The 57,671-nt window shown below is 49.2% G+C and carries 49 protein-coding genes, 2 pseudogenes and 1 riboswitch (2 of these 52 cut by a window edge); of the genes and pseudogenes, 39 read left to right on the top strand and 12 right to left on the bottom strand.

What is annotated here, in order from left to right; translation table 11 throughout:
- The 3 genes from istA (NSQ24_RS23005) to NSQ24_RS22995 all read left to right on the top strand — a co-directional run.
- Positions 1-1,222 carry the 3' portion of an IS21 family transposase gene (istA, locus tag NSQ24_RS23005; RefSeq protein WP_339166683.1) on the top strand. It extends 287 nt beyond the left edge of the window, so 1,222 of the gene's 1,509 nt are visible here — the last part of the coding sequence; its start codon lies beyond the left edge, outside the window; it ends in the stop codon at positions 1,220-1,222.
- Complete coding sequence (istB, locus tag NSQ24_RS23000) at positions 1,219-1,962, top strand: IS21-like element helper ATPase IstB (RefSeq protein WP_025846873.1); 744 nt, start codon at positions 1,219-1,221, stop codon at positions 1,960-1,962. Before istA (NSQ24_RS23005) ends, istB (NSQ24_RS23000) begins: the two co-directional genes overlap by 4 nt.
- Positions 1,963-2,091: 129 nt before the next feature.
- Positions 2,092-2,259, top strand: coding sequence for a recombinase family protein (locus NSQ24_RS22995; RefSeq protein WP_339166681.1), 168 nt, complete (start codon positions 2,092-2,094; stop codon positions 2,257-2,259).
- Here NSQ24_RS22995 and istB (NSQ24_RS22990) read toward each other — a convergent pair.
- Together istB (NSQ24_RS22990) and istA (NSQ24_RS22985) are read right to left on the bottom strand one after the other, a co-directional pair.
- Complete coding sequence (gene istB / locus NSQ24_RS22990; protein ID WP_024982952.1) at positions 2,251-3,054, bottom strand: IS21-like element helper ATPase IstB; 804 nt, start codon at positions 3,052-3,054, stop codon at positions 2,251-2,253. The two genes, NSQ24_RS22995 and istB (NSQ24_RS22990), sit on opposite strands and share 9 nt — an antisense overlap.
- Complete coding sequence (gene istA / locus NSQ24_RS22985; protein WP_024982953.1) at positions 3,051-4,274, bottom strand: IS21 family transposase; 1,224 nt, start codon at positions 4,272-4,274, stop codon at positions 3,051-3,053. Before istA (NSQ24_RS22985) ends, istB (NSQ24_RS22990) begins: the two co-directional genes overlap by 4 nt.
- Before the next feature lie 124 nt (positions 4,275-4,398).
- Here istA (NSQ24_RS22985) and NSQ24_RS22980 point away from each other — a divergent pair.
- The 6 genes and pseudogenes from NSQ24_RS22980 to NSQ24_RS22955 all read left to right on the top strand — a co-directional run.
- Positions 4,399-4,686: pseudogene (locus NSQ24_RS22980) on the top strand (recombinase family protein); the annotation flags it as partial.
- Between the two features lie 69 nt (positions 4,687-4,755).
- The gene (locus NSQ24_RS22975) at positions 4,756-5,085 is read left to right on the top strand and encodes a recombinase family protein (RefSeq protein ID WP_339168079.1); all 330 of its coding nucleotides are present in this window, start codon (positions 4,756-4,758) and stop codon (positions 5,083-5,085) included.
- Positions 5,086-5,174: 89 nt separating this feature from the next.
- Entirely contained in the window at positions 5,175-6,785 is a 1,611-nt protein-coding gene (locus NSQ24_RS22970) for a recombinase family protein (protein WP_339166679.1), read from the top strand.
- Between the two features lie 232 nt (positions 6,786-7,017).
- A complete protein-coding gene (locus tag NSQ24_RS22965) occupies positions 7,018-8,496 on the top strand; it encodes an Eco57I restriction-modification methylase domain-containing protein (protein WP_339166677.1) in 1,479 nt (492 codons plus the stop codon).
- The gene (locus tag NSQ24_RS22960) at positions 8,493-9,440 is read left to right on the top strand and encodes a BsuBI/PstI family type II restriction endonuclease (RefSeq protein WP_339166675.1); all 948 of its coding nucleotides are present in this window, start codon (positions 8,493-8,495) and stop codon (positions 9,438-9,440) included. The genes NSQ24_RS22965 and NSQ24_RS22960 overlap by 4 nt, the downstream gene beginning before the upstream one ends.
- Before the next feature lie 110 nt (positions 9,441-9,550).
- Complete coding sequence (locus tag NSQ24_RS22955) at positions 9,551-10,999, top strand: hypothetical protein (protein ID WP_339166673.1); 1,449 nt, start codon at positions 9,551-9,553, stop codon at positions 10,997-10,999.
- Between the two features lie 194 nt (positions 11,000-11,193).
- Here the strand turns inward: NSQ24_RS22955 and NSQ24_RS22950 are convergent, their stop codons facing one another.
- Positions 11,194-12,657, bottom strand: coding sequence for an IS1182 family transposase (locus tag NSQ24_RS22950; RefSeq protein ID WP_172920214.1), 1,464 nt, complete (start codon positions 12,655-12,657; stop codon positions 11,194-11,196).
- Positions 12,658-13,528: 871 nt separating this feature from the next.
- Between NSQ24_RS22950 and NSQ24_RS22945 the strand changes: the two genes are divergently transcribed.
- Entirely contained in the window at positions 13,529-14,113 is a 585-nt protein-coding gene (locus NSQ24_RS22945; protein ID WP_172920115.1) for a Fic family protein, read from the top strand.
- A 223-nt stretch (positions 14,114-14,336) separates the two neighbouring features.
- Positions 14,337-14,877: pseudogene (locus NSQ24_RS22940) on the top strand (zinc-binding dehydrogenase); the annotation flags it as partial.
- Positions 14,878-15,162: 285 nt separating this feature from the next.
- Here NSQ24_RS22940 and NSQ24_RS22935 read toward each other — a convergent pair.
- Positions 15,163-16,494 (bottom strand): HAMP domain-containing sensor histidine kinase, encoded by a 1,332-nt coding sequence (locus tag NSQ24_RS22935; protein WP_339166671.1) that lies wholly within the window; start codon positions 16,492-16,494, stop codon positions 15,163-15,165.
- The gene (locus NSQ24_RS22930) at positions 16,484-17,182 is read right to left on the bottom strand and encodes a response regulator transcription factor (protein WP_327970324.1); all 699 of its coding nucleotides are present in this window, start codon (positions 17,180-17,182) and stop codon (positions 16,484-16,486) included. Before NSQ24_RS22930 ends, NSQ24_RS22935 begins: the two co-directional genes overlap by 11 nt.
- A gap of 142 nt (positions 17,183-17,324) precedes the next feature.
- Between NSQ24_RS22930 and NSQ24_RS22925 the strand changes: the two genes are divergently transcribed.
- The 8 genes from NSQ24_RS22925 to NSQ24_RS22890 all read left to right on the top strand — a co-directional run bounded on the left by NSQ24_RS22925 (position 17,325) and on the right by NSQ24_RS22890 (position 26,437).
- On the top strand, positions 17,325-17,861 hold the full coding sequence (locus NSQ24_RS22925; protein ID WP_024984206.1) for a hypothetical protein: 537 nt from the start codon (positions 17,325-17,327) through the stop codon (positions 17,859-17,861).
- 30 nt (positions 17,862-17,891) lie between these two features.
- Complete coding sequence (locus NSQ24_RS22920; RefSeq protein ID WP_339166670.1) at positions 17,892-20,015, top strand: multicopper oxidase family protein; 2,124 nt, start codon at positions 17,892-17,894, stop codon at positions 20,013-20,015.
- A 426-nt stretch (positions 20,016-20,441) separates the two neighbouring features.
- A riboswitch (SAM riboswitch) is annotated at positions 20,442-20,546 on the top strand.
- 116 nt (positions 20,547-20,662) lie between these two features.
- Positions 20,663-21,595 (top strand): ABC transporter permease, encoded by a 933-nt coding sequence (locus NSQ24_RS22915; RefSeq protein ID WP_122957850.1) that lies wholly within the window; start codon positions 20,663-20,665, stop codon positions 21,593-21,595.
- 4 nt (positions 21,596-21,599) lie between these two features.
- Positions 21,600-22,547, top strand: coding sequence for an ABC transporter permease (locus NSQ24_RS22910; protein WP_122957849.1), 948 nt, complete (start codon positions 21,600-21,602; stop codon positions 22,545-22,547).
- 13 nt (positions 22,548-22,560) lie between these two features.
- Complete coding sequence (locus NSQ24_RS22905) at positions 22,561-23,583, top strand: ABC transporter ATP-binding protein (protein WP_122957848.1); 1,023 nt, start codon at positions 22,561-22,563, stop codon at positions 23,581-23,583.
- Complete coding sequence (locus NSQ24_RS22900; protein WP_024984618.1) at positions 23,576-24,532, top strand: ABC transporter ATP-binding protein; 957 nt, start codon at positions 23,576-23,578, stop codon at positions 24,530-24,532. The genes NSQ24_RS22905 and NSQ24_RS22900 overlap by 8 nt, the downstream gene beginning before the upstream one ends.
- A 28-nt stretch (positions 24,533-24,560) precedes the next feature.
- Positions 24,561-26,192 (top strand): peptide ABC transporter substrate-binding protein, encoded by a 1,632-nt coding sequence (locus tag NSQ24_RS22895; RefSeq protein ID WP_024984619.1) that lies wholly within the window; start codon positions 24,561-24,563, stop codon positions 26,190-26,192.
- An 80-nt stretch (positions 26,193-26,272) separates the two neighbouring features.
- A complete protein-coding gene (locus NSQ24_RS22890) occupies positions 26,273-26,437 on the top strand; it encodes a hypothetical protein (RefSeq protein WP_155808004.1) in 165 nt (54 codons plus the stop codon).
- Positions 26,438-26,574: 137 nt separating this feature from the next.
- Here the strand turns inward: NSQ24_RS22890 and NSQ24_RS22885 are convergent, their stop codons facing one another.
- Positions 26,575-26,997, bottom strand: a complete 423-nt coding sequence (locus NSQ24_RS22885) for an SRPBCC domain-containing protein (protein WP_227277875.1) — start codon at positions 26,995-26,997, stop codon at positions 26,575-26,577.
- Entirely contained in the window at positions 26,994-27,320 is a 327-nt protein-coding gene (locus NSQ24_RS22880; protein ID WP_003390152.1) for a metalloregulator ArsR/SmtB family transcription factor, read from the bottom strand. Before NSQ24_RS22880 ends, NSQ24_RS22885 begins: the two co-directional genes overlap by 4 nt.
- A gap of 494 nt (positions 27,321-27,814) precedes the next feature.
- Between NSQ24_RS22880 and NSQ24_RS22875 the strand changes: the two genes are divergently transcribed.
- Complete coding sequence (locus NSQ24_RS22875; protein WP_003390150.1) at positions 27,815-28,234, top strand: VOC family protein; 420 nt, start codon at positions 27,815-27,817, stop codon at positions 28,232-28,234.
- A gap of 99 nt (positions 28,235-28,333) precedes the next feature.
- Here the strand turns inward: NSQ24_RS22875 and NSQ24_RS22870 are convergent, their stop codons facing one another.
- Positions 28,334-29,611: an erythromycin esterase family protein gene (locus NSQ24_RS22870; protein ID WP_327955493.1), complete on the bottom strand. Its 1,278-nt coding sequence runs from the start codon at positions 29,609-29,611 to the stop codon at positions 28,334-28,336.
- A 404-nt stretch (positions 29,612-30,015) separates the two neighbouring features.
- Here NSQ24_RS22870 and NSQ24_RS22865 point away from each other — a divergent pair, with 404 nt between their 5' ends.
- From NSQ24_RS22865 to NSQ24_RS22815, 11 genes are all read left to right on the top strand, one after another.
- Positions 30,016-31,071 (top strand): hypothetical protein, encoded by a 1,056-nt coding sequence (locus NSQ24_RS22865; protein ID WP_339166663.1) that lies wholly within the window; start codon positions 30,016-30,018, stop codon positions 31,069-31,071.
- 87 nt (positions 31,072-31,158) lie between these two features.
- Positions 31,159-31,566 carry an ankyrin repeat domain-containing protein gene (locus NSQ24_RS22860; protein ID WP_024984623.1) on the top strand — a complete coding sequence of 136 codons (408 nt, stop codon included), beginning with the start codon at positions 31,159-31,161 and terminating at the stop codon, positions 31,564-31,566.
- Positions 31,567-31,716: 150 nt separating this feature from the next.
- The gene (locus tag NSQ24_RS22855) at positions 31,717-32,400 is read left to right on the top strand and encodes an SOS response-associated peptidase (RefSeq protein ID WP_243014880.1); all 684 of its coding nucleotides are present in this window, start codon (positions 31,717-31,719) and stop codon (positions 32,398-32,400) included.
- A gap of 424 nt (positions 32,401-32,824) precedes the next feature.
- Positions 32,825-33,106, top strand: coding sequence for a sulfite exporter TauE/SafE family protein (locus NSQ24_RS22850; RefSeq protein WP_081607803.1), 282 nt, complete (start codon positions 32,825-32,827; stop codon positions 33,104-33,106).
- A 27-nt stretch (positions 33,107-33,133) separates the two neighbouring features.
- Positions 33,134-34,330: an FAD/NAD(P)-binding oxidoreductase gene (locus NSQ24_RS22845; RefSeq protein WP_122957861.1), complete on the top strand. Its 1,197-nt coding sequence runs from the start codon at positions 33,134-33,136 to the stop codon at positions 34,328-34,330.
- Between the two features lie 88 nt (positions 34,331-34,418).
- Positions 34,419-35,852, top strand: coding sequence for an MBL fold metallo-hydrolase (locus NSQ24_RS22840; protein WP_339166660.1), 1,434 nt, complete (start codon positions 34,419-34,421; stop codon positions 35,850-35,852).
- Between the two features lie 199 nt (positions 35,853-36,051).
- A complete protein-coding gene (locus tag NSQ24_RS22835) occupies positions 36,052-36,933 on the top strand; it encodes a PatB family C-S lyase (RefSeq protein WP_339166658.1) in 882 nt (293 codons plus the stop codon).
- On the top strand, positions 36,834-37,223 hold the full coding sequence (locus NSQ24_RS22830) for an aminotransferase class I/II-fold pyridoxal phosphate-dependent enzyme (RefSeq protein WP_339168075.1): 390 nt from the start codon (positions 36,834-36,836) through the stop codon (positions 37,221-37,223). The genes NSQ24_RS22835 and NSQ24_RS22830 overlap by 100 nt, the downstream gene beginning before the upstream one ends.
- A gap of 22 nt (positions 37,224-37,245) precedes the next feature.
- The gene (locus NSQ24_RS22825) at positions 37,246-38,649 is read left to right on the top strand and encodes an L-cystine transporter (RefSeq protein WP_031933185.1); all 1,404 of its coding nucleotides are present in this window, start codon (positions 37,246-37,248) and stop codon (positions 38,647-38,649) included.
- A gap of 165 nt (positions 38,650-38,814) precedes the next feature.
- Positions 38,815-39,369: an RNA polymerase sigma factor gene (locus NSQ24_RS22820; protein ID WP_003390136.1), complete on the top strand. Its 555-nt coding sequence runs from the start codon at positions 38,815-38,817 to the stop codon at positions 39,367-39,369.
- Positions 39,366-41,054 carry a DUF4179 domain-containing protein gene (locus NSQ24_RS22815; protein ID WP_024984627.1) on the top strand — a complete coding sequence of 563 codons (1,689 nt, stop codon included), beginning with the start codon at positions 39,366-39,368 and terminating at the stop codon, positions 41,052-41,054. The genes NSQ24_RS22820 and NSQ24_RS22815 overlap by 4 nt, the downstream gene beginning before the upstream one ends.
- 233 nt (positions 41,055-41,287) lie before the next feature.
- On the opposite strand, the gene NSQ24_RS22810 is transcribed toward NSQ24_RS22815, so the two are convergent.
- Positions 41,288-42,364: a hypothetical protein gene (locus NSQ24_RS22810; RefSeq protein ID WP_339166655.1), complete on the bottom strand. Its 1,077-nt coding sequence runs from the start codon at positions 42,362-42,364 to the stop codon at positions 41,288-41,290.
- The gene (locus NSQ24_RS22805) at positions 42,339-42,929 is read right to left on the bottom strand and encodes a sigma-70 family RNA polymerase sigma factor (RefSeq protein ID WP_003390131.1); all 591 of its coding nucleotides are present in this window, start codon (positions 42,927-42,929) and stop codon (positions 42,339-42,341) included. The genes NSQ24_RS22810 and NSQ24_RS22805 overlap by 26 nt, the downstream gene beginning before the upstream one ends.
- 607 nt (positions 42,930-43,536) lie before the next feature.
- Here NSQ24_RS22805 and NSQ24_RS22800 point away from each other — a divergent pair.
- The 7 genes from NSQ24_RS22800 (at position 43,537) to lpdA (ending at position 53,319) form a co-directional block, all read left to right on the top strand.
- Positions 43,537-45,405, top strand: coding sequence for a sigma-54-dependent Fis family transcriptional regulator (locus tag NSQ24_RS22800; protein WP_035979890.1), 1,869 nt, complete (start codon positions 43,537-43,539; stop codon positions 45,403-45,405).
- Between the two features lie 22 nt (positions 45,406-45,427).
- Positions 45,428-46,246 (top strand): biotin/lipoate A/B protein ligase, encoded by an 819-nt coding sequence (locus NSQ24_RS22795; RefSeq protein ID WP_003390128.1) that lies wholly within the window; start codon positions 45,428-45,430, stop codon positions 46,244-46,246.
- A 610-nt stretch (positions 46,247-46,856) separates the two neighbouring features.
- On the top strand, positions 46,857-48,122 hold the full coding sequence (gene ltrA, locus NSQ24_RS22790; protein WP_024985202.1) for a group II intron reverse transcriptase/maturase: 1,266 nt from the start codon (positions 46,857-46,859) through the stop codon (positions 48,120-48,122).
- Positions 48,123-48,446: 324 nt separating this feature from the next.
- Positions 48,447-49,439 (top strand): thiamine pyrophosphate-dependent dehydrogenase E1 component subunit alpha, encoded by a 993-nt coding sequence (locus tag NSQ24_RS22785; protein WP_122957840.1) that lies wholly within the window; start codon positions 48,447-48,449, stop codon positions 49,437-49,439.
- An 18-nt stretch (positions 49,440-49,457) separates the two neighbouring features.
- Positions 49,458-50,495: an alpha-ketoacid dehydrogenase subunit beta gene (locus NSQ24_RS22780; RefSeq protein WP_003390124.1), complete on the top strand. Its 1,038-nt coding sequence runs from the start codon at positions 49,458-49,460 to the stop codon at positions 50,493-50,495.
- 70 nt (positions 50,496-50,565) lie between these two features.
- Positions 50,566-51,927 (top strand): dihydrolipoamide acetyltransferase family protein, encoded by a 1,362-nt coding sequence (locus NSQ24_RS22775; RefSeq protein ID WP_339166653.1) that lies wholly within the window; start codon positions 50,566-50,568, stop codon positions 51,925-51,927.
- Between the two features lie 12 nt (positions 51,928-51,939).
- Positions 51,940-53,319 (top strand): dihydrolipoyl dehydrogenase, encoded by a 1,380-nt coding sequence (gene lpdA, locus NSQ24_RS22770; RefSeq protein ID WP_243014884.1) that lies wholly within the window; start codon positions 51,940-51,942, stop codon positions 53,317-53,319.
- A gap of 45 nt (positions 53,320-53,364) precedes the next feature.
- On the opposite strand, the gene NSQ24_RS22765 is transcribed toward lpdA, so the two are convergent.
- Positions 53,365-54,645 (bottom strand): Nramp family divalent metal transporter, encoded by a 1,281-nt coding sequence (locus NSQ24_RS22765; protein ID WP_051925595.1) that lies wholly within the window; start codon positions 54,643-54,645, stop codon positions 53,365-53,367.
- Positions 54,646-54,884: 239 nt separating this feature from the next.
- Between NSQ24_RS22765 and NSQ24_RS22760 the strand changes: the two genes are divergently transcribed.
- On the top strand, positions 54,885-56,330 hold the full coding sequence (locus NSQ24_RS22760) for an IS1182 family transposase (RefSeq protein WP_024985259.1): 1,446 nt from the start codon (positions 54,885-54,887) through the stop codon (positions 56,328-56,330).
- A 268-nt stretch (positions 56,331-56,598) separates the two neighbouring features.
- Here NSQ24_RS22760 and NSQ24_RS22755 read toward each other — a convergent pair.
- Positions 56,599-57,671 (bottom strand): IS1182 family transposase gene (locus NSQ24_RS22755; protein ID WP_122958896.1). Its coding sequence is split into 2 segments (ribosomal slippage): positions 56,599-57,389 and positions 57,389-57,671, totalling 1,332 coding nucleotides (it continues 258 nt past the right edge of the window); the frame shifts between segments, so codons are not numbered across the junction.

The raw sequence follows: 57,671 nt of genomic DNA, 5'->3' as shown, positions 1-57,671 counted from the left end.
CACCGGCGGTGAATCTACTGTACGACGCTACGTCAGAGAGTTGCGGGTTTCTCCTCCTAAAGCATTTGTCCCTCTTGATTTCCCGCCAGGGCGATTTGCCCAATTTGACTGGGGTGAGGTTACGGTTCATTTACAAGGGAAACAAGTGAAGGTTCAAGTCTTTTGTATGCGTTGCACATACAGCAGAAAGATTTTCATCAAGACATTTGCTCATCAGAAGCAAGAGGCTCTTCTCCAAGGTCATGTAGATGCTTTTGAATTTTTCGGTGCTGTTCCCCAAGTCATCACATACGACAACCTGACAACAGCCGTTAAGAAGGTATTGGAAGGCAAAAATCGCGAGGAACAAGAGCGATTTATTCAGCTACGTGCCCACTACCTGTTTGAAAGCTATTTCTGTGATCCGGGAAAAGGGCATCAAAAAGGCCAAGTGGAAAACCTCGTACAGTTTGCCCAGAGGCAATTTTTTGCACCTGTTCCTAGTGTTTCTTCTCTGGAGGAGCTAAATCAAATCCTCCTCGAAAAATGTATCTCTTACGAGAATACAACCGTTCCCCGGTCTTCCCTAACGGTTGGAGAAGCATTTGTTCAAGAGTTGCCCATCATGCTTCCATTGCCTCCACGGCCATTGGATTGTTTCCGTGTTGTACCCGTGAAAAGCAATACGCTATCCATGATCCACATTGAAAAAAATGCCTATTCCGTCCCGGTTTCCTATGCATCGACCCAACTTATTTGCCGAGTATTTGCTGAAAAAATTGAGGTGTATCACGGAAAAAGCCTGATTGCGACGCATGAGCGGTGCTTGGAAAAAGGAAAGGAGATTTTGCAATACGATCATTATCTGGATTTACTTCTTATTCGCCCAGGAGCAGTTCTTTATGCTAGACCATTGCATCAGGCAGGATTACCCGCCATTTACCAAAAGTTCTTGGACAAGTGCCGTAACCGACCAGGAGGGATGAAGGAGTTCGTTCGACTCTTGCTTTTGCACCGTGAATTCGATACTTCTCTCGTCGAAGAAGCACTGGGGGAGGCCTGCCAAAAAGGGATGTTCCAGTATGATGCCGTAAGGCAATTATTGTTTCAGCGAACATTGCCGGAACACCGTTTGCCCCAACTCTCGTTGGCGGAGGATAGCTCTGTTCCACGTATTCAGGTAAAGGCCCCAGATCTTAGCCAGTACAATCGTTTGTTACAGAAAAGGAGTGTGGTTCATTGAGTACGAGTTTCCTGCTTGAAACCTACGCGAAACGCCTTCGCTTACCTGCGATTAAACGTGTCTATAAGGAAATCGCCCATGATGCTGCTGAACGGCAAATTCCCTACGAGGAGTTCCTCTTAGCCCTACTAGAGCAAGAAGTTCAGCAAAGGGATGCTAACCAAATCGCGAGTCGCATCAAGCACGCCAAATTCCCTTCTATGAAAACGCTCGATCAATTTGAATTCTCGGCGATTCCGTCCCTCAATAAGCCCAAATTGCTTCAACTGGCTCGTTGTGAGTACATCGAAAAGGCAGAGAACATCATGTTTATCGGAAACTCTGGCACTGGCAAAACTCATCTCTCCATTGCACTCGGGAAGGAAGCTTGCCATCATGGCTATTCCGTTCAGTTTTGGACTGCCGCTAAAATATGTAACGAGCTTATGGAAGCTCAGTCCCAAAAGCGAATCCTCCAGCTAGAGAGGCAATGGTTGAAAACAGATTTGATTATTTTGGATGAAGTCGGGTTTGTCCCTCTGAGTCGGACCGGGGCGGAGTTATTATTCCAATTTTGTGCGGCCCGCTATGAGAAAGGAAGCATGATCATTACCAGTAATCTGGAATTTACGGAATGGACACAGATTTTCAAAGATGAGCAAATGACGTCAGCCCTGGTTGATCGGCTTACCCATCGTGCCCATATCTTTGCAATGAATGGAGACAGCTATCGCTTTAAGCAGAGCATTCAAAGATCGTGATCATGAAAAAGTTACCCACCCGACGGGTGGATTGATTTTTGCCATGGTGGTCAATTTTTTGATGAGCACTGTGGTCAACATTTTGGTTGACATTCACAGATGAAAGGATACCGGAAAGGAGTAGTCAGTATGAATGTTGCAACATATCTCAGAGTTTCGTCAGAACAACAAGCCAACCGTGAATTGTCCATTCCGGCACAGAGAGAGGCGTTGAAGGCCTACGCTGATGCAAAAGGATGGAATATCGTTGAAGAATTCGTAGACGAAGCAAAATTGTCAACGCCGGAATTAATTTGACCCACGAGCGCCGGTATAATTTTGACCCACCTGTGCGCCTGGTGTCGAATAGATTCCGGTTTTTAGTTTTTCTTTGAGCCGGTAGCTGTTCCCCCGGATGTTCACGACGTGGGAGTGATGCAATAAGCGGTCGAGAACAGCTGTAGCAAGAACGGGATCGCCCATGAGTTCGCCCCATTCGCCAAAGCTCTTGTTGCTAGTCAGAATCATGCTTCCTTTCTCGTAGCGTGCACAAACCAACTGAAAAAACAGGTTTGCAGCGAGCGGATCGAGGGGGAGGTAGCCCACCTCGTCCACGATGAGGATGCGTGGCCTGAGATATACCCTCATTCGTTTGTCCAGGCGATTCTCTTCATAAGCTTTTCGTAAATCGCCCACGAGCTGCGCGAGAGAGACGAAATACACAGGCAATCCTTGTCCAATGGCCTCCATAGCGATAGCAACGGCTAAATGCGTTTTCCCCACGCCGGGAGGCCCGAGAAACAACACGTTTTCTTGCCTCCCAACGAACGTCAGCGCAGCCAGTTCACGAATCAGTCGTTCATCAATCCCCGGTTGAAACGAGAAGTCGAATTCGTTGAGCGTACGCCGATAAGGGAGGTGAGACAGCTTCATGCGGACCTCTACATTTCGGCGCTGGCGATCCTGAATCTCAGCGTCCAGTAGATCATTGAGGAAAGAGAGATACGTGCTTTGGCTCCGGCTGGCAGCTTCCAGCTTGGCATCAAGCGATTGGGCGGCTTGACCCAAACCAAGTTCCTCCAGACGCTGGCGGGCTTGTTCGAGCTCAATCATGCGCCCACCTCCACAAGACGTTCATACACGTCCAACGGACGCACTTCCACGTCTTGTACAGGAATCTGAACGCCTTGCGGCTTTGGATAAGCATATCCCTGAGCTGTACTCAAATTCGTGTATTGGTCCTCACACATCACTAGCCTTCGGGATTGGTACTGCTTCTCGTGCCGGGCGATGAGCTGCTTCTCGCAGTATATTTCGACGAATCTGTTTACCTCTCGTACCTTTACTTCACGTCCGCTATACCGCCATGGAACGCCATAACGAACGCCGTCGTAGCTCACAAATCCGTCACGGCTTACTTTCCTCGGTTCAAACCGGTACTTTGCCCATCGTTCCGGAGACGGAAGCATACCGAGCTTCTCTTGTGCCAAGCGATCGATCGGTCTTTCCCCAGTTGTACCGTGGATACGACGGTTTTGCTCATCGCACCAGTGTCTGGCTTGGCGATTTAGGTCACCAAGATCGGTGAATGATCGCCCTGGCATGAAGTTCTGCTCGATGAACTGAACGCTTCTCTCGACCTTTCCTTTCGTTTGGGGACGTCGTACGCGGCAAACTTTGGGGATCAAGCCGATAGCCGCAGCAAAATCTTCAAACAACGGATGCCATCTCGGCTTTCGATCATCGCCCATGCCAAGAATAACGGTCTTCATTTGGTCGGTTAGCATGGTCTTTGGAACACCGCCGAAGTATTCCAAACCGTTCATCAAGCAGCGTAAGAAACTGTGGATGTCACAGCGCTTTGTAAATTCGATGTACATCGCTCGGGAGTAACCCAACACCATCGTAAAAACGGGGATTTTACGCACTTCACCGTTTAAATCGATGTACTCGCAAATCTTCCAGTCCACTTGGGCTTGGTGTCCGGCTTTTGTCTCATAGCGTTGCACCGCAGGTGCCTGTTTTGGAGGTCGACGGGGCTTCACATAGTCCTTGATGATCGTAATGCCCCCCGTGTAACCTCGCTCTTTCAAGAGACGCAGCAGCACTTCACAATTGAAAATTCCCTTTTCGAGGTATAGATCCAGCAAGGCTTTGAACGGATCGAGTTTTGAGACTCTCTTCTTACGCGGACGAGGTTCCGGAATTCCTTCTGCGCGGAGGTATTTTCGTATGGTATTACGGGAATGACCCGTTTCCCTTGTGATTTCGCGGATACTCTTGCCGCTCACTTGAAGTTCGTGTAATCTGATCACAGTCCCACTCCTTAGCATATGTCTCCCCTCTGAAGCTACTTTGGTCGGTAATTTCAGAGAGAGGTATTCTACAGGGGTGGGTCATTTTCATTCCGGCGAACCTGGGTCAATTTTAACCCGGCGGTGACAAAAATCGGCGAAGACGGCGGATCGCCCTGCTTTTCAAAGAATGATTGCTTTGGCTCAAAAGCCTGGCAAACTGTTCGACGCGATTCTCGTGCACAAGTTTGACCGCTTCTGCCGCAGACGTGAAGATCATATTATATACAAAGCCCTGCTAAAAAAGCAGGGTATTGTTGTGCTTTCCGCAACGGAACCAACAGACCCTGAAACCCCACATGGTGTCTTGCTTGAAGGAATGCTGGAGGTTATCAGCGAGTTTTATAACGTCAACCTGAAGCATGAGACACTGAAGGGGTTGAGAGAAAACGCAACCCAAGGTTTTCACTGCGGTGGGCGTGCTCCCTATGGATATCGTTTACGAAAGATCGGTAACAGAGTGACTTACGAACTTGGGCCAGAAGATGAGGTGCAGACGGTTAAAAAGATCTTCAGCATGGCTGCTGAGGGCATGGGAGGAAAGAAAATCGCACGTTTGTTGAACCAGCGATCGTATCCTCAAGGGAAAAAGTGGAGTCCTTCAACCGTATTGTCCATTCTAAGCAACGAAGCGTATCTCGGTCGGCGAGTGTGGAATAAGAGGTCTGACGGTCGTATAAATGATCAAGGCAAGTGGATTGTTACCGAGAAGAGTCATCCAGCCATTATTGATCAGGATCTCTGGAACGCCGCTCAATCATCCCTAATGACACGTAAGTTATGCAAGTAACCAAATATCGTTTTCATGCAGGTATGCCAAACAAAGGTGTACCTGCTTTTTTTATGCCCAAAAATCAACATACAAGGAGAGGTTGATCAATGAAAGTAGTCGCTTATGTTCGTGTATCGTCGGAGCGTCAAGCAGAAAAGGAATTGTCTATTCCCGCTCAATTGAAAGCCATCCAGCAATATTGTCAGGAGAAAGGCTGGATCATAGTTGGTGAGTACATTGAGAAGGCGAAGTCAGCAAAGACTGATAATCGTCCTGAGTTTCAGAAAATGATCGCATTAGCGAAGAGGCCAAACAGACCTTTTGATGCCATTGTAGTTCACAAGTTTGATCGCTTTTCGCGTAAACGGGATGATCACGTTATCTACAAAGCGTTACTTAACAAGTGCGGCGTTAAGGTGATATCCGTTACCGAACAGACAGAGGCGGAAACTCCACAGGATTTGCTTTTGGAAGGGATGCTTGAGGTAATCAGTGAATTCTACAACGCGAATCTTGCATCTGAGGTCAAAAAGGGAATGACGCAAAACGCGAAGCAAGGATACAACAACGGCGGTACACCTCCCTACGGATACCGTACCGAACATATTGCGTTGGGAGCCAGCAAAACAAAAGCGGTATGGGTACTCGGCCCGCGGGAAGAGATTGATATTGTTCGTTGGATTTTCCATCAGTATGCTTACGAAGGTTCAGGGTACAAGAAAATCGCCAATACACTTAATGAGAAAGGAGTACCCACACAGAAAGGCGGGAAATGGTCGGCAAGCACAATTCGGGCTATTATCTTCAATGAATCGTATATTGGCCGGAAAGTGTGGAACAAACAAGACTATCAAACGAAGGGGAAGAAGTGGAAAGACCGCTCTGAATGGATCGTAACCGAAAATGCACATCCGGCCATCATCACTGAGGAGTTGTTTAATCTATGCCAAAAGAGAGCGAAAGAAAGGAACAACGGCGGGGGTGAAACGCATAAGCCGTTCCAAACGAAGCCTAACTCTCCATTCTGGCTCAGGGGAATCTTTTACTGCGACAAATGCAACTCACGGATGGTCGGCCATTCGACATCGACAACCAGGAAATACGGCGGACAAAAGTATTACATCTGCGGTGGGTATATGCGAAAAGGTAAGGATTTTTGCCCTTACGTTGGTTGGCGGAAAGAACAGATAGAGAAAATCGTTGCTAATAAACTACGAAGTGCATTGCTCCGACTGACTTTTGATGACCAGATTGAAAGGGAAATTCACCAGTACCATAGAGACTCAAATAAACACATTGCCGCGTCATTAACAGGATTGGAAACGGAAATCAGTTTTCTGAAGAAGAGGATTGAGCAAATGCGGCACGAACTTCAAACAGGTGGTGGAAAAGCGTACTATGCAGATGTCATCACTGAAATGCAGGTAGAATTGCAAGAGAAGGAATCCGAGCATGCCAACAAGAAAAAATTGTATCAAGAACTGATTCTGCCTGAAACAGCTATTGATTCAATTAAGCATGACGTTAGGAACTTGATTAACTTGCTTAATGAAGAGGTGCCGAATCCTCAACTGCTTAATGAGTATGTCGGCAAATTTGTCTCTAGTGTGATGATTCAAAGGGAGACAAAGATAGTGCAGATTAATATGCATCTGAAGTATGGCGAGCAAGTGTTGTATCAGAAGATGATTGTTGCTGATTGGGAACTTGCTAAATAAACAGCAGACTTTTTTCAGTTACACAAGAACACATGCAGGGGAAGGGGGGCCATCTTCCTCTGCATGGACATTCTTTAATTGAGTACTACGTGACGAATATAAGGTTCAACGAAAAGGTTTGACTATTGCCCCTTGACTAGGGGGAGAATGGCATTGAAAAATCTGAAATGAGTAATCGAACCGGAATGTATAGTAGAATATAACCATATGCTTCAGAGAGTTGGTGGACATAATGCAACAGTTTCTTGAACAGATAGATAGCGTACGATTGAAAGTTTCAAGTAAAACAGACCCAAAACGTAAATCAGAGCTAGGTCAGTTTATGACGCCGTCTACTATCGCTAGGTTTATGGCTTCCCTTTTTACAAACGTAAACATACAAAATGCTCGACTCCTTGACCCAGGTGCCGGCGTAGGTTCTTTATCGTGTGCCTTTCTTGAACGATGGGCGACCAGAGGATTCACATTTGAAAGTGTTGAAGTGGTCGCTTCTGAACTCGATCCCAAGTTACATGACCATTTGTCGGCATCTTTAGGGGTATATAAAGACAAACTACCACTTGATGTCAAAGTTTTGAAAGGCGATTTCATAGAGCAGGCAATTAACATGATTCAAAGTGAGGGGGAAATGCGTTTCACGCATGCAATTCTAAACCCCCCTTACAAGAAGATGAACAGCAATTCCCGCCATCGCCTATTACTTCGTCAAGTCGGAATTGAAACGGTTAATCTATATTCAGCATTTGTAGCCCTAACATTGGCATTGATGGAGCAAGGCGGTCAACTAGTTGCTATTATTCCGCGTAGCTTCTGTAACGGCCCATATTTTCGTCCATTTCGCCAATACATTTTTGAACGGTCTGCTATTAAACATATTCATCTCTTCGGAGCCCGTAATAAGGCCTTTAAGGATGAAAGTGTACTACAAGAAAATGTAATCATCTTATTGGAGTGTGGAGCACAACAAGGAGAAGTTACAATTTCTACGTCTACAGATGACAGCTTTACTGATTATCAGACTTATCTTCATCCATTTAACCGAGTTGTTTTACCTAATGATCCAGAGTTCTTTATCCATATTCCTACATCTTTAGAGAGAAATCCTATCGATATCTCATCGAATATTAATTATTCATTGCAAGACTTAGGAATTGATCTTTCCACAGGGCCAGTCGTCGATTTTCGTGTCAAAGAGCACTTAAGGGACATGCCCGAGCCTGGAGCCGTTCCCTTACTTTATCCAATGCATTTTGTCGGGCAGTTAACTGATTGGCCTAAACCTGGAATGAAAAAGCCTAATGCTATAATGCTTAATCCTGATACTGAAAAATGGTTATATAAAAATGGTTTCTATACAGTAGTAAGACGCTTCTCGTCAAAAGAAGAGAGGAGACGTGTTGTAGCTGGTGTAGTCAACCCTGCATATTTTGATTACCCATTGCTCGGTTTTGAGAATCATTTGAATGTCTTCCATTGTAAAAAACAAGGGCTTCCAGAAGAACTTGCTTATGGATTGTTTGTTTACTTAAATTCAACGGTTGTCGATGAATACTTCCGTATCTTTAACGGCCATACCCAAGTTAATGCAACCGATTTACGAAATTTAAAATACCCGAGTAGAGAAACACTAATTGAACTTGGTAAATGGGTTAGGGCATATGAAACAATTACCCAACAGGATATTGACCAAAAGTTGGAGGAAATATTATGAACCATAAGAACATAGAGGACGCTTTAAAAATACTTGTCGCACTGGGACTGCCACGAGCACAACAAAACGAGCGTTCCGCACTCTGTCTACTAGCCTTACTAAATTTGACTCCCGATAAAGAATGGAGTCAGGCCGAAAATCCTTTAATAGGCATAACACCTATGATGGAGTTTTGTCGAGAACATTATGGTAAGGAGTATGCTCCTAACACCCGAGAAACATTTAGACGCTTTACCATGCATCAGTTTGTAGATGCAGGTATCGCACTTTACAATCCTGATAATCCGACTAGACCCGTAAACAGCCCAAAAGCTGTGTACCAAATTGAGCCAGAAACATTAGCACTTTTAAGAACTTTTGGTTCTTATGAGTGGGATACAAATTTAGCTTATTACCTGTCCAAACAACAGACGTTGGCAGAAAGGTATGCAAAGGTACGGGAACAGAATCTTATTCCTGTTAAGATCGCCCCAGGAAAAGAAATTCAAATCAGCCCTGGGGAACATAGCCAATTGATTAAAGCAATTATCGAGGATTTTGGGCCACGCTTTGTACCTGGTGGGGTTTTAATTTATGCAGGTGATACTGGAGACAAGTGGGGCTATTTTGATGAAGCTTTGCTGGCGAGACTTGGTGTAACAGTAGATACACATGGTAAGATGCCAGATGTAGTTCTTTACTATCCCGAACGTAATTGGCTGTTGTTAGTAGAGTCAGTTACTAGTCATGGCCCCGTTGATGGAAAGCGACATGAGGAATTGGCCCGGCTATTCGCAGGGTCTTCCGCTGGTTTGGTGTATGTTACAGCGTTTCCATCACGTGCTGTAATGGCTAGATACCTTCCTGAAATTGCATGGGAAACAGAGGTATGGGTTGCAGATGCTCCTTCGCATTTAATTCATTTTAACGGTGTTCGTTTCTTGGGGCCATACAATGAAGAATAACAAAAAGAAGCCACTGTATGTACTATACGACAGTGGCTTCTTAGTCGTTTACCTTTTTTTGCAAACGTGGTAAAAAAGTAGTGTAAGAACAAGTGGGGGGATGGTGTCTAGTGGACAAAGAACTAGAGGTCGTAAAAAAAGAATCACAAATTAGTTTGCCATCAAATAGCAATTTAGAGATTAGACAATTTGAAGAAAGTTTATTGGGTTTCCTTGAGAGTAACGGGTTGCCTACTGCATCAGTATTAGTGCCAATCAATCAAAGAATTACAGTGTTCAGAAACATACCAGATGCAATTACACAATTGGATGAAGAACGCAAGAGTCAATCCCTTTATATTTCAAAATTTATTGCTGCTGTAGCTTCAGGTTTATTTGATGCGGCACTTAATTATTTATGGGACGAAACAATTAATGAATTAAGAAACCGGGTAGCTCAATATGACCTTTCATATTTTTACGATAATGCAGTTAATAGTCAAGAGAAACGAAAAAGATTAAAAGATGAAAATGATCTTGAAAAAATTGATGACAGTGAACTAATACATGGTGCTAAGGAAATTGGCCTTATCTCTGAACTTGGTTTTAAACATCTTGACTTTATTCGCTATATGAGAAACTGGGCAAGTGCCGCTCATCCTAATCAAAATGAAATTACAGGTCTACAACTAATAGCATGGTTAGAAACGTGCATAAATGAAGTGATCTCTCTTCCATTGTCCAATATAACTATTGAAATTAAAAAGCTATTAGCAAATATTAAAGCTAACGTGATTACAGAGGAAGAAGCGAAACAAATTTCTACCTTCTTCATTCACTTAACACAAGAACAAGCAAATACTTTAGCACAGGGTTTATTTGGGATTTATACAAGACAAGACACTACTGCTCAAACACGAGAAAATATACACAGACTGCTTCCTGTTCTGTGGGAATTTGTTGATGAACCAACTAAACAAATGTTTGGGGTTAGATACGGTAAATTTGTGGCTAACAATGACCAGGAAGAACAAGCTTTAGCAAGAGGCTTTTTACAAGTTGTTAACGGTGAATCGTATATTCCTGATAGCCTACGCTCAGCTGAGATAGAGACAGCTCTCGATAATCTGTTAACAGCACATAGGGGTCTAAACAATTTTTATAATGAACCACCGTTTGCACGTGAACTATACCGTCTTGTTGGACAAACCGGGAATGTTCCTGCACAAATTAATAAAAAATATGTACTTACATTAGTGGAGGTGTTTTTGACAAATGGTAATGGGACGGCTTGGAATGCTGAACCAATTTACTATGATCTAATTAAGCAGTTCGATTCCACCCAAGCCTTGATGGCAGTACTTTCTTTTAACGAACGAGTAATCTCTAGTAGGTTACAGTTCTCTCTGTGTCAAAGAAAGTATCGAGAACTGCTAGAAATGTTAAGGGTTAAAGTAACATCTAGTGCGGCAGTAGAACTGATAGATGAAATAATAAGTTACAGTGGCCCGTATGATAAGATGAAAGATGACACTAGATTTAACAGGAAAGTCGTCGCCTTGCAGAAAATAATCGGGTAATATTTTCTCGGAGATGCTTATGTATCGCCGTTTTCGGACGGGGGTTCGAATCCCCCCGCCTCCACCATACATAAAATAAGGCACCCTTTAAGAGAGTCCTGCAAAATACCTCTGTTGAGGTTTGCGGATCGGGTAACGCACAGTATTTTTTTTTACAAAAAAGGACTTTAACGAAAAATGCAGTCCATTCTCCTTTAAGAGACGGGCTGCATTTTTTCTGCCAATTTTATCATCCGTTTTACATTTACGACGAAAGCCGTAAGTATTGCCTGTATTCGCATACGAAAGAGACCACGGTACTTGGCCTTGGTCATCCCATGATACCTTTTTAATTCAGCATTTTTGTGCTCAATAATCGGTCTGCGACGAATACGTTCTTTGAACGTATCGCTGTTTTCAAACTCGATTTGCGCCTTGTAGGGTTCCGCCACGATCCGGATGGAGTAGGTCTTGCTCTTTGCTCCTGGTTTGAAACAGCCTTCCCTAAGTGGGCATGTCTTACATTTCTCCGTATCGAAGTAAAAAACGAGAGAACGACTTTTGCCACTCTGCTTGCTGCCTTGGACAGCCTTTCGGATACTATGTTGTCCTGCCGGACAAATAACAAAGTCTGCATCCTTGTTGTACTCAAAGCCCTCTTGCTTCAGTCCCCCATTATGTACGACGGGGTTTAGCGGGACGACAGGTTTAATCCCCTTGGATTTCATCTCGGCCAAGTTATCTTTACCCGAATATGCGGTGTCAGCAATCACTTCTTGTACTTCTATTCCCACGTCAAGCGATTGGTTCAAAAGTTCTTTGAATTGTTTTCCGTCATCCGTACTTCCTCCGGTGACCTCCACAGCCGTAATGATTTCTTCATCCGTCATGGCAATATGCTCTTTGTAGCCAAAAAAGGATTTCGTATTGCTCTTCCATCCAAAGCGGGCATCTGGATCAATGGCCGACATAATGCCTTTATTGGCCAGCAGACGCTCATCTTCCACGATGGCCTTGGCGACCTTGATCTTCTCCGAGATGGAACCCTCATGATCGGGTAACAAAGTCTCGACTGTCTCTCCAAGTTCCGCCAAGTAGTGAAGCATGATCTTCTCGGCACCCTCTTGATCCTTCTTCAACTCCGGTAACCTCGGGAGTTTCTTTTCAAGTTTTGGATGCTTTTTCACCACAATACGGAATAAGCGCTTCGCCGCATCTCGCAGTACTTCAAGAGGCTTTTGTTTTGGCGAAGCTGCCAGTGTATAAGTGGAATCCACGATGATCGTCTTTGATTTCACAAGTCCTTTTTCGATGCACTGACGTACAACCGATTTGAGTACCTCGTCTACGGCTCCGGCTCCTAACCGATGATTACGAAAGCGGGATAACTGAGAGGGGTCAGGAAGGGTATCTTCTGGATTTAAACCTAAAAACCACTTATAAGCGAGGTTTACCTGCGTTTCCTGAATGATGCGTTCATCCGAAAGATTGTAGAGAACCTGTAAAAACAGCAAGCGAAACAGGAGCTCCGGCTCGTTAGCTGGTCTTCCGTAATGCTCACAATAAGAAGAACGAACCAATTCATGAATGAACGTGAAATCGACGATTTCATTGATTTTACATAATGGGTGATCCACGGGAATCAGTTTATATAATTCGGCATGGAAGGATGCCGTGATTTGTTTAGAGGGCTGTAGCAATGGTTCCAACTCTTTCGTTTTCTTTTTATTGTACATCAAAACCCGGTGTCGAAGCGGCACTGGGTTTCAGCCTGTTGAAAACCTACTGTTTCGGAGGAGAAGCATGTTTCCAGGCGGAGCGACTAGCGGAGTCCAGCCGAGCGGAACAGCGAAGCCCGGGGAGACAGAAGCGCAATCCATGAGTAACCTTCGGAGCTGCGCGCCGTTTTGCGCTTCCCCCGGGATCGCTGTGGAGCGGACAGTTTCACATCCTTGCAGGACGTAGACCGGAGCGCAGATCGGAAACATGCTTCTCCCCACTACAGCTACATTCTCGATAATTGAAACCCCAGTACCTAAGGGCACTAGGGTTACGGTTTACAGATATTAGGTGGACTTTTGCAGGGCTCTCCTTTAAGGGTGTTTTTTTATATTTTGGAAGGTGCTCCTAAGCTCCTTAAGATAATAAATATAACCATATCATATAGCTTTAAGACACCCTGTTCTCAACTCATTTAGCCTTGCTATAACCATGTTGATGATAAATCCGAATGCAATCAAGTCATTGGGGAAGGAGCGCAACGAAGCATATATGTTTGTTATAATGGGAGTAATGGGATATTCAGATTGCAAGGGGGACAAACTTAAATGCATATGCATGTAGTAAGTTTGCGAAGCAATAGGAAAAGGGTGATCGTCTTGAAAAGATACTCACAGCAAAAGTTGCGACGTGCTCTATTAAATGCGAAAGCGTCCTTGGAGATTGAGGGGCTCTTTTTAACACCGCAGGAAGATCGTTTATTGTTGGATCGTGCGGAGGGGAAAATGACGTATAGCGAGTTTTTAGCACGAGCCAAGGAAATCGCAAAAAATGGATGAACAAGAGCATATTAAGTATTGTTACCCCGGCAGTGAAGCATTGATCAATCTTCCCGGATTTAAAGAACAAGCTCAGCTTGATGCATTTGAACGAATGGTGACAGTTGAGCGATTAAGAGCTCTTTATCTAAGACCCTTAAAAGGAAAGTTCGATAAAAAGCATTTATGTGATATCCACAAGTTTATTTTTAGAGATGTTTACCCCTTTGCAGGCAAAATACGGGACGAAGACATTTCAAAAGGCAATTTCCGTTTTGCCACGGCACGATTCTTACATGAGCAAACCGATGAGTTGCTAAACAAACTGCAGCAAGAAGGTTTTCTGAAGGAATTACCTTTTGATAACTTTGTGGACAAGCTAACCTACTATCTAACCGAACTTAATGTCCTCCATCCATTTCGGGAAGGAAACGGCAGAACTCAGCGCGAGTTTATTCGATGCTTAGCTTTACAAGCTGGGTATCAGATAGATTGGACAAAAGTTGAAGGTTCGAAAATACTTCATGCAATGATTCTTTCTCCAAGAGATGATTCGGAATTGAAATACGTTATGAAAAAGGTTTTGTCGAAAAAATAACCAGCGAGGCTTCCCGCCGCGCCGCATCGGCCCGTGTGCCGTAGATCGGGCTCAACTTTAACGGGCTACGCCGGAGGCCTCCGGTGGTTCTAGATTCGCGAGCTATTACGTTCACGGACAGGATCGTTTCATAATGATTTGGAGGAAAACAAATAAGTAGCGTTGCATTTCCGGTGTAAAAACAAATTTGAGTAAAGATCGAGAGCGTCCCGGCAATTACCGAGGACGCTCTTGTTATATATCAACGACAGACTTCTCCCTAACAAAACCCCGACTTGTTTGGCCATAACTTGCGGCGGGTACGGCATTTCATTTCGATCCACCACTCAATTACCCCTACATAGGCGTTCCCGGCAAGAAGATAGCTGTGGTTGGACTTGGGGGGCTTGGACACATGGCTGTGAAGGTCGCCCATGCCATGGGGGCAAAGGTTACGGTTTTATCACAAACAGTAAAAGTAGAAAGAAGACGGTTTGCGGCTTGGCGCGGACCATTATTATGCCACGAACGATCCAGAGATATTTAAAAAATTGGCTGGTTCGTTTGACCTCATCGTAAATACAGTCAGCGCGAAGATCGATCTGAACGCCTACCTATCGCTGCTGGCAGTGGACGGTACATTGGTCAACGTACGTGCCCCGGCGGAGCCGTTGTCCGTTCATGTATTGTCTCTTATCGGTCAGCGGCGGTCGTTTGCTGGATCGATGATTGGCGGGATTCGCGAAACGCAGGAAATGCTCGACTTTTGCGCCGAACACTCCATTACGCGTCTTACAGGAAACTAACGGGTATCGATCGCTGAATAATGACACGAAGGCAGCCGACAAGTTCATCGGCTGCCTTTTTCTCAACTGAGGACAGGAATGTCTAATGGAGCGGGAGTGGAACGGGGGTGATAGCAACTATTCCCATACTTTTTGAAGAGGGAGTCCCTGCTTAGTTCGAGCCAGGTCGACAACATGCTGAATATAGGCAGTTTTTGCTCGGCCCTCATTGTCGGAATGATATTGTTCAGCCATCAGAGTCTGTCACAAGATTGCCTCCATCCGTCACATCGGCAAATAGACTTTGAACACAGAACCTCTCCCCACTTCGCTTTCCACCTCAATCCACCCCTGATGAGCCACGATGTTCTGCTGCGCGATCGCGAGCCCGAGACCTGTCCCGCCGCTCGGGCGGGCACGGGAATGATCCGCTCGATAAAAGCGGTTGAAGATATGAGGCAAATCCGCTTCGGGTATGCCGACCCCGTTGTCTTCCACCCGGATACAGTCGTATGGCTGCTGCCGGTCGGGCAGGTGTACGGTTTCCGCATGGAGGCGGATTTGGCCGCCGGGATTCGTATAGTAGATGGCGTTCGACAGGATGTTATACAGCGCTTGGAGAATCCGGGATTTCTCAACCGACACAGGAATATTCTCTTCTTTGGTGTGCACGGAAAGCTGTATGTGCTTATCCTCTGCCATAAACCGGGTCTTCGCCGTGACATCCTCCAACAACACGACCAGGTTTTCCGTTCGCGGGTGCAGTTCCATCATGCCGGCCTCAAGCCTGGACAAATCCAGTACATCATGGACCAAACGCGACAGCCGCAATACTTCATCGAGAAGGGAAGCTTGCTTGGCCGGAGAAAGGGGGGCCCCGGTCTCATGAGCCAGCTCCAATTCCCCTTGAATGATCATCAGCGGCGTTTTCAATTCGTGGGCGACATCGGACATCAGCTGTTTTCGGGTTCGTTCTGCGGCTGCCAGCGAATCGTTCATCTCCCGAAGAGCCTTGGCAATCGCTCCAAATTCATCTTTCCTTTGTTCCGGAAAGATGGCTGCAGCGTCGCCTTTTTTGATGGCCTCGATGCCCGCGATGATTTTGCGGATAGGGCTTGTCAGTCTCCAGGACAACAAAAAGATGGTCAGCAGAGCCGCGACAAAGGTGAACAGCAGGGAAGCGATGCCGATATTGGGCAGTATGCCGTACCACATCTTCTTAAACTCATACGTCTTGAACTGACTGTCGTTCATCACGTACAGCCTGCCGATCCTCTTGTCACCCGAGGCAAGCACGAGTTTGTAGCCGTCATTGCGTAGTTCATCCGCGCTTAGTTTTCCTTGCTGATACAGGAAGTTTCCATCTGCAGACAAAACGATTCCGGCAAAGGGGGCGGAATACTCAAACCTGGCGTCGCCGACATGTTCCCATGAATTGCCGTGGTCCCTATAGAATTGTTCGAACTCTTTCTTTAGTGATTCAAAAGCAGCTTTATCCTCCAGATAAGCAAAATCACGAGAAATATAAAACTGTGCATGCGTGACAACGAGCAGAAAAAGCAGGAGCAGCACGATCATTACGCTCATCGTCAGGAACAGCTTGGTTCTAATTTTCATGTTCCGCTCCGAATCGGTAGCCGAATCCGTATACCGTCTGAATGTAGTCGGAGGTCCGGCCGCCGTTCTCTATTTTCTTGCGGAGCTTGCTGATATGGGAATCCACCGTCCGTTCGTCGACGACAAATTCCTCCTCGAAAGCGTGCTGCAGAAGCTGCATGCGGCTGTACACCCGTCCGGGCTTCGACGCCAGCAGGTGCAGGATTTTGAATTCGGTTGGAGTGAGATGCAGCTCCTCTGTCCCTTTAAACACCTGCAGATTGTCCTCGTGAATCGTCAAATCGCCTCTTCGCAGCACGCTGCCGGACCCGTCGCTTTCATTTCTGTTCATCCGTCTCAAGAGGGAACGGACTCGGGCGGAAAGCTCCCTCAAGCTGAAAGGCTTTGTCAGGTAATCGTCCGCTCCCATTTCGAGGCCGACGATTTTGTCGGTTTCCTCGGATTTGGCCGTGACCATGATGATGCCGGGAGAGCCGATCTGTCTGAGCTGCCGGCAAATGTCCAGTCCGTTCATTTGCGGAAGCATCCAGTCCAGGAGCACAATATCCGGTTTGTGTTTTGCAAAGAGCTGCAGGGCCGTTTTGCCATCTATCGCTGTTAGACAATCGTATCCTTCGCTCTGAAGAAACGATTCGATGAGCGATGCGATTTTGATTTCATCCTCTACGATCAGAACTTTACTCCCCATTTTCAACCTCCCAGTACTGCCCATTTAATACCACTTTATCGGATATCTGTGGCCCTCACAATGTGTAAATAGGTTCACCACAAGTTCGCAACATTTCGTTGGTAGGATGGCTAACAAAGAAGCTGTTAGGGAGGATTGGAGTATGGGTTACAAATTGTCGATCAGGAAAAAGCAATTGCTCATCATCATCCATGTGCTTTCGGTCGTCTGCTGGCTTGGCGGAGCGATGGTCATGCTGCTGCTCGGTATGTATATGCTGAAGGCGGAGAACGGCGAGCAGCTGTATTACACCTTGGACAATATGCATTTGGTCGATGTTGTCTTCATCCGGTACACCGCTGTAGTCGCGCTGCTCACCGGCATTGTCTTGTCCGTTTGGACGAATTGGGGGCTTTTCAAGCATTACTGGATCTTGATTAAGCTGATCCTGACTGTATCGTTGATCGGTTTCGGCATCGGGTATATGGCAGACTGGTTGTCTCAAATCGTTCGGATCGCCGAACAGGAGAGATTCCTTGCGCTCGGCGATGCTGCCTTCCTGAACACTAGTTATTCATTGATTGGCGGAGCCATTGCCAATATCGTCTCGCTGATCTTTATGACGGCGATCTCTTATTTCAAACCGTTTGGAAAAATCAAGCCGATCGTCCGGAAGCCCAAGCAAGAAGCGGCAAAATGACGAAGCATCCGATCACGAGGAGGGGAGACCATGTTTGAAACCATTTCCAGCATCGTGCTTACGATCTGTATGACCCTGTTGTGGGGGATCGCCGGTATTGTGGCAACAGGCCTTCCTTACTCGCAAACCAGCGACAGCTTGAAAAAGAGGAGAGCTTTCCTTCTGCGGGTGGGTGGCGCGGCGCTTCTTCTGAGTGCTCTGTGGTACGCGATCATCATCGGCCAACTCGTTACGAGCGGCTGGCTGTTTGTAGAGGGAACGGTCAAAGCGATTATCCCGCTGACGTTGCTTTCTCAATTGTATTTGACGGTAACGGTATGGCCCCGGTTAAAAAGCTTGCGGGACTCCGGTGGAGATGCACCGACGACGGAAGCGTTGCGCACAGTGGCTCATCCATCCGTACTGCTGTCCTTTTATGCGGCAGCGCTCGCATCCGGCATTGCTGCTTTCAGCACCGTCTTTGCCCAGCCTGTTCTGCCCGGCCCGTTTGAGGTCGTTCAACGGATGATGCTGGTTGCGCTCCTTTTGCTTGTGCCGGCGATTTTTGCAAGAAGAAGGTACGCGAAGGTTGTACGGGGGGAACCGCTTCAGCGCGGGCTTGTTTACAGGATGGTCAACTTCGTTGCTGCTGGTACGCTAACCGCCGTGGTCGCAATCGCCATCCTTGTATCAAACGTACTGGCGGGAGTGCAAGCCTCCAAGCTGCCGGAAGCATCCGACATGATGAATCACGACCGGATTGACGAAGGGGGCGGCGCGGCTACACGGATGTCTGCAGGCTCCGGGCATCATCGTCATGAGCAGCATGGCGCTCATCATCAAACCGGCACGGGGACAGTTGAAGTAGCAGCTCTGACCGGAGATATTTCCGCTCCTGCCGATGTGAAGTTCGAACTGGTGGCACAGCAAGAGAAGATACCGCTTGCGTCTGGAGCCGTGATCGATGCCTGGACGTATAACGGCGAAATCGCTCCCGAGCTCAGGGTGAAGCATGGCGATATGGTCGAAGTGAAGCTGATCAATAAAGATATCGATAGCGGAGTGACGATTCATTGGCATGGCTATAACGTGCCGAATGCAATGGACGGCGTGCCGGGGATGACGCAAAATGTCGTGAAACCGGGGCAATCGTTTACTTACAAGTTTCGGGCCGAGCAGGAAGGGACGTACTGGTTCCATTCTCATCAGCAAGCGTCGGAGCAAGTGGTGAAAGGGTTTTTCGGCACGCTGATTGTCGAGTCGAAGCAGGACGCGGAAACCTTTGACGAACAGTTTACCGTCATCAACCATCGCTGGACGACCAGCCAAGGGTATAAACATGCCTTTGGAAAAGAAGACGGTTGGCAAACGAAGCAGGTAAAGCCGGGGAAGAAAGTAAAGCTGAGAATCATCAATACGCATAAGCTTTCACAAAAATATCTTCTGCAGGGGACCGATTTCCGAATCACGAGCATTGACGGGATGCGGATTCAAGACCCGCAGCCATTGTCCGATCAAACAGCGTTGCGGCTTGGTTCGGGCGGCAGATACGACGTGACCTTCACGATGCCGGACCGTCCCGTTCTCTTTAAACTCGGCGATTACAAGAACACGAGCAATCCTGGCATCATTTTTTATACCGAAACCCCTCCGGAGGAACCGATCTTCAAGGCGGAATCCGCCGAGTTCGACCCGTCCGATTACGGTAAGCCCGTCACAAATGACGTCACGGCAGCGAAAAAATTCGATCGGGAATTCCAAATGATTCTCGGAAACGAGATGGGATTTTACAACGGCACGTTTCATTTTTTGTGGACGATCAATGGAGAGGTGTATCCCCGGGTGCCGACTTTTGTCGTCAAAGAAGGCGATAGCGTCAAAACGACCTTTGTGAATAAAAGCTTGACCGAGCATCCGATGCATTTGCATGGGCATCATATGACGGTTTTGAAGAAGAACGGCGAGAAGGTGAAGACTCCATGGCTTACCGACACGTTAAACGTGCTGCCCGGCGAATCGTATGAGGTCGCATTTGTCGCGGACAATCCGGGCATGTGGATGGACCACTGCCATAACCTGGATCATGCGGCGACCGGCATGATTTTGCATCTTATGTATGATCATGTGCGGGCTTCTTATGAAGTTGGGACGAGGACTGGGAATTTGCCGGATTAGGCGATTGACTCCATGATGATAATGCCATATAAGGTTAAGAAAGAAAGGAAAGTGATGATATTGCTGTATTTATTTTCTTTCTTTACATTTCTTTTTTTAATAGGAGCATTGAAAAGTTTCTTTAGTTCTATCGAGTCTTTGAATAACTCCAATTTGACAAGATTTAAAAAAGCAGCAAACACATGTATAGTGTTTGGGATATTATTTGTTCTTTTTCTATTGATCACTATTGCTTTTATATTTATTACATTCCAGTAAGATAGAAAGTAACTATCGTCAGATCTCGTAAATTGATTTTTTTGTCCATTTCTATGAAAGCTGTAACAAATAAACAAAAATCAAATGCACTAAAACCGCATTGACATATCCAAGTAAAATGATAAGATAAAAAAGAATTTAGTGAATGAAATTTAACTTCATAAAACATTCTTATCGAGAGTGGTGGAGGGACTGGCCCGATGAAACCCGGCAACCTTGGTCTGATGGACCTTACGGTGCTAAATCCTGCGGAGTTATTCTGAGAGATAAGAAGGTGGGAACCGTACAAATCGCCCCTCTTCTTTCTGGAGAGGGGCTTTCTGTATGTATAATCCATAGTATTCGTATTTATTTACTTAGTATTACAATTGCACAAAGGAGGAAACAACGTGCTTCATTATGCGGTCAAGCGTGGCTTTCTCATGCTGGTTACGCTGTGGATCATTGTCACGGTGACGTTTGTGATCATGCACCTGATTCCGGGCGACCCGTTCGCGTCTGACGCCAAAATGCTTCCGGAAGAAGTCGTGAAAAACATGCGGGCCCAGTACAACCTGGATGAGCCGATCCCTATGCAGTACCTGCTCTATCTGAAAGGCTTGGTGCAATTTGACCTGGGGCCGTCCATCCAGTCCAAGACAAGGGACGTGAACACGCTGATTGCGGAGGGCTTTCCCGCCTCGGCTGTTCTGGGGCTCCAGGCGTTTCTTGTCGCGCTGGCAGGTGGGATCACAGTCGGAATCGTCGCGGCGCTCTACCAAAACCGGGCGTTGGATTTTCTGTCCATGTTCGCGGCCATCGTCGGGATTTCCGTCCCCAGTTTTATTCTGGCACCGCTGTTGATCAAATACATGGCGGTCAAATGGGAGCTTTTGCCCGTCGCGGCTTGGGGGAGCTGGGAGCATTCGGTTCTTCCGACGCTTGCGCTCGCCATCGGGCCGCTTGCCATTATCGCCCGATTCGTACGAGCCAGCATGCTGGAAGTCTGGCAGCAGGAATACATAAGCACGGCGGAGGCGAAAGGGCTTGGCACCTTTTCCATCGTCGTCAGACACGGGATGCGCAATACCATACTGCCGGTGCTTACCTTTGTCGGTCCGCTGTTTGCCAACCTGATGACCGGAACCTTTGTGGTGGAAAAGATTTTCGCCATTCCGGGGCTTGGCAAATACTTCGTGGAAAGCATTTTTAACCGCGATTATCCGGTCATTTTGGGAATGACTGTTTTTTACAGCTTTGTGCTCATTTTTACTTTGTACATCATCGACCTGCTGTACCGGGTGATTGACCCGCGCATCAGATTGACGAGCGGAGGGAGATAGCGTTATGGCCAATCAGGCAACACAACTGGATTCGCTGTTTCGACCTGTCGACCCAAGCCGGCTTGCCGGGGAAGAGCGGGAACGTCCCAGCCTCGGGTATTGGCAGGAGGTATGGCAGCGGGTATGCCGCAACAAGCTGGCGATACTCGGGTTCTTCCTGCTCGCGGCGGTGGTGGCGCTCTCGATCTTCGGACCGATGCTCGTTCCTCACAGCCCGCATGAGCAGTCGTTGACGCAGGGGAATCTGCCGCCCTCGGGCGAGCACTGGTTTGGAACGGACGATCTGGGCCGGGACATGTGGGCGCGTACCTGGATGGGCGGCCGCATCTCTTTGTTTATCGGTGTGGTGGCGGCGGCCATCGACCTGGTAATCGGTGTGTGCATCGGCGGCATTTCCGGATACATGGCAGGAAGGAGCAGGCTGGGTGACCGAGTGGACAACATCCTGATGCGGCTGGCTGAAATTCTCTACAGCATCCCGTATCTGCTGGTGGTGATCCTGCTGATGGTCGTTCTGGAGCCGGGACTCGCCACGATCATTATTGCGCTTTCGCTGACCGGCTGGGTGGGCATGGCCCGCCTGGTCAGAGGACAGCTCATGCAGATCAAGCGGCAGGAGTTTGTGCTGGCGGCAGAAAAGCTGGGCACCTCCCATGCCAAAATCATCATCAGGCATCTGCTGCCCAATACGATTGGCGTGATCATCGTCAACCTGACCTTTACGATTCCGCATGCGATCTTCGCCGAGTCGTTTCTCAGCTTTCTCGGTCTGGGCGTGCAAGCGCCGACGGCCAGTTGGGGAACGATGGCCAACGACGCGCTGGCGGTTGTGCTGAGCGGGCAGTGGTGGCGGCTGTTTTTTCCGGGATTCATGATTTCGCTTGCCATGTTCGCGTGCAACGCGCTCGGGGACGGTCTGCAGGACGCGCTGGACCCGCGCATCAGGAAATGAGGGGGAGTTCATCGTGAAGCCATTGTTGGAAGTAGACCAGCTGCGCGTCTCCTTTCGCACGTACGGCGGAGAGGTGCAGGCAGTGAGAGGGGTGTCCTTTTCCGTGAGGGAGGGAGAGACGCTGGCCATTGTCGGAGAGAGCGGCTGCGGAAAAAGCGTGACTGCCCGGGCATTGATGGGGATGATTCCGCCCCGATCCGGCCAGGTAAAGAGCGGCAGCATCCGGTTTCGCGGGCGTGAGCTGACCCGGCTGACGAAACAGGAGTGGCAGCAGATTCGCGGCTCGCAGATCGGCATGATCTTTCAGGACCCGATGACCTCGCTGAACCCGACGATGAAAATCGGGACACAGATTGCCGAAGGGCTGATCAAGCATCGAAAGCAGACGAAGGCGGAAGCAAAGGAAGAGACGCTGAAGCTGCTGGAGAGGGTGGGCATTCCGGAGGCGGCGAGGCGGTATGAACAATATCCGCACGAGCTGAGCGGAGGCATGCGGCAGCGTGTCGGCATCGCCATGGCGCTGGCTTGCCATCCAGAGCTGATCATCGCCGACGAGCCGACGACGGCGCTCGACGTGACCATACAGGCGCAAATCCTTCGGCTGATGAAGGAGCTGCAGCAGCAGTTGAACACATCGATCATTTTGATCACCCACGATCTGGGCGTAGTCGCAGAGGTGGCCGACCACGTGACGGTGATGTACGCGGGCGCAGTGGTGGAGAGCGGCCGGGCGGAAGAGATTTTTGACAACCCGCGCCATCCATACACACAAGGGCTGCTGCAGTCTGTGCCGCGTCTTGCGGCAGGCAAAAAAGAGCGGCTGGTCCCCATCGAAGGGACTCCGCCGGATTTGTTTCGTCCGCCAGCCGGCTGTCCGTTTGCCGCCCGCTGCCGCTTTGCTATGGAAATTTGCCTGGCGCATATGCCGCCAGCCGAATCGTTTTCCGATTCTCATGAGGCGAGCTGCTGGCTGAACGACCCGCGTGCCCCGAAGGCGGAAGCGTGGATTGCAGCAGGGAGGGAGACATATGCTTGACAACATCGTGGAGGTGGAGAATCTCGCCAAATCGTTTGAGATTGGCGGCGGCCAACGGGTCAGGGCTGTTGACCGCGTTTCTTTTGCCATCAGGCGGGGGGAGACGCTCGGTATCGTCGGGGAAAGCGGCTGCGGCAAGTCGACGCTGGGCAGGACGATCGTGGGCCTGTACCCGGCTACTGCGGGGCGCATCCTGTTTCAAGGAAAAGACCTCGCCAGGATGGACAGACACGAAAGGCGGGAAGCAAACCGCCACATGCAGCTAATCTTCCAGGACCCGCAAGCCTCGCTTAATCCGCGGCTCAGGGTGGGCGACATCATCGCCGAAGGAATCGACGCCTACGGATTGGCAAAAGGAAAAGAGCGGGAAGAACGCATCTACCGCCTGCTGGAGCTGGTCGGACTGCACCCCGGCCACGCCAAACGCTTTCCGCATGAATTCAGCGGCGGACAACGGCAGCGCATCGGGATCGCCCGGGCGCTTGCTGTGGAGCCGAGCTTTATCGTGGCGGACGAGTCCATCTCCGCACTGGATGTATCCATTCAGGCGCAAATCGTCAATTTGCTGGCAGATCTGCAGGCAGAGCGGGACATCACCTATTTGTTTATCGCGCATGACCTGGCGATGGTAAAGCACATCAGCGACCGGATCGGCGTGATGTACCTGGGGCAGATGATGGAGCTGGCACCGGGCGAGGAGTTGTTTGCAGCACCGCTGCATCCGTACACGCAGGCTTTGATCTCCGCCATGCCGGTCTCCCATCCTGCCCAGCGCGAAGAGCGGGAGCAGATTGTCCTGACCGGAGAGATGCCGAGCCCGATTCATCCGCCAAGCGGGTGCCCGTTTCGCACCAGATGCCCGGCGGCCCAAGGCGTCTGCGCCGAAGCAGCGCCGGAGTGGAAGGAGGTGAGGCGCGGACACTGGATCGCTTGCCATTTTGTACAGTAGACAGAGGAGAACAAGGAGGAAATCATCGATGAAAAAAGGATTGCTCGCTTTTGCCGCACTGCTGGCGCTCGCCGTGCCTGCGCTCTCCGCATGCGGCAGCGATAAGCCGGCTACGTCTTCCGATCAACAGACGGGGGCAGCCGTCAAACAAGTCATGACCGCCAATCTGCGGGGTGAACCGTACACATTGGACCCGGCATTCGCTTCCGATACCACCTCGTACTGGGTGATCGACCATCTGTACGAAGGACTGTACCGCTACGGCCAAAACGGGGACATCGTGGAAGGCGCAGCCGAAAAGGTGGAAGTCTCCCCGGATGGCAAAACCTACACGTTTACCCTGCGCCCCGAGATGAAATGGTCGAACGGCGATCCGGTAACGGCGCATGACTACGAATACTCCTGGAAGCGTGTGCTGAACCCGCAGACTGCCGCCTATGAACCATCTGCGCTCTACTACATACAAGGCGCGGAGGCGTACAACTCGGGCAAAGGCAGCGTGGATGACGTGCAGATCAAGGCAAAGGATGACCGCACACTCGTCGTCAGACTGAAAGACCCCATCACCTATTTCCCGAAAATCATGATGAGCCGCGCCTATCTGCCGGTGAACAAGAAAGTTGTGGAAGCGGACAAAAACTGGGCAGCGGAAGCGAAAGGCATCGTGACCAACGGCCCGTACACCGTGGAGAGCTGGGACCACAACAGTCAGCTGACCATCGCCAAAAGCCATAGCTACTGGGAAAAAGACAAGGTAACGATGGAGACCGTCCACTTCAAGATGGTGAACGAAGCGACTACCTACTACCAGATGTTCAAAACGGGAGAGCTTGACCTGATCGACTCTTTGCCAATCGACGTGATTGAGCAGGAAAAGGGAAAAGAAGAGTACAAATCGTTCCCGGACTACAGCATTTATACGTACACGTTTAACGTAGAGAAAGAGCCGTTCACCAACGCGAAAATCCGTCAGGCCTTTTCCTACGCAATCGACCGGGACATCCTGACGGCAAACGTGACCATGGGAGGCCAGCTCCCGGCGTACGGCTACACGCCATTCGGGGTGAAAACTCCTGCGGGCAAGGACTTCCGGGAAGAAGTGGCGCCATACTATCAGTTCGATCCGGCCAAGGCGAAGCAGCTTTTGGCGGAAGGCTTGAAGGAAGAAGGCTGGACAGAGCTTCCGCCGATTACGCTGAAATACAGCACGGCGGAAAACCACAAGAAGATCGCCGAAGCGCTGCAGGAAATGTTCAAGAAAAACCTGGGCGTGCAGGTGAAGCTGGAAAATCAGGAGTGGAAAACCTACATCGATACGTTCAAGCAGAAAAACTTCCAGATCGCCCGCATGGGGTGGAACGGCGATTACCTCGATCCGCTCGCGATGCTGGAGCTGTACACGGGGAAAAGCTCCCGCAACTTTACCAACTGGGCCAATCCGAAGTTTGACGAGCTGATCGAAAAAGCGAAGGTCGAACAAAACGAGGAAGCGCGCATGAAGCTTCTGCACGACGCCGAAACCGTGTTGATGCAGGATATGCCGGTCATCCCGATCTATTTCAACAACGAAAACTACCTCAACAGCAAAAAGATCGAAGGTATCCGCTTCAGCGTAACCGGGACACCGGACCTGCGCGGGGCAAAAAGATTGGCTGAGTAACCTCACGGACCCGGAATAAAATCCCTCAGAGGCACTCATAGTAAGAAGGGTGTTTACCGCAGAACAGGAGGGGGACAGACATGTCCAGACCGAACAACAAAAAGCCGAATGATCAGCAGCGGGAGTCGCAGGACTTTTTGGCAAAGCAGGGGGATCGAGTAGAGGGCGAGAGCGAGCTGGTGAAGCGGATGTACACGGAAAACGTGGAGCCGGTCGCTTCCGTCCAGCGAAACGAGATCGAATAAACGAAACCAGCGTGGTCGAAACGTCTGAGGGGCCATGGCATGGCACAGCAAAAAACCGGAGCGATTACGTGCTCCGGTTTTTGCTGTTTATCGCCTCGATACGGCTGTCGCCATTGATGCATAAATATTGAATGCGCTTATTGTTCCAACACCTTTTCAAGCTCGCCGCACCATTTGGTCCAGCCATACTTAGCTCCACCCAGTGCTTGGGCATTTGAGAATCCGGTTTGTTCGAGATGAAGGTTAACCTTTCCGTCCCCTACATCCTGCAGCGTCCAGGTGATCGTATGCTTCTCCTCTCCGCTGCCCCAAGTATAGGACAATCGGTGTGGCGGGTCCACGATAAGCACTTCGCCTTCAACAATTCCATCCCAATATTCGTTCGGTTCCGTACGAAACTGAAAACGGTGTCCTACGACGGGTTTAAAATCATTTTCCATTGCCTGACCGGTGTGGATGTTGACCACCCACTTGGCAAGCTTGCTTGAATCGGTCAAGGCGGTCCAAAGCTTCTCCATCGATGTCTTGTACTGAAAATCCAGGGATAAGGTTAAACTCATTCTTCTTCCTCCTCTAATAGTTGGCTCAAGCGCAACATATTCGTACTCCAGAACTTGCTGTAGAAAGCCACCCAATCTTGAATTTCTCTGAGTGGAGAGGCGTTCAGCCTATATCGCGTTTCTCTGCCGACTTTTCGATCAAGTACCAGTCCGGCCTCTTTCAGGACTGTCAAATGCTTGGATACCGCTGTACGGCCCATTTCAAAATGCGTGGTTAACTCATGAAGCGGCATCTCCTCTGCCTCTGCCAACAGACGAATCAATCGGCGCCTGGTTGGATCTGCAATCGCGTCAAACACATCCCGCTGGTTGTTCTCGTTCACAGCTACCCGCTCCAAAAAATATGATTTTATGTAGGAGAAATCTATGGTGTACTAAGGGACAGCCGTTGATTTCACCACCTCCTTACAGTATGCAACTCTTCGGACGCAGTGTCCACGAGGCGATATTTCGTCAGCATGCACTTTTTTCAATCTTTTTTCCTCTGACTGGTTTTCTACTTTCGCAGTTGTTTCCGTACCAATAAGCTTGCTCATTGGTTTTCTTCTTTTAATTGGTTCAAGTCAAACTTATTCAGATTCAAACTTTACAAAATGAATAAATCGTCATTCGGACACCAAATGGTGTCTGTTTTGATAATACGACACCATTTGGTGTCCTGTCAAACAGTATTTTTTGCACCACAGCTTGTTTGAATGAGAGGCTGATAAATGAGCAGAAGAACCAATACAATGTTTGGGTTATTGAAGATAGCAATTGAAAAGAAATCAACGCATTTGATAAAAGGTATGATGGGAAAAAAAGGAGCTGATCTAGGATGACAGTAAAACTTACCCCTTATGTAAATTTGGAAGGGAACGCAAGGGAAGCGATTCAGTTTTATGAACAAGCGATAGGTGCCGAAGTCCTCACCATCATTACTTACGGTGATATGCCGGAAATGCCTGATACTTTTACGGATGAGGTAAAGAATCTTGTGGCACACGCAAAGCTGCGTGTGGGTGAAACGGAACTCATGTTTTCCGATGCTCCAACCGGTTCGTCTATTCCCAAGGGCAAACAGGTAACCATTTGCCTTTCAACGAATGACGTGGAAAAATCAAAACGATTTTTTGAAGCCCTGCAGCAAGGCGGTCAAGTGAATATACCATTTGAAGAAAACTCTTTTAGCCCAGGGTTTGGCGATGTAACTGACAAATTTGGCGTGACCTTTCAAATTTATACGGAAAGCAGATAGAATTAGGAAAGAGAATGCCTTTTTTGCATCAGCAAAAAGGGCATTCTCTTTCTTTAAACTACGGTATGATCAGCAAGGAACCCGACAATTCCCGCTCCGTTACTCTTTTAACATTACCGAAGGAGTAGCAGTCCGCACGAAAATCAGCGCATCAAAAGCTTTCGCCGGAACCATCTGCAACGTATACATCTTTTCCATTTTTTCATACAATCCGCTAAAGACTGCTCCGATGGCACTGATGGGCTGCGTTTTATTCAGGTAGGCGGTGAAACTTTCATTATTTTTGGCCTTTGCAAAATCCAGGAATCCATCCTGCATGTTTGTCTGTGCAAACAGTACAGCCAGCCGATCGTTGCCGCTATTTTTTACATGAAACTCCTTTCGCTCATTGGTAAAGGCGTCATTGGCAATAAAGGAGCTTTCGTAAAATTCACTGCCGATGGCGTAATACTGGTCCCCAAAGGCTTTGGCGAGATGGGTCCCCATGCAAGTGGCTGTTCCTGCGGTAGTGGAGGTTTTTTCAATGTGTCCATTATGTCCGGTGATGAACAGTTTTTCGCGACCGTAATATTTCTTTTCGTAGGACAAGACCCACTTCACTTTTTCCGCCATATAGAAATCGCGGGTATTGCTATAGTTGGCATTGGTTCCGCGAAGAGTAGCGTTTTGCTTGATCGCCTCGGCAAAGGCCAGTGCCAGCTCATATTCTCGCTCGGAGCTTTTGGCGATATAAACGGATTTATTTTCTTTCATACGCTCCATCAGGCTTTTCATATGGGAGAGCCCGTCTTGTACGGTTGCTTTCTTTTGATCATACACTGTCTTGTCATTCAGATTCGCAAGTGCCGTCTCATACTTGGAGGCAAGTGGCGGGTCCACCTTTTTCAAGTAGGAGAACAGCCCGTTTTTGTTGTGGTCATAGCGCTGCATGTCAAACCCGTAAAAATGAATTTTGTCTTTTGCATCCCGATGCTCGTTATAGGAGCGCATCCAGGAGAGAAGGGCTGCCATTTCTTGCGTATTGTAGATGGTAAATCCGATTGCCTTTGCCGCATCTTGGGCAGTTCCGCTGCCTCCCAGTATGTATTCGTTGACCTTTTGCCCTCCGCCAAAATCGCCTTCGATGGCGAATACGCGATATCCTTGCTTTTCTACGAGATGCTTGAAAATATCCAACTTTAGCATCGTAAATTGCTTGTTGCCATGTGTAGCTTCCCCAAACCCGATAATGGTTTTCGAAGGAAGCGCCATTTTGGAAACAGGGACGAGGCTGGATTTCACCGACTGTTGCAACGGGTTGGTGGATACCGCTTGGAAACCTGTCAGTACACTCATCATGATGAGCAAGCTCATGACGATCAAGAGGTTTTTTTTCATATCGTTCTCTCTTTCTTGAGTTGATCCTTGCTTTGATAAAAGATGACAACCGCATATGTCATCTTCCTTTTGGATTGATAGAAACGTACAAGGCTCATCTAATGGTTTTTCTTGCCATTTACATAATTATACTCTTTTCGGATACGTTTAGCTACATTGAATTAATTTTATCCCAGTTCCAGTTTCATTTTTCGTCCCCGCGGAAAAGGGTTTTTGTGGAATTTGCGGAATAGTCAAATGAAAAGTTGCATTATCCGTTAGATGATCAGTCCGGCTAAGTAATTTTTTGGATGATTTATACAGTTCGTTTCACGCCAGAATCTTCGCTCAGGTAGTTGCGTTCTATAATGGACCGAAGCCATTTTGCCTCGGTCCGTTTCTGCATGATCGGAGGGAGTTCCCAATTGAAAAAATACATGCTGTTTCTGCTCGTATCCATCCTGTTCATAGCAGGCTGCCAGAATACGGATGAAATGCCTTTGCAAAATAAAACACCGCATCTGGCAGTCATCAAACAAGCAGGAAAATCCAATGTTGTTACTTTGGATAAAGACTACAAAGTAGTAAAGGAGAAGAAAATCGGCAAATTCCTGATCGATGCACAGATCGATGGGCAAACGCTGTATCTGATTGATCCAGGAATTGAGGAGCCCAGAAAAGACCTGTACGCCGTGCCCTACATTCCGCAAAAGCTTTTTATTCACGATCGAATCGCGTATATTGCTTCATCCGTGGAATCCCGAAATGTGGGTTTTCATTTCATGCTTGTCGATCTCGACTCTTTTTCTCTCATCGAGACGCTAACCGTACCTGGGGCCGTGCGCTCTATGATCCCGGCAGAAAACGGCATAACGATGTACGTGAACTCAGGCGGGGCGCATAATTATGGGCAGTATGCAAAAAAGGTCCAAATTGGCAAAGCCGAGACGGGCAAGTACCAAATCATAACCATGAACGATATTCCGGAAGAACTTCCGCCCAATGGCGTTGTTCCATTTCAGGATCACTATATAGCTGTCTATGCCGGGTTCGCCAAAGGACCTAAACCGAAGTGGGTGAAACGTCCGGAATCCTATACGAGCAAACTGAAGGTGCTGAATCCGAAAACAGGTTCTGTCTTGCAGGAGATCACTTTGGAAGAAACCTTTCCTCAATCCATTGTGCGAAAGGGAGACATAGCCTTCGTTAATCATTTTACGGACCTGGACATGACGGGGGACACGATCTCAGTCTATGACCTGAAAAAAATGGAGCTGAAAGCAAAGCTGCAATCCCCAACGCCTTCCTCTATCGCTTTGGATGGTTCAAACCTCCTTGTCTCGAATATGACACAGGGGACCCTATCGGTGTTTGATACTGAGGAGCTTAAACAGAAGCAACAAGTGGCAGTTGGCGAGTGGCCTTCCAAAGTGCTTGTCGTTCCAGAAAGGAATAAGCAAAGCAGCCTTCCGTTGAAATGACTCTGTTACGTAAACAGGATGCAAAGAGTTAGGCTTGCTGCTGCCATATACGTTCATAGGGGTTGTCTATAAAGAATGAGGTGCGATATGAATAAACGATATTTGATTTTTGCCCTATTCACTGTGCTTGTTGGAATCGGTTTATTTCAGCTTTCCGCTGTTTTTCACCTCGGGCAAACGAAGAATTACAATGACAATTACGATGAAACCTTCAACCCAAATGAGTTCATCCGTGCTGCACAAAACGGCAATGTGGACGAGGTAAAGCCGTTCATCCAGAATAATATGAATCCCGATGTTACAGACAATGATGGAAGAACGGCGCTTTTACATGCTGTCATCGGGAAAAAGCATGAGGTAGCGGAGTACTTGCTAATGAACAAAGCCGATCCCAATATCAAAGATTTTTATGGAGACTCGCCGTTAAAAATCTCAAGGGAAATAAACGACGCAAAGCTCACAGAGTTATTAGAGAGAAATGGGGCAAAAGAATAGCGGGATTATGAAGAAAAAGCGCCTTCGGGGGCTTTTTTGTTATGTACCGGAGAGTAGGAGATGGGATGACACGTCTAATCGCTCCCGTGCTTCGGGGAGGGGGTATTTTTGTTGGGAATGAGGAATGCTGGTGGCAGGAGGGAATTGCCTATGTGCGGGCGCTTTACGCTTGTCACCGACCCGGAGAAGCTGATGAGCCGGTTTCAACTGCAGGAAATCCTGTTCGACCTAAAGCCGCGGTACAACATCGCCCCCGGCCAGCCAATTCCGGCCATTCTAGCTGACGGAGGGCGCCAAAGACTCGGACAATTGCGCTGGGGGCTTGTTCCGTCATGGGCTCAAGACGACAGGAACAGTTATAAAATGATCAATGCGCGGGCCGAGACTTTAACCGAGAGGCCGGCTTTCCGAAAGCTCTTTGTCCGCAAGCGATGTCTCATTCCGGCTGACGGCTTTTATGAATGGAGGCAAACGCAAAAAGGCAAGCAGTCCATGCGCATTATGATGAAAAATGAGGAACCGTTTGCTTTTGCCGGTCTCTTTGATACCTGGACAAATGCAGATGGGGTGAAGCTTCATACCTGTGCAATCATTACGACCAGTGCCAACGAGGTTGTCGCAGGCATCCATGACCGCATGCCCGTTATTTTAAAGGGACCTGAGGAGGAAGCAATTTGGCTGGATCGCGATACATGCGACTCTGAATTGCTGAGGTCGCTTCTCACTCCTTACGATGCGGCGCAGATGCGAGCCTACCCTGTCTCCCATATTGTCGGAAGTCCAAAAAATGATGTAGCGGAGTGTATACAGGAAATTGCCGAACCGGCGTGGTAGAGCCCGTTCCCGTTTTGGGAGAGGCGAGGTATAAGATTTGCAAGGTCACCTGAAAGGGTGGCTTTTTTGCGTAGCTTCCCGAATCTCTGCCTGCCTTTTGCCAACAATGCCAAACCGTTGTCAGTGTTGCAAGAGGCTTCAAGCCCAAATTATAACTGAATATTCCATCAATTATGCTTTCAAAGCTGACAATTGCGCATAAAAGCGACAAGCGAAAAATGGCGATTTGACGGGAAAAATCGAATTGGCACGATGCTTGCTATTACTCATGGTCAAGTATGTCTGAAGGGAGGGCAAGCGAGTCGGGAAGGAGGGAGTTATCAAAAGGACGGGTGTTGTCCAAAAGGCCGATGTTGTCAGAAGGAGAAGGTTGAGCAGACATCGATTCACGTGATTCTCGCAATCATGTCGTTGCTCCAATTTCATTCCGCACGCCAGGGCCGGTCATGTCCGATGGAAAACAGCGGTGATTTTTGCCATTCTTGGTGCAATAGGAGCATATTTCGGATCGTTTGCCGGTACATTGATACCTGAAAACCAATTATTGTTTTTATTTTCCATCTCGATGATGAGCATGGCTGTCCGAATGTCTATGCCAAAGAAAAAGCAAGAGGAGGCGAGTGCTGCTGGTGAGCAGGTCAATGTTTGGCGGGCCGCAGTTGCCATTTACATGCTGTTTTTCAATGCAGAGGCCTTGAATTTGTGACTTTACATGGGGATGGGGTGGATGGAAATGTCAGTTGCTCACTACAAAATCGTGATTGTAGGCGGAGGCAGCGCAGGCATCTCGGTTGCAGCACGTCTTCTGCGCAAGTCGCGTGATTTGTTCGGAAAGATTGCCATCGTAGACTTCTCGACGAAGCATTACTATCAGCCATTGTGGACGCTTGCCGGTGCCGGTGTCGTTCGCAAGGAGGTTACCGAGCGCGAGGAAGCATCGCTGATCCCGAATGGCGCGAAATGGGTGCAAGATGCCGTTACTGAATTTTTGCCGAACGAAAACACCGTCGTAACCGCGTCCGGAGACAAAATCCGCTACGACTATCTGGTCGTTTCAGCGGGCATCCAGATTGATTGGGAGAAGGTAAAAGGGCTGAAGGAGAGTATTGGCAAACACGGGGTTTGCAGCAATTACTCTTATGATTACGTCGAGAGCACATGGGACAATATTCGCAGCTTTACGGGCGGCACGGCGATTTTTACCAACCCCAATACTCCCGTAAAATGCGGCGGGGCTCCTCAGAAAATCATGTATTTGGCGGATGATTACTTTCGCAAATCAGGCGTACGCTCCCGGGCATCCATCCGTTTTGTCTCCGGCGGAGCGAGCATATTCGCCGTGAAAAAGTATGCGGATGCTTTGCAGAAGGTGATTGAAAGAAAACAAATCGAGACACGGTTCAAGCATAATCTCGTTGAAATTATCGGTGATAAAAAACAAGCGGTCTTTGTGAACATGGATACCAACGAGCGTGTGATCATGCCCTATGACATGATTCATGTCGTGCCGCCGATGAGCGCCCCCGATTTTATCAAAAAAAGTCCGCTTGCGGCAGGCGACGGTTGGCTCGATGTGGATAAATACACGCTGCAGCATAAACGGTTTGGGAATGTTTTCGGGGTGGGGGACTGCACCAATTTGCCGACATCAAAAACGGGCGCCGCGATCCGCAAGCAGGGGCCGATCGTCGTGCAAAACCTGCTGGCCATGATCAGCGGAAAGCCTGTTTGCGACAAATACAACGGATATACCTCATGCCCGCTCGTGACCGGCTATGGAAAATTGATATTGGCGGAATTCGATTATGAGCTCAATCCCCAAGAGTCGTTTCCCTTTGATCAATCCCGTGAAAGGCTCAGTATGTATTGGCTGAAAAAGGATTTGCTTCCCGTGATGTACTGGAAGGGCATGCTCAAAGGGATGATGTAAAACCAAACCATTCCGCACAAACGCTTTGCTTACCGATCTCTTGTCAGATCGGACAAAAATTAATGAAAAGATGGATGGAGGCTGACTTATGCTGCTCAAGTATTTCTATGATGACAAATTGGCCCAGGCATCTTATCTGGTGGGATGCCAGGCTTCCGGCGAGGCCATCGTCATTGATCCTGCCCGCGATATCGAAACATATGCCAAAGCTGCAAAAGCAAACGGGGTGAAGATCGTTGGCGTGACGGAAACACACATTCATGCCGACTTTCTTTCCGGCGCACGGGAAATCGCTTCGAGATTCGGAGCTGCCTTGTACTTGTCCGATGCAGGAGGGGCGGATTGGCGCTACCAATACGCAAGCGAATACAAGCATTGCTTGCTAAAGGACGGCGACACCTTCCAGATTGGCAATCTCACGTTCGAGGTGCTCCATACGCCGGGACACACCCCCGAACACATATCGCTGCTGTTGACAGATGGCGGTTCTTCGGCAAACGAACCGATCGGGATTTTCACAGGGGACTTCGTGTTTGTCGGTGACGTGGGGCGTCCAGACCTTTTGGAAAAAGCGGCAAAGGTAAGCGGCTCCGCTGAGGAGATGGCACGGAAAATGTTTCACTCGCTGGCGCGATTCAAAAAACTCCCTGACTATCTGCAAGTCTGGCCCGGGCATGGGGCGGGCAGCGCGTGCGGCAAGGCGATCGGGGCCGTCCAATCGTCCACGGTCGGCTATGAGAAACGGACGAATTGGGCGTTGCAGCATGAGCATGAAAATGATTTTATCCAGGAATTGCTGGCGGGGCAGCCCGAGCCGCCAACCTATTTTGCGATGATGAAGCAGCTCAATAAAATGGGCCCACAACTGGTGCAAGAGATAGCAGCTCCGTTGCAAGCAGAGGCTTCATTAGACGCAGTAGAGGCATGGGTGCAGCAAGGCATGGTTGTCGATACCCGTCCGGCAAGCATGTTCGCCCAAAGGCATTTGCCGGGAGTCATCAATATTCCTTATGACCAATCATTCGTCACGTGGGCTGGCTGGCTGCTCGACTATGATCGGCCCATCTACCTGTTGGCCGACAAGCAGTCCGTTCCAGATATTCGAAAGGCTTTGCAGTCAATCGGATTGGACCAGGTCGCTTCCACGATGGATCTGGATGTGTTCGAGCTCCATGATGACTCGAAGTTCGCCAAATACGAGGAGGTAACGCCAGAGGAGGTAGGGGAGCAAGTACAAACGAAACAGATATACGTTCTAGATGTCCGTTATGCAAAAGAGCATGCTGATGGCTGTATTCCCGAAGCGAAACACATCATGCTTGGATACTTGCCGGCAAGCATTCAGGAATTGCCCCGTGACAAACCGATCCTGGTCCAATGCAAATCAGGGAGAAGATCCGCCATCGGGGTGAGCCTTTTGCAGGCACACGGCTTCAAAAATGTTCGGAACTTGATCGGCGGCTTTGACGAATGGGTGAAACAAGGGCTTCCCATCGTAAGGCGAGAGACAAGGAGAACCTAATCGAACATGGACCAGGTAGGTTTATGAGCACGATGCTGCCACTCGGGATCGAGAAGCCTGTATTCGCCTGTTTGGCAGGTCTGTATCACAGTGGCTCTGGCCGATGAAAATAGACGGTTGCCGAAAGGGAATGGCTGCCTGCTTTTTTACAGGCAGCGCAACAATAAAATGAAAGCGCCATCATGGGGAGGTTAGGTACATGCACTACGATTTCGATCAAGTCCACAACCGATTTCACACTGATTCGATCAAGTGGGACAGAACGGAAAAGCTGTTCGGTGACAAAGATATCCTGCCCATGTGGATAGCCGACATGGATTTTCGCTGCCCTCTGCCCGTCATTGAACGTCTGATCAGCAGGGCGGAGCATGGAATTTTTGGCTATACAGCGAGGTCCGACAGCTATTTTGAGTCGTTTGCCGGCTGGGTGAAACGCCGGCATCATTGGGAGATCAAAAAAGAATGGATACGCTGCAGTCCAGGCATTTTAACAGCATTGAGCATCATTGTCCAAACCTTTACGGAGCCGGAAGACAAAGTGATCATTCTGCCGCCGGTGTACCATCCCTTTCCCGGTATTGTGCAAAAAAATAACCGGGAGCTGGTGCTAAATCCGCTGATGCTGAACAATGGCCGGTATGAAATGGATTACGACGATCTTATCGGCAAAATCGATCCAAAGGTAAAGATGATCATTCTTTGCAACCCGCACAACCCGGTCGGGAGAGTGTGGACAAAAGCGGAGCTTGAACGCTTGGGCAAAATATGTGCCGAGCATGACATCCTTGTAGTATCCGATGAGGCTCACTTCGATCTGATCCACAATGGACATCGCCATACGCCGTTTGCCAGCATTTCGGAGCAGTTTGCGCTTGGGTCGATCACATGCACAGCACCAAGCAAAACATTTAATATGGCAGGTCTGCAAATGTCCAACATCATCATTCCGGATCAACAGAAACGGGCGATGTTTACGAAAGCATTGGATATGCTTCATCTGAGTCTGTCCAACACATTTGGCCTGCCGAAACGGCCTACCGACATGGTGATGAATGGCTGGATCAATGCCTCGCGTATGTAGGAGACAATCTGGCTTTTCTGACAGACTTTATTGAAGCCCATATAAAGCCAATCAAAGTGATCCAGCCGGAAGGAACCTATCTGGTATGGCTCGATTGCCGCGAATTGGGAATGGATGCGAAGACACTCGAACAGTTCTTTCGAAAGCAGGCCAAGGTGGCATTGGACGAGGGCTACAAATTTGGGAAGGGAGGAGAAGGGTTTACGAGAGTGAATATCGCTTGTCCACGGTCTGTCCTGGAAGAGGGCTTGCAGAGAATGGCCAGTGCCGTTCACCAATGGGTCCAATAAACCATGAAAAGAGGGAGTCCTCATGACTGTACAGGTGCTTCTGAACATCCTGGGCATGCTGATCATTCTATTCATCCTGTATTCCATGCAAAAGAGGTTCGCCTCTTTTACCAAGCGGGTGTTTGCCGCATTGGGCCTGGGAATACTGTTTGGCCTCTTGCTGCAATTTGTCTACGGATCAGGGTCTGAAGTGATCAAGCTGTCCGTCGATTGGTTCAACATCGCGGGGAATGGCTATATCAAATTGCTGCAGATGGTTGTCATGCCGCTCGTGTTCATTTCGATCCTGTCCGCATTCACGAAAGCGACGCTGTCGCACAATATCGGCAAAATCGGGGGCTTGATCATCGGGTTACTGGTTGGCACGACTGCGATTGCTGCGGCAATCGGCATAGGGGCATCGCTTGCGGCCGATTTGCAGTCCTTGCAGCTGGATCAGGGAGCAAAAGAGGTCGCCCAGTTGGAGAAAATCGAAAAAACATTGGGGAATCTTGAGAACATGTCCGCACCGCAAAAACTGGTAGAGCTCCTCCCCGGCAACCCGTTTCTGGATCTGACGGGAGCGCGTCCGACATCGACGATTGCGGTCGTGATCTTCTCCGCCTTCTTGGGCATGGCTTATCTGGGAGTGAAGCGGAAAAAACCGGACCAGGCCGACATGTTTGCGAAGATGACCGACGCCCTTTACACGATCATCATGAGAGTCGTGACATTGATTCTGCGACTGACTCCATACGGCGTGCTTGCCTTAATGACAAAAATAGCGGCGACGAGTGATCTGAATGCCATTTGGCGGCTTGGCAAATTTGTGCTGGCTTCGTATGTCGCTCTGCTCATTATGTTTGGTGTTCACCTGCTGCTTATTGCGCTCTCTGGCTTAAATCCTTTGACCTACGTAAAGAAAGCGATCCCTGTCCTGACCTTTGCCTTTACCTCGCGTTCCAGTGCAGGCACCCTGCCGCTAAATGTCCAAACACAGCACAAAGAATTGGGCGTCCCCGAGGGAATCGCCAATTTTGCAGGATCATTCGGAATTTCGATCGGGCAAAATGGATGCGCCGGAATTTATCCGGCCATGCTGGCAGTCATGGTCGCACCTGCGGCAGGGATCGACCCGACGAGCCCAACCTTTATTTTGACCTTGATCGCTGTCGTGGCCATCAGTTCCTTTGGTGTTGCAGGGGTAGGCGGCGGAGCAACGTTTTCGGCGCTTATTGTCCTCTCCACGATGAACCTGCCAGTGGCACTGGTCGGGCTGCTTATCTCAATCGAGCCGCTGATTGATATGGCACGGACAGCCGTCAACGTAAGCGGGAGCATGACAGCAGGATTGCTTACAAGCAAGGTTACGAAACAGTTGGATATGGGGATTTACGGGAAACATGCAGGCGCCGAAGATAGCATTCCGCCATTGCAAAATCTGTAAGATCAAAAAGAGTAGAATGTAAAGGCTGTCCGGGATCATCCCGGCAGCTTTTTTGTGTCAGGAAAGAAAAAAATGCGATTTTTTTCCTCCATTTTCCGTCGTATATACATGTACAGCAAAAAGGCGACCGCTGCGCAGCGACCTTTTTGAATGGGAGGAGAACAGATGCAGGACGACAAGATGATCGTGGACGAGGTCCTCCGAGGCAACAAAGAGGCCTTTGCTCAGATCATACAAAAATATAATAGGCGAATCACGCTTCTGATCCGCAAGATGTTAGGGCAGCCGCCCCATGAGCAAGACATCGCTCAAGAAATATTTATCAAGGTGTACTACCATCTGGGCGACTACAACAAAAGCTACGAATTTGGCGCATGGCTGTACAGGATCGCGACCAATCATTGTTTCGATGAACTGCGAAGCCGAAAACGGTCGATAATGGTTACGAACACAGAAGTGGAGCTGGCCACCAGTCATACGCCCGAAGCGGAGTACCTTGTCAAAGAGCAAAACTCTTATTTGCAGGATCGGATAAAGGCTTTGGATTCGAAGCATCGTGTCGTCCTGGAAATGCGGTATCTCCAGTACATGAGTTATGAAGAAATCAGTAAAAAGCTGGGTGTTCCGATCAGCACGGTTCGTACGCGTTTGTCCAGAGGGAAGACAAAACTGAAGGAAGCGCTGACGAGAAGAGGCAAAGGAGGGGACTGCTATCTATGACATGCCTGGACAAAGACATGCTGGATGCTTATCTGGAAGACTCACTTTCTTTGCGGGATAGACAAAACGTACAAAATCATCTGCTCACCTGCTCGGCTTGTCAACGGCTGTTCGAGCAGTATTTGGACGAGTCGGGTACGCTTGGGGAGCAGGAAAAATGGCACACCGATGCAGTCATTCAGCAAGTCATGGAAAAGGTCCCGCCTCATCCCCTGAATGTGTTGAGACGGATCGATAGACACCGAGCCCAGAAAATAGACTGGAAAAAACGGAGTGTTGCTTTGATGAAAAAAACGACGATGGCTGTAGCAGGACTGGCTGTGGTTGTGGCTTTGGGAACACTTGTGTCACCGACTTTCGCTTCGTATGTGAATGGACTGTTCTATGCAGCAAATCCGCTGAAAGGGCCGTATACCGATACCGAGAGCGTTGTCAGCTTGTATTCAGAAGAGCAGACAGATAAAGGAGCTCTCGTAGCTGCCGAGAAGGGATATGTAAAGCCCCTTAACCTGAAAGTGACGGATCAGGGCCTGACCATGGAAATGAAGGCAGTGTTGGCCGACTCTGCTCGAATCATGGTTCTGGGTTCGCTTACCGACAAGGAGGGGAAAAAGCTGGATACCTTCTGGCAGGACCAGTTCAGCAGAATTTCCAGTGAAAATGTGGAAGAGTATCGAGTCATCCAGTTAAAAGACAAAAATGGGCGTGTCTTGAACCCGCCTAATTCAAAGCTTCCAGATTCATTTCGATGGATGCCTCTGCCAAACGGTGAGAATTTTGTAATCGGACGTGATTTTGCAGAGCTATTTGACGATCGGAGCAGGCTGCCGGACGAAGCGATACTCGAAGTACGGGTAAAGCAATTGGGAGAGACGAAAGGGAGCTGGAACTTTGATATCCCGATTGATCTGCGACCGGCAAAAGCAGCGACAAAAACGGTCTCCGTCCAGCAGAAGCTCACGACACCGCAAGGAGAATGGATCGATCTGAAGGAAGCTCGTTTTAGCCCAAGCGCGGCTCAGCTGCAGTTTGCCGTCAGCGAGGGGACCGGCCGGGACAAAGGTGTCCGGTACAGCCTGATTGATGAGCAGGGAACGGTTTTGGCTTCTTGGGACGACTTGCATGTGATTTATCCCGGTGAAGAGCTGAGCAGCAATGTCATACCGGGTTTAAGTCGAGGTGGAATGTATAATGCAGGACGTTTGCCCTATAAAAACGTCTGGGTTCATTCCTTCGCTCCGATTGATCACACAAAAAAAGTAACAATGAAACTGGATGCTGTCTATACAGCAGAAAAAGCTGATTTTCGTGCGAAGCTTTCGATTGCTGAACTGGATAAAAAGCCAGTGACGGTCACAGAGGAAGGAAATACGTTTACGTTTACACCCGTCAAAAAGCAAGAGCGTGGGGATGATACCATTTACATCATTGATATGGAAGGCACTTTGGCAAAGGATGTTGTGGGTGTTGGGAAAAGCTGGATGGCAACAGACGAGAAGGGAGAGTCCAACGCTCTTTTACTCAGTCCCCAAATAACCATCGCAGAGGACGGAACAAGGAAGCTGAATGCCCAGATTAAGATCAGGACGAAAAATAAAGACGTGAAAGAGTTCACGATCACGTATGATGAGAAAATCAAACAGCATGATGTAAAATGGGAAGTTCCGATCCAGGTAGAGCAATAGCAACGAAGCCTTTCTTCAACCTTTCAAACAAGGGTGGAAAAGTTTATAAATCAACCCTTGACGCTAGACTTTTCCTGTCCTACACTCACAGGCGGTTGAAGAAAGGTCCCGCCAACAAACTGCGGATTTTGTACGCTAAGCCCCGTTTGATCTAAAAAAGCCGGTTTCCTGAACAATAAGGAAACCGGCCTCTTATTCTTGTTACGAATCTCGATTGATACTGTGGTGACTGGTCAGTTCTTCGCTGGCGTTTCAGATTTGTGTTCAATAACATGTACTACTTTTGGTTCAAGTGCTTTCATCATTTGTTCCTTTACATGATTGCTTACACTTGCTCCATTTTGGTCAGCTTGTAGCTCTTTTTCAACCTGTGTTTTTGCAATCACATCAATCACTTGTTGTTTAGAGACATTTTTAGAGGCGGCAACCTCCACAACAGATTTGCCTTTTGCTAATTCTTGTTTCAATTCTGTTGGGCTCATGTTTAGTAAAGAAAACAGGTTTTCATCATTTAAAAAGGAATCAGCAAAAGTATCAGGCTTGCCATCTCTGGTGAAAAAGCCTTCTACTTTAACAAGGTTTGAAGGTGTACGCTCGCCTCCGTGCAGAGTAACATCTATTCTATTGTCCTTAACAAATACCTGGTAGAACGGTATTTGGGACCCCTTTTCGATGTAATTCAATAGAAACGTCTTTTGATTCGGCTCCCCCATTGGCTCCATAGAAACCTCATAGCCGTCGATGCTGCCATACATTTTGTCAATGAGGTTATTTACTTTCTCTTTGATTTCCTGATTGGTTAAAGAACTGACGGGCTTCTCCTCCCAATTCTCTTGAATCACGCTGTCAATCTTGCCCGTAACATCGATGGTAAGGCTGATCTTTTTGCCGGCTCCTCCCTTTTCCTGCAGTGCGATGCTTGTCTGGATCGCTTGCTTTTTAGTTGAATCAGCGGGGGCTTCTCCAAGGTAGCTTGCATCGACAATCTCAAACGATCTTGTTTCGGGAAATGCGCTATACAGCTTCTCCAGTGCTGCTTTGCCAACCTCATCCACCTTGACTTGTTCAGCAGTCATTGGTGTTCTGGTAAGCATTTCAATCAGGGCAGGGGCCGCAAATGCTGCGGTTGGAATCAAAAACGCAGCAGCAACGATTCCGCCAATTACTCGTTTTTTCATGGGTTTTTCGCTCCTTTTTCGTTGCAAATATTGATAGTAGGATTGTTCGATTCGTTTGGAAATGGCCGGAGGGCACTCCATCGTTTCTGCCTCTTCGTGCAGATGCTCACGGATTTTGCGTTCGATAGTCATTGATCTTTTCCATCCTTTCCAGGGGGAGATTCCCTAAGTTTTTTCGAAGCGCCTGGAGGCCAGCATGATATCTAGACTTCACTGTACCCAGCGGAATGTCGAGCAAAGTCGCAATTTCTTCAAGGGTATAGTCGTGAAAAAAGCGGAAGATAATCACTGTCCGCTGTTTGTCGGTCAGTTTTCGTATGGATTGCGATATCATTTGGTTTGTACCATCCATCAAAGCAGTATGTTGATCCCAATAAGACTCTTCCCGAGAGAAGGCACGGATGCGTTCAAAAATTCGGAATCTCCTCCAGCTCTTGACCCGAAATCTCTGCACTTGACGGATTACCAAGCCGTGCAGCCAAAAGTGGAAAGGACGGTTCGTATCGTAGTTGGCAAGTGAGGTCCACATTTGCATATAGATCTCATTCATGATATCTTCCCGATCCTGCTGATGATCCACCAGAAAGGAGACTGTCCGGTAGATGTCCTTATAGGTGGCATCATACACCGTATGAAACGCCTGTTGATCACCCTCTTTCATTTTTATGAGTAATTGGTACATCTCTTCATTTTGCATTCAGAGGGCCCTCCTGAGTAAGCAGCTTACACCCTATATTGCCTCTCTATGGGAAAAAGGTTCGGGTCTCTTCTTAATTTTTTTCAAACGGTTGAGTGCGAGGGGCATTTCACCTTCTGCCGGATCAGTCACCGTACAATATTTGCTAATAGATGAAGCAAGAAGCGATGAGTTTCAGTTGATGGTAAAGGAATTGGCTGATTTAGTGCTACATCATCCTGGCGGTATTGTGAAGGTTAACAATCTGTGGTTAAGGTCATATTCCGTGTAAAACTGATGCCCTGTCAGTCGATACGGGCAAAAATACAGTTTTGTCCATCATAAATGATTATCAGACTTTGCGTGAAACTCGCTGGGTGTTTTTTTTTTGCGAAGCAGAAATCACAGAAAGCCATTCGCTATCCCAAGCTACAGGAGAAGAAAAATTGAACGAAAAAGGCAAACTATAATGAGCTGGCTTTTCGACGGAAACACCGGCAGCCAAGACAAAGAGGTAATTTTCGGAATATTGAGAAACCGGATGAAAACAGGTAATCTATAGATATTCCCTTATCCATGAAAAGCAAAGGAGGGCGGCTCCTTGTATAACGAAACGCTTTCTTCGAAAATGTGGAAACGTTTTGTACAAGAAGGTGTTATCGACTCTGCACGCATCAACAAGCGAATCTCTGAATCGTGGCTTCGCTGCAAAAACAGGTATGTCGATCCCTATCTGGGGACGGGACGGGAAATTTTGAAGGGCGAGTCTTTTGACAGCCAGAAGCGGAAGCATCGGCAATTGCTCGAAATTACCTTGCCGCATGTGGAGAAAATGTCCAAATTTATTGAAGACACCGGGATGATCGCCATCCTGATAGACGCTGAGGGTTATGTGCTCTCCATGAAAGGGAAGAAGTCCATTTTGCAATATGCCGAAGATATCAATTTCGTGGAGGGCGTTCGCTGGACCGAAGAAGAGGTGGGAACAAACGCGATTGGCACAGCGCTCCATGCCGGAGAGCCGATCCTGATCAGCGGCCCGGAGCACTATTCGGTGGCTTCCCATAAATGGAGCTGCTCGGCCGCGCCTATTCACGACGACGAAGGCAAACTGGTCGGCATCCTCGATATCTCGTGCCCGCTGGAGCGAAGCCATCCCCATATGCTGGCCATCGTTTCCTCCATCGCTTATACCGTAGAGCAGGAATGGAGCAGAAGGCGCGAGCTGGAAGAGCTGGAGCTTATCCGTTGTGGATGGGAGCTGGCGGAGACGAATCAGCCGATCGTGATTTTGAACCTGCGACAGCAGGTCGTTTTCGTCAACAAAGCTGTTCGTCAAAAGATGCTGCAGTGGCCGGGAGCATGCGACTACCAGGACCTGTTGGACGAGTACCGCTATGTGGAACGAAAGCGTACGCCTGTCTACTCCAGGCAGCACGGAGGACTGCTCGGGTACTGTGCGGTATTGCTGGAGTCCGAGGCAAGCATCCGGCGTTTGCAAGCTCCGTTTCCGTCCAGTCAGATTCAGTTCCCGGGCGAAGCAGGAACAAGCAAAGCGTTCCGGCACGTTCTCGGGCAAATCGAACGCATCTCCAAAAGCAGCGCCAATGTATGCATCCGGGGGGAAAGCGGGACGGGGAAGGAGCTCGTCGCCCGGGCCATTCATCTGAACAGTCCGTACAAGGCGGGCCCCTTCGTTGCGGTGAATTGCGGCGCCATCCCCAAAGACCTGATCGAAAGCGAGCTGTTTGGCTATGCGGAAGGGGCATTTACCGGATCGCGGCGCCACGGATATAAAGGAAAGCTGGAGCAGGCAAACGGAGGCACCTTGTTCCTCGATGAGATCGGCGAGATTCCGCATCAGATGCAGGTTGCCCTGCTGCGCGTTTTGCAGGAAAGGAAGGTTACGCCGATCGGCAGCCATGCGGAAATTCCGGTAAATATTCGCGTCATTGCCGCTACGCACCGGGACCTGGCCCTGCTGGTGAAGGAAGGGAAGTTCCGGGAGGACTTGTACTACCGTCTGCACGTGTTCCCGCTCTATCTGCCGCCGCTGCGCGAGCGGAAAGAAGACATCCCCAGTCTGATTCGCTTTTTCTGCCAGCAGAATAAAGTGGAGCTGCCGGCTATCCCTCATGTCATGCGGCAGCTGATGGAATACGACTGGCCCGGGAACATTCGGGAGCTGTTCAATACATTGGAGAGGCTCAGCATTATCGGCGAAGAGGAGCTGCCATACCTCCTGCATGAACAATTTCAGACCGGGGCGGGAGGGGCAGCGTCCCCAAACCTGATGGCTGGATCGCTGACTGCTGTGAAAGGCGGTGGCGAGAGCGGGGGCGGCCGTGCGGAAACGTTGACGTACCGCGAGGAGCTTGAAAAGCAATCGATCATCCAGGCTTTGCAGAAAACGAATGGAAGCGCTTCCGCTGCAGCTGGTCTTTTGGGAATGCCACGCAGCACCTTTTACAGGAAATTGCAAAAGTACAACCTGTAAGGCAGCGCGGAAAGGAGATGGAATGGACAAAGCAAGCTTGCCTGCTCGGCTAGGCGCTATCGATGCCGCAGCCAACGTGATGACAGGAGACATCGTGGTTCCGTTTGCTTTCGATGAAGTGTACGGAAGGCAAGTAGGGCACGGCCTGCTGGAGCCCGCTGTTCATCTATGGAGGCATGAAAGAGCGTTTGTGCTCGGGTCGAGAGACTGGAAGCTGCCCCGGGTCCGGGAAGCTGTCCAGTGGCTGCAGGGACAAGGCTATTCCGTGACGGTTCGCAATTCAGGAGGAGCGGCAGTGCCGCTGGACCCCGGCGTCGTCAATCTGTCCCTGATTTTGCCCAATCGGCAAGGCGATCTGGATGTACAGCGCCACTTTGCCCTGATGGCGGAGCTCATCCGGCAAAGTCTGAAAAGCCGGTCTTGCAGGATCGAAACCGGGGAAGTAAGCGGCTCGTACTGTCCGGGAGAATTTGACGTCAGCGTCAGGGGGAAAAAGTTTTGCGGAATCGCCCAAAGAAGGCAGACGAGAGCAGTCATCGTCCAGGCATTTGTGCTGGTCGAAGGAAGCGGCGAGGCGAGAGGAAAGCTGGTCAAAGCGTTTTATGATCTCGCCGCCGGGGGAGCGTCTGCGGCAGACCATCCCATCGTGGAACCGGCCCGCATGTCGAGTCTGTCGGAGCTTGTGGGGGACATGACCGCAGAAGACTTTGTCGGGCTGCTCACACAGCAGCTTGCCTCGCTGTCATCACTCGTGCCGTACAGCGACTGCTTGCGGTTTGAGCTGGACGGCTTGCAGCAGGCTGTGGACGATTGCCGCAGGAGGTACCCTGTGCACGTGTAAGGAAAAAACAAAAGCGCAGCCATCGGTGTTTTCTGCACCGGTGGCTGTTTTTTTGGTGCGCCCAGCATGGGCGATAGCTATAGGGTGAAAGTCCCGAACGGGGGTTGGCTGTACCAACCGTTAGCTCAAGGCAAGGGTGTCGACCGCGAGGTCGAATCTGAAGGAAGCCGGCGGCAAAATCCCGACCTGAGGTACACGAACCCAATTTGAGGCTGTTGTATCCGGGCGAGTCTGCCAAACAAGACAAAGCCCCATACAGCCAAGGGATACAGTAGTAAACTTGGGCAGGTACATGGGATGAAAGTTATCGTTCTTACCTGGGGAGGTCTGCATGAAACGCCTTCAACTGTTGGTAACCGTCTCCGTAAGGAGACGCTGAACATGCAGAAGTCAGCAGAGGCCATAGTACCCGAGTAGAGGACGCTTGAATGGGGAAGGGCCGAACATCAAGTCAGCATGCGATCCATGTCTTTTGATACGGTACGTCGAAGCAGAATTCTGTCAAGGAACTACTTTTGAAGAGCAGGGGTGAAGCCCCGAGGGTACAAAAGAGGGCTGAGTATCGTACAGCAAGCACGGAGTCCGCATGTGCGAAGGAAGGAACATCATTATGGATTTGCTGGAAAAAGTCTTATCACGGGAAAACTTACGGATGGCACTCCAACGAGTGGAGGAAAACAAAGGTGTCGGTGGAGTCGATGGTGTTTCAACCGAACAACTACGCGATTATCTACGTGAACACTGGCAAGCCATCCGCGAGAAGATGGAAAGGGGAACCTATAGACCTTCACCTGTTCGCAGAGTCGAAATCCCGAAACCTGACGGTGGTGTAAGGTTATTAGGCATTCCCACCGTGGTAGACCGCTTTATTCAGCAGGCCATCCTCCAAGTGTTAACGCCGATCTTCGACCCCACCTTCTCGGAATCTAGCTATGGGTTCCGTCCAAAACGTAGCGCTCACATGGCAGTAAGGAAAGCGCAAGCGTATATCTCCGAAGGATATCGTTTCGTGGTGGACATCGATCTAGAGAAATTCTTTGATCGCGTAAATCATGATATTCTAATGAGCCGTGTGGCTCGAAAAGTTCAGGACAAGAGAATTTTAAGACTGATTCGTTCCTACTTGAATGCGGGGATCATGATAAATGGCGTCTGTACAACATCAAGTGAAGGAACACCGCAAGGTGGGCCGTTAAGCCCACTTTTGGCAAATATCCTACTTGATGATTTGGACAAGGAACTCGAAAAGAGAGGCCACCGTTTCTGCCGCTACGCAGACGATTGTAATATCTACGTGAAAACAAAACGGGCAGGGGAACGAGTAAAGAAGAGTATTCAAAACCACTTGGAGAAGGTACTAAGGCTAAAAGTAAATGAGGAGAAAAGCGCGATAGACCGACCATGGAAACGAAAATTCTTGGGCTTTAGTTTTACCTTTGCAAAACAGACAAGGATTCGCATCCACCCCAAATCCCTCCTCAAGCTAAAAGAGAAAATCCGCACGATCACGAATCCGGTGTGGAGCATCTCGATGGAGAAGCGGATTGAAAGAATAAATCAGTACCTCATGGGCTGGATTGGATATTTCGCCCTTGCAGACGCGAAGGGCATTCTACAATCCATTGAGGAATGGACAAGGCGCAGGCTCCGTCTTTGTTTGTGGATGCAGTGGAAACGCGTGAGAACCAGATATCGAGAACTTCGTTCTCTTGGCATATCTCACGTAAAAGCCATTGAAATTGCAAATACCCGCAAGGGTGCATGGCGTACCACAAAATCTCCGCATATACACAAAGCCCTCGGCATTGCCTACTGGCAACAACAAGGGCTGAAAAGCTTAGTGCAACGATATTCTCAAATTCGTCAAGCTTGGTGAACCGCCGTATACCGAACGGTACGTACGGTGGTGTGAGAGGACGGGGGTTAGTCGCCCCCTCCTACTCGATTCCAAAAGCGGCTCTGGGGCACGTCTGAGACAAAATGAGACAGTTTGGGAATTCGTCTCATTTCGTATTGCAAGATAATGGGACGACGCGCGGACAATGCCCGTTTTTCAACGAAGCGGCGGTGTTTGCCGCGTTGGCACACGACTTGCTTCGGGTATAGGGCAAGGAAGGGGGAAGGCTGGCCGAAGCTGGGAATCGTGTGCGAGTAGTTGATTTGCGGGTTGTAAGCTCAGGAAAGATGGGAGGAAGCTCGAATGAAGATAACCGCGACAAAGGATAAGGTGTTGTCACAGGAAAAGGCGAGATGGATGTATCAAAAAATGCTGGAGATTCGCAAGTTTGAAGATGCCGTGCATCTCCTGTTTGGCCAAGGGAAGCTTCCGGGATTTGTTCATTTGTACGCTGGTGAGGAAGCCATTGCGGTGGGAGTCGGAGCCCATCTTGAAGTGCGGGACACGATTACGAGCACACACCGCGGGCACGGCCACTGCATTGCCAAGGGCTGCGATCTGGACGGGATGATGGCCGAGATTTACGGAAAGGCGACGGGGCTGTGCAAAGGGAAAGGCGGCTCCATGCACATCGCCGATCTGGACAAAGGGATGCTGGGAGCAAACGGCATCGTGGGAGGAGGCTTCCCTCTGGCGTGCGGAGCGGCTTTGACAGCCAAGCTGAAGCGGACTCAAAGTGTAAGCGTCTGCTTTTTTGGCGACGGAGCCAACAACCAGGGGACATTCCATGAGGGGATCAACCTGGCGGCGATTTGGAAGCTGCCCGTGATCTTCGTCGCCGAAAACAACGGATACGGGGAGGCGACGCCATTTACGTATGCCTCCAGTTGTACAAATATAGCCGACCGCGCAAGCGCTTACAATATCCCCGGTGTTATCGTGGACGGCAAAAATGTGCTGGAGGTCTACCGTGTCGCCGAAGAAGCGGTGAAAAGGGCCAGAGCGGGAGAAGGGCCGACCCTGATCGAGTGCATTACTTATCGCAACTACGGTCATTTCGAGGGCGACGCCCAAAAGTATAAAAAGGAATCGGAAAAACAGGCGCACATCCAGGAGCGCGATGCGATCAAGCTGTTCCGGGATTATCTGACGGAAAGCCGGCTGCTAGCGGAAGCTGAATTGGGGCAGATAGAGGAAGCGGCGGAACAGTCGATTCAGAACGCGATCCGCTTTGCCGAGCAGAGTCCATACCCGGAAGCGGGCGAGCTCTTGACCGATGTATACGTCTCTTACTAATGGAAGGGAGGAGAAATGATGGCGAGAAAGCTCAGTTTTTCAAAAGCGATTAATGAAGCGATGAAAATTGCGATGAAGCAGGACGAAAACGTCATTTTGCTGGGAGAAGACGTAGCCGGAGGGGCGCAGGTCGATCATCTGCAGGACGATGAAGCATGGGGCGGCGTTCTTGGCGTGACCAAAGGCTTGGTCCAGGAATTTGGCCGGGACCGCGTACTCGATACGCCGATTACGGAAGCCGGTTATGTGGGGGCGGCCATGGCTGCAGCCGCAACGGGCTTGCGGCCGATTGCGGAGCTGATGTTCAACGATTTTATCGGCAGTTGTCTCGACCAGGTGATGAACCAGGGGGCCAAATTCCGCTACATGTTCGGAGGCAAAGCCCAGGTGCCGATCACGATCCGCACGATGCACGGGGCCGGATTCCGCGCTGCGGCCCAGCACTCGCAGAGCTTGTATGCCATGTTCACCCACATCCCCGGCATCAAGGTGGTGGTTCCGTCGACACCTTACGATGCGAAAGGCTTGCTGCTGACGGCCATCGCCGACAACGACCCGGTCGTTTTCTTCGAAGACAAAACCCTCTACAACATGACGGGTGAGGTACCGGAAGGACACTATACGATTCCTCTCGGGAAAGCGGACATCAAGCGCACCGGCTCCGATGTGACCATCGTCGCCATCGGCAAACAGGTGCACACGGCTCTGGAGGCGGCCGAGCTGCTCGCCAAGAAGGGCATCGAGGTCGAGGTGGTAGACCCGCGCAGCTTGTCGCCGCTGGACGAAGACACCATCCTCTCCTCCGTAGCCAAAACCAACCGGCTCATCGTCATCGACGAAGCCAATCCGCGCTGCAGCATTGCGACCGACATCGCGGCGCTCGTCGCAGACAAAGGCTTTGACACGCTCGACGCGCCGATCAAACGGATTACGGCTCCGCATACGCCTGTGCCGTTCTCGCCGCCTCTGGAAGACCTGTATTTGCCCTCTGCGAAAAAAGTGATCGAGGTCGTCTCCGAATTGATCGGCGACGAGTCCATCATGGCGGTTTCCTGAAAAAGCGGGGCACTCCCCGAGCGAGAAGGAGTGCCTGCCAGCCCAATAAACGAGGGAGGGAATGGAAAACATGGCAGCGGAAGTGATCATGCCCAAATTGGGAATGTCCATGGTGGAAGGAACGGTGATCGCCTGGAAAAAGCAAGTCGGGGACCCAATCGCGAAAGGCGAGGGAATTGTCGACATCAGCTCGGAAAAAATCGAAATGGAGCTGGAAGCGCCGGCAGACGGCATCCTGCTTGCGATCGCCGTCAATGATGGCGGAGTTGTACCTTATGGAACCGTACTCGGCTATATCGGAGAGTCGGGGGAGCAAATTGAACACGCATCCCATGCAGGAGCAGAATCAACCCAGGAGGTGGCCGCAGCGGCAGTCGCGGCGGAAAAAACGGCGCCGGTGTCAGCAGCAGTCACGGCGGAAAACACGACACCAGCGCCGACAACGGAAAACACGACACCAGCGCCGGCAGGGCGCAAAGGCAGCAATCTGAGAGTTTCGCCGGTCGCCAAAAAAATGGCGGAAGAAGCGGGATTGGATCTGGAGTCCATCACAGGTACTGGCCCGCAAGGCCGCATCACGAAGGAGGACGTGGAAAAGGCGTTGGCGAAGGAGGCCGCTTACCGCGCAGAAACGGCCCCTCAGCCGCAAGGGACTTCTCAGCCTGCGGCAGCCCCTTTGTCATCCACGCAGCCTGCCGTGGAAGCTTCAAAAACGGCTTCCAATCAGGAAGTGGTGGAGCGTACCGCAGTGACCGGAATGCGAAAGGTAATCGCCACACGCATGCTGGAAAGCCTGCAGCAGAGCGCCCAACTAACGATGACCGCAAAGGCTGACCTGACCGACCTTTTGGCGTTGCAAAGACAGCTTGCCTCCGAACTGGAAAAGCGCCAGGAAGGGAAGCTTACCGTAACCGACTTGATCGCCCGGGCGGTTGTCCTTTCGCTGAAAAAGCATAGACTGATGAACAGCGCGTATTTGACCGATCAGCAGGAGCCGAGAATCGAGACATATGGACATGTCCATCTCGGAATCGCCGTCGCTCTGGAGAAGGGGCTCGTGGTCCCCGTAATCCGCCACGCTGACCAACTTTCGCTGCTGGAGCTATCGAAGGCGATCAAGTCGCTTGGCGAGCAAGCCCGCAACAACCGGCTGAGCGGCGACGAGATGAAAGGATCAACCTTTACGATCAGCAATTTGGGGGCGTACGGGGTAGAGCATTTTACGCCTGTGCTCAATCCTCCGGAGGCCGGCATTCTCGGTGTCGGCGCAATCGAGGCGGTGCCCGTTTACAGGGGAGAAGAGCTGCAACGGCGCAGCCTGCTTCCGCTCAGCCTCACATTTGATCACCGTGTGCTGGATGGAGCGCCGGCGGCTCAATTTCTGGGAAGCGTCAAGGACTGCCTGGAGAATCCGCTGAGTCTGCTATTGTAAGGAGGAGACCTCGTGGGAACTGTAGTCATTATCGGCGGAGGACCGGCAGGCTACGTCGCTGCCATAACAGCCGCACGCAAAGGACAGCAAGTCATTGTCATAGAGGACCGCCAATTGGGCGGCACTTGCCTCAACGAAGGCTGCATCCCGACGAAATCGCTGGTGGAAAGCGCGGAAACGCTTGAACAGGTAAAGCGGGCCTCCGCCTTCGGGATCGCCGTGCCGGCAAGCGGCGTGTACGTCGACTGGTACGGGGTCCAGCAATATAAAAACAGCGTGATGAAAAAGCTCGTCCTCGGCGTAGGATACCTGATGAAAAAAAACAAGGTGCAAGTCATCCAGGGGAAAGCTTCCTTTTTGACGGACCGGGTCGTGAAAGTGGAAAAACCGGACGGAGTGGAAGAAGTCGCCGCTGACCGCTTTATTATTGCAACGGGTTCCGAGCCGATCGAACTGCCGTTTGCTCCATTTGACGGAAGCTGGATCATCCACAGCAGTCAGGCGATGTCGCTTTCTCGCATTCCCGCCACGCTCCTGATCGTAGGGGGAGGGGTGATTGGCTGTGAATTTGCCAGCATCTACAGCAGAATGGGCGCAAAGGTCACGATCGTAGAAATGGCTGAACAGCTGTTGCCGGGAGAAGACCGTGACATCGCAGAGGTGCTGAAACGGCGGTTGGAAGAGGATGGGGCAACCATTTATACCGGGACTGCCCTGTCGGGCGCAGATGCGGCAACGAAAACAGTGTCCGTACAAACGGGAGCCGGAGTGGAAGAAATACGGGCGGAGCATGTATTGGTGGCAATTGGCAGAAAGCCGAGGGTAGAGGAGCTGGGGTTGGACCGGATTGGCGTGCAGTATTCCGGGAAAGGCATTCAGGTTGACGAGACCATGCAGACAAGCGTCTCCCACATATATGCCTGCGGAGACGTCATTGGCGGCATTCAGCTTGCCCATGTCGCTTTTCACGAGGGCGAAGTGGCGGCACTCAACGCTTGCGGCGTGGAGAAGAAAGCATCCTATCGCGCTGTCCCCCGCTGTATCTACACCTCGCCGGAGATCGCCAGTGTCGGGCTTACGGAGTTGCAAGCCAGAGAGCGGTACGGAGATGTCCGCGTTGGCGAATTCCCTTTTGCCGCAAATGGAAAAGCGTTGATCTTACATGAACAGGCGGGAAAAGTGAAGGTTATCGTCGAGCCGACATTCAATGAAATCGTCGGCATCTCGATTGTCGGTCCCCGGGCGACGGAAATGGTCGGTCAGGGAACCGTCATGCTGCATGCGGAAATGACGGCAGATGCCATGGAAGACTTTATCGCGGCCCATCCGACTCTGTCGGAAACGCTGCTGGAGGCCATACTGAATGCGACAGGCCAAGCCATCCATGGCTGAGACGCGGATTGCCGGTAAGCCATGCAAGTGAGTGGCGAACCCCTTTTAAAAAAGCGTCTCAACCAGCAGAAATATATTCAAAATGACAACCAAAAGAGCGACGATCCAAGCTAATAGCGTTGTCACACGATGATTCGCCAATCCCCCCATAATGCTCTTGTTGCTCGTAAATAGAATGAGCGGGACAAGGGCAAAAGCAATTCCAAATGACAAAACGACCTGGCTTGTCACCAATGCACTCGTAGGGTTTACTCCCGAAACGATGAGCAGCAGCGGCGGAATCATCGTGACAGCTCTGCGAATATACAAGTTGATTCGCATGTTTACAAACCCTTGCATGACAATATCGCCTGACAGTGTTCCGACCGAAGAGCTGGACAATCCGGCGATGAGCAGTCCCAGCCCGAACGAAAAGGAGGCGACTGGGCCGACATAATCGTTAAATGCGTGAAAGGCCGTGGTCAAGTCTTCGATGAATAGACCGTGTGCATAAAACATTGCGGCGGCCACGATCAGCATACTCATATTAATCGCTCCGGCGATGACCATTGCGATGATAATATCGATGCATTCAAACTTGAAGATTTGCTTTTTTTCATGATCGTTCCGTCCGATCACGCGATTTTGTGTAAGCGAGGAATGCAGATAAATGGCATGGGGCATTACCGTCGCACCCAATATGCCGGCTGCCAGCAGGATACTGTCCGTATCTGCAAACCTCGGCAAAAACACGCTTTTTGCAATGGCTGCAAGATCCGGCTTTACCATGAAGATTTGGACCGCAAATGCCAATACGACGACAAGCAGCATGGAAGCGATAACCGCCTCGAAGGAACGGTACCCCCTTCGCTGCAGCTCCAATATGGCAAACGAGCCTGCAGCCGCAATGACAGCCGCTGCAGGCATCTGAAGACCGGATAACAAAGAGAGCCCGAGTGCCGCTCCGATAAACTCCGCTAAATCTGTCGCGATAATCACGAGTTCGCTCTGCACCCATAGAAAAAAAGACACGCCTTTAGGCAGCCGTTCACGTGCTACTTCGGGCAGATTTTTTCCCGTCGCGATGCCCAGCTTTGCTGACAAGGATTGGATCAGGACGGCCATCAGATTCGAGACGGCAATCACCCAGAGCAACAGATAGCCGTATTTTGAGCCGGCTGTAATATTTGTCGCGAAGTTTCCTGGATCTATATAAGCAATAGAAGCGATAAATGCGGGGCCCAGAAAAGGAAGGAGCCTTTTTACGCCCGACAGCTCTCCTCTCAGTGCAGCCTGCGCGTTGCGGGAGTTTGTATGTCCATGTAAGAATGTCCGTTTGGTAAACATTTTGTCTTTCAATGATGTTCATCCTTTATGAATACCGTTCTGCTAGTGTCCTCATCTAGCTTTCCCAAAAGATGACTGCTTAACGGAAGATCATCATTTGCATGACAAAAGAAAAAGTCCCTTGTAATCGAAGGGACACAGCCTGTAGACAAAGTTCCGTAAGGAACAGGGTCTGCAGGCTTTTTTGTTGAATATAGAACATGTTACGTTTTCAAAAGTTATTTTTTAGAGGTGGCATTATGCTTAATAAGCAAGAGGCCGAAGGGCGTTATCAGATATCTGCATTCTCGCTAGATGAGTTGGTGCCAGAAGATCATCTCGTAAGAAAAATTGAAAATGCAATCGACTTTTCGTTCATCTATGACTTGGTGGAAAGCCTCTACTGTCATGACAATGGCAGACCCAGTGTTGACCCTGTAGTCTTAGTTAAAATTGCTTTCATCCAATATATTTTTGGAATTCGTTCCATGCGACAAACGATTAAAGAGATCGAAACCAATGTTGCCTATCGGTGGTTTATTGGCTATGATTTCAGTCAGCCCATTCCCCATTTCACGACCCTAGGCAAGAACTATGTTCGCCGTTTTCGGGATACTCAACTCTTCGAGTCGATCTTCCTTCGAATATTGGAGGAGGCGGTTCATCATGGATTCGTGAAGCCTGATGTGCTTTTCATTGATGCTACGCATGTAAAAGCCAGTGCGAATAAGCATAAATACGTGAAAGAAATCGTTGAAGAACAAGCGAAGAAATATCAAGAGCTGCTGGACGAAGAAATCAATCAGGATCGTATTGCACATGGAAAGAAGCCCCTTGAAAAAAAGACAGAAACTTCGAAGAAGGAGGTGAAAGTCAGCACAACTGACCCGGATTGCGGATTGTTTGTAAAAGGGGAAAAGGAACGTGTATTTGCTTATAGTTTTCATACAGCATGTGATCGAAATGGATTTGTGCTTGGTGCCAAGGTAACGCCAGGCAATGTGCATGACAGTCAGGTTTTTGAGGATGTTTTGAATCAAGTGCGAAAGACGTTTGCACAGCCTCAAGCTGTGGCAGTGGACTCGGGATACAAGACGCCTTACATCAGTAAAACACTCCTTGATGACCAGATTCGCCCCGTTATGCCCTACACAAGACCACGCACCAAAGAAGGTTTTTTTAAAAAGCACGAATATGTGTATGATGAATATTTCGACTGCTACATCTGCCCGAACGAGCAAATCTTAACATATGAGACAACAAACAAGGATGGGTACCGTATCTATCGATCAAATTCTCAAGTTTGCCGAAGTTGTCCGTTCTTGAAACAATGCACGGAAAGTAAAGACTACACAAAGAGAGTGAGTCGCCACATCTGGGCTGATTACCTCGAAGAGGTAGACCACCTCCGGCATACCGAGGAAAACAAACAAATCTATAGCAAACGGAAAGAAACGATTGAACGTGTATTCGCTGATATGAAGGAAAAGCATGGCATGCGTTGGACGACCTTACGAGGACTGGAGAAGGTCACGATGCAGGCGATGCTTGTTTTCGCTGCCATGAACTTGAAAAAAATGGCGACCTGGCTATGGAAATCAGGTCGCCAAAAGGTGAACGATCAAAACACCTTCGGTATTTTCATCAAATTATTAAACAAACTCCCTCTGCTGTTCGTTCAGCGAGGGAGTTTGTCTGCAACCTGAGTCCCTTGTAATCGAAGGGACAATCTTTATTGAACTTTTTTGATTGGGATATAAAGATCAACCTCGGAATTCGGGAGCCAGGTCGACATAGATGTAATCAAATGCATTCCCAAGTGTATCCAGTTTCTCCTTGTGGGTAACTTAAAAAGGAGCAGCCCTCATAGGAGCTGCTTCAGGCTGTCGAGAAACCCCACAATATGTTGGAGTTTCTTCTTTCATAACAATAAAATTGAGCACGAAGTGCTGGAAGTCTTAGATAGCACCACACCTAACATGCCTTTGCAAGGTGGAGTGCTATCTTTTTTATATTTTGAACGGTTGCTGTCAGCAACGCTTGCTCTTGGACATTTTCACGTCCGCGCAACCTACAATAGCGAAGTCCATGCAGTTCTTTGGCATCTGCAAAACTTCGCTCTATCGTTTGGTATCTCAACCTGTATAGGTATTTTCCTGACTTACTTAAGCGGTTCTGTCGAACCCATTCTTTACTCTCTTCCCATACATGCCTGGTTATCACCTTTTGGTGATTTTTTGACCGTGTACACATAGTGAGCATCGGACATGCCTTACATATTTCTTTATTTGACTTATACATTCTGTATCCGTTACGGTCAGTTGTCGAATAAGCAAGCTCATGTTTTTGGGGGCAAATATAGACATTCTTTTCGGGATCATATTTAAACCGCCATTTGGCGATAAGGCCTTTAACAGGTGAAAAAGCTCGATGGCCAATGACGGCAAAGATATTTAGATCGTGCAGAGCCTTGCAGATTGGAGTAGTTAAATAGCCAGCATCCAATGCAACGGCTTCAATGGTATCTGTAAACCCAAACTTCTCAATTTGGTGTTGTAGCCGATCTACATAAGGAACAGAATCATGAACGTTACCCGCAGTCACGTGTACATCAGTTATGATATTGTACTTATGATCGACTGTCCGATGATCGAGATAGAAAAAGCCTTCAGGCTTTCCGTCACGAACCATGTAACCACTGTCCGGATCAGTAGTACTCACCTTGATTTCCTTTTCTTCCTTCACATCCTCTCTAGGCTTCAATCCTTTTTTCCGTGTGCTTCACGGTCTTCATTAATGGCTGCTTCTAAATCACTAAGGTAGGCTCGACTAGATTTTTCAATAACATGCTTCTTAAATTTACGTTTGTTCGCATTTGCTTTCAGATGAGTGGAATCACTTATCAAAACACGTCCGCCAACCATGCGATGTTGGATAGCAAGGCGAACGATTTCATCAAAAATCTCTTGGAAAACATTTGTGTTTTTAAAACGAGTTCGACGATTCCAACTGATGGTAGTGTGGTCTGGAACTCGATCTGTTAGTGA

Source organism: Brevibacillus sp. FSL L8-0520, assembly GCF_037963895.1.
Classification (GTDB): Bacteria; Bacillota; Bacilli; order Brevibacillales; family Brevibacillaceae; genus Brevibacillus; species Brevibacillus borstelensis.
This window is presented reverse-complemented; position numbering and strand designations above follow the sequence as displayed.

What these genes read in the sequence shown, in the direction of transcription:
- NSQ24_RS22775 (WP_339166653.1), top strand. Translation starts at nt 50,566, where the DNA reads ATGGCAGCGGAAGTGATCATGCCCAAATTGGGAATGTCCATGGTGGAA.
- NSQ24_RS22810 (WP_339166655.1), bottom strand. Translation starts at nt 42,364, where the DNA reads ATGACTATCGAACGCAAAATCCGTGAGCATCTGCACGAAGAGGCAGAA.
- NSQ24_RS22895 (WP_024984619.1), top strand. Translation starts at nt 24,561, where the DNA reads ATGAAAAAAGGATTGCTCGCTTTTGCCGCACTGCTGGCGCTCGCCGTG.
- NSQ24_RS22805 (WP_003390131.1), bottom strand. Translation starts at nt 42,929, where the DNA reads ATGCAAAATGAAGAGATGTACCAATTACTCATAAAAATGAAAGAGGGT.
- NSQ24_RS22800 (WP_035979890.1), top strand. Translation starts at nt 43,537, where the DNA reads ATGTGGAAACGTTTTGTACAAGAAGGTGTTATCGACTCTGCACGCATC.
- NSQ24_RS22780 (WP_003390124.1), top strand. Translation starts at nt 49,458, where the DNA reads ATGGCGAGAAAGCTCAGTTTTTCAAAAGCGATTAATGAAGCGATGAAA.
- NSQ24_RS22820 (WP_003390136.1), top strand. Translation starts at nt 38,815, where the DNA reads ATGCAGGACGACAAGATGATCGTGGACGAGGTCCTCCGAGGCAACAAA.
- ltrA (WP_024985202.1), top strand. Translation starts at nt 46,857, where the DNA reads ATGGATTTGCTGGAAAAAGTCTTATCACGGGAAAACTTACGGATGGCA.
- istB (WP_024982952.1), bottom strand. Translation starts at nt 3,054, where the DNA reads ATGATTGAGCTCGAACAAGCCCGCCAGCGTCTGGAGGAACTTGGTTTG.
- NSQ24_RS22920 (WP_339166670.1), top strand. Translation starts at nt 17,892, where the DNA reads ATGTTTGAAACCATTTCCAGCATCGTGCTTACGATCTGTATGACCCTG.
- NSQ24_RS22840 (WP_339166660.1), top strand. Translation starts at nt 34,419, where the DNA reads ATGCTGCTCAAGTATTTCTATGATGACAAATTGGCCCAGGCATCTTAT.
- NSQ24_RS22935 (WP_339166671.1), bottom strand. Translation starts at nt 16,494, where the DNA reads ATGAAAATTAGAACCAAGCTGTTCCTGACGATGAGCGTAATGATCGTG.
- istA (WP_024982953.1), bottom strand. Translation starts at nt 4,274, where the DNA reads ATGCTAAGGAGTGGGACTGTGATCAGATTACACGAACTTCAAGTGAGC.
- NSQ24_RS22885 (WP_227277875.1), bottom strand. Translation starts at nt 26,997, where the DNA reads ATGAGTTTAACCTTATCCCTGGATTTTCAGTACAAGACATCGATGGAG.
- NSQ24_RS22825 (WP_031933185.1), top strand. Translation starts at nt 37,246, where the DNA reads ATGACTGTACAGGTGCTTCTGAACATCCTGGGCATGCTGATCATTCTA.
- NSQ24_RS22945 (WP_172920115.1), top strand. Translation starts at nt 13,529, where the DNA reads ATGGATGAACAAGAGCATATTAAGTATTGTTACCCCGGCAGTGAAGCA.
- NSQ24_RS22815 (WP_024984627.1), top strand. Translation starts at nt 39,366, where the DNA reads ATGACATGCCTGGACAAAGACATGCTGGATGCTTATCTGGAAGACTCA.
- NSQ24_RS22860 (WP_024984623.1), top strand. Translation starts at nt 31,159, where the DNA reads ATGAATAAACGATATTTGATTTTTGCCCTATTCACTGTGCTTGTTGGA.
- NSQ24_RS22910 (WP_122957849.1), top strand. Translation starts at nt 21,600, where the DNA reads ATGGCCAATCAGGCAACACAACTGGATTCGCTGTTTCGACCTGTCGAC.
- NSQ24_RS22965 (WP_339166677.1), top strand. Translation starts at nt 7,018, where the DNA reads ATGCAACAGTTTCTTGAACAGATAGATAGCGTACGATTGAAAGTTTCA.
- NSQ24_RS22760 (WP_024985259.1), top strand. Translation starts at nt 54,885, where the DNA reads ATGCTTAATAAGCAAGAGGCCGAAGGGCGTTATCAGATATCTGCATTC.
- NSQ24_RS22870 (WP_327955493.1), bottom strand. Translation starts at nt 29,611, where the DNA reads ATGAAAAAAAACCTCTTGATCGTCATGAGCTTGCTCATCATGATGAGT.
- NSQ24_RS22970 (WP_339166679.1), top strand. Translation starts at nt 5,175, where the DNA reads ATGAAAGTAGTCGCTTATGTTCGTGTATCGTCGGAGCGTCAAGCAGAA.
- NSQ24_RS22875 (WP_003390150.1), top strand. Translation starts at nt 27,815, where the DNA reads ATGACAGTAAAACTTACCCCTTATGTAAATTTGGAAGGGAACGCAAGG.
- NSQ24_RS22795 (WP_003390128.1), top strand. Translation starts at nt 45,428, where the DNA reads ATGGACAAAGCAAGCTTGCCTGCTCGGCTAGGCGCTATCGATGCCGCA.
- NSQ24_RS22835 (WP_339166658.1), top strand. Translation starts at nt 36,052, where the DNA reads ATGCACTACGATTTCGATCAAGTCCACAACCGATTTCACACTGATTCG.
- NSQ24_RS22930 (WP_327970324.1), bottom strand. Translation starts at nt 17,182, where the DNA reads ATGGGGAGTAAAGTTCTGATCGTAGAGGATGAAATCAAAATCGCATCG.
- NSQ24_RS22960 (WP_339166675.1), top strand. Translation starts at nt 8,493, where the DNA reads ATGAACCATAAGAACATAGAGGACGCTTTAAAAATACTTGTCGCACTG.
- NSQ24_RS22765 (WP_051925595.1), bottom strand. Translation starts at nt 54,645, where the DNA reads ATGTTTACCAAACGGACATTCTTACATGGACATACAAACTCCCGCAAC.
- NSQ24_RS22925 (WP_024984206.1), top strand. Translation starts at nt 17,325, where the DNA reads ATGGGTTACAAATTGTCGATCAGGAAAAAGCAATTGCTCATCATCATC.
- NSQ24_RS22900 (WP_024984618.1), top strand. Translation starts at nt 23,576, where the DNA reads ATGCTTGACAACATCGTGGAGGTGGAGAATCTCGCCAAATCGTTTGAG.
- NSQ24_RS22890 (WP_155808004.1), top strand. Translation starts at nt 26,273, where the DNA reads ATGTCCAGACCGAACAACAAAAAGCCGAATGATCAGCAGCGGGAGTCG.
- NSQ24_RS22995 (WP_339166681.1), top strand. Translation starts at nt 2,092, where the DNA reads ATGAATGTTGCAACATATCTCAGAGTTTCGTCAGAACAACAAGCCAAC.
- NSQ24_RS22785 (WP_122957840.1), top strand. Translation starts at nt 48,447, where the DNA reads ATGAAGATAACCGCGACAAAGGATAAGGTGTTGTCACAGGAAAAGGCG.
- NSQ24_RS22845 (WP_122957861.1), top strand. Translation starts at nt 33,134, where the DNA reads ATGTCAGTTGCTCACTACAAAATCGTGATTGTAGGCGGAGGCAGCGCA.
- NSQ24_RS22855 (WP_243014880.1), top strand. Translation starts at nt 31,717, where the DNA reads ATGTGCGGGCGCTTTACGCTTGTCACCGACCCGGAGAAGCTGATGAGC.